This window comes from Streptomyces sp. NPDC090127, assembly GCF_044746945.1.
GTDB lineage: Bacteria > Actinomycetota > Actinomycetes > Streptomycetales > Streptomycetaceae > Streptomyces.
In genome coordinates, this window is sequence record NZ_JBIVDE010000006.1 from 229751 (window position 1) to 287421 (window position 57671).

A 57671-nucleotide genomic window follows, 5' to 3' on the forward strand; every position below is an offset into this window, starting at 1 on the left:
AGGTCTGCGTCGGTGGTGGCGGCCGGCCCGGCGGCCCGGCGGTCACGCCGCGGGGTACTCCGTGCCGCCCGTGGTCCACAGGGCGGTGGCTTCGCTGGTGAGCGGGGCCGCCGAGGTCAGCGGCGGCTCGCTGGTGAGGGGCGCGGCATCGGCGAGCGGGGGCTCGCTGGTCAGCGGTGCCGCGTCGAAGAGCGGCGGCTCGCTGGTGAGCGGGCCCTGTTTCGCCATGGGTATGTCGATGGTGTGGGGGGTGATCACGGTCACGGGGGTACTCCCGGCTTCGTCTCGACAGGTGAACGACAGAGCCCTACCCACCGAACCCACTTTTACCGGCGGAACGTGCCGGAAGAGCGCCACCTCGCCGAAAGCCCGCCGGGCAAATCCGACACTTCGACCACGCGCATTGACACCCCCGCCGCACGGGTGGTGGGCTCGTGACCCACTCGTGACCCACCCGGTGGGTCGGGGCGACGTCATCCGCGGGAAAGAGGAGTTCGCGTGCACCTCGGGCGCAGGAAGCGGACGGCGACCGCCGTGGCCGCCGCGGTGATCGGCGGACTCCTCGGCGGCGGCGCCCCCGGCGTCGCCCAGGCCGCACCGGTCACCCCCGTCACCACGCCCGGCGTCCCGCAGAGCCCCGGCGAACCGGCCGTGTGGCCGCGCCCGCAGTCCCTGCGGACCGCGGGCCCGTCCGTACGGCTCGGCGCCGAGGTGACGCTGCTCGCGGGCCCCGAGGCCGATCCGTACGCCGTCGCCGCGCTCCGCGAGGTGCTGCGGACGGCGGGGGTACGGACCGTCCACACGACCCTGCCGGGCGGCGGTCCGGTGTTCCGCCTGGGCCCCGCGGCGTCCGGGGACGCTCTGCGGGCGCTGCGCGTGGCCGAGCGGGAGGACCTGCCGCTCGGCGGCTACCGGCTCGCGACGGGCCGGGTGGCCGGCCGGGACACCGTCGCCCTGGACGGTGTCGGCACGGACGGGCTCTTCCACGGGGTCCAGACGCTCCGTCAGCTGATCGACGGGCAGGCGAGCGACGGGCAGGCGAGCGACGGGCAGGCGAGCGACGGGCAGGCGAGCGACGGGCAGGCGAGCGACGGGAGGTCCGGCGGCGGAAGGTCCGGCGGCGGACGGACGAACGGCGCCGACGGCGACGGCGACGGGCGGCGGATCCCCGGTGTCGTCGTGCGTGACTGGCCCGGCACCGCCGTGCGCGGCCTCACCGAGGGCTTCTACGGCCGGCCCTGGAGCCACGAACAGCGGCTGGCGCAGCTCGACTTCATGGGCCGCACCAAGCAGAACCGGTACCTCTACGCCCCCGGCGACGACCCGTACCGCCAGTCCCAGTGGCGCGACCCCTACCCGGCCGAGCGGCGCGCCGAGTTCCGCGCGCTCGCCGAGCGCGCCCGCGCCAACCACGTGACCCTCGCCTGGGCCGTGGCGCCCGCCCAGTCCATGTGTCTGGCATCGGACGCCGACGTGAAGGCGCTCACCCGCAAGGTCGACGCGATGTGGGCGCTGGGGGTGCGCTCCTTCCAGCTCCAGTTCCAGGACGTCAGCTACAGCGAGTGGCACTGCTCGAAGGACAGGAACACCTTCGGGCGCGGCCCCGAGGCGGGCGCGACCGCCCACGCGCGCGTGGCGAACGCGGTGGCCCGGCACCTGGCCGACCGGCACCCGGACGCCGAACCGCTGACGCTGATGCCGACGGAGTACTACCAGGACGGCGCGACCGCGTACCGCACGGCGCTCGCCGCCGGTCTCGACAGCCGGGTGCAGGTCGCCTGGACCGGCGTCGGCGCCGTCCCGCGCACCATCTCCGGGCGCGAACTGGCCGGGGCCCGCCAGGCGCTGCGCCACCCGCTGGTCACGATGGACAACTACCCGGTCAACGACTACGCCCAGGACCGGCTCTTCCTCGGCCCCGCCATGGGCCGCGAACCGGCCGTGGCGGCGGGCTCCGCCGCGTTCCTCGCCAACGCGATGGAGCAGCCGGCCGCCTCCCGCATCCCGCTCTTCACCGCCGCCGACTACGCCTGGAACCCCCGGGGATACCGGCCGCAGGAGTCCTGGCGGGCCGCCGTCGACGATCTGGCGGGACCGAACCCGGCCGCCCGCGAGGCGCTGCGGGCGCTCGCCGGCAACGACGCCTCCTCGCTGCTCGACCCGGCGGGCGAGTCGGCGTACCTGAAGCCGCTGATGAGCGCGTTCTGGAACACCCGCACGTCCCAGGACCCGGCCGCACGGGAGAAGGCGGCGCGCGAGCTGCGGGCGGCGTTCACCGTGATGCGGGAGGCCCCCGGCCGGCTGGCCGCGACCGCCGACGGCGCCCTGGACGACGAGGTCGGGCCCTGGCTCGACCAGCTGTCGCGCTACGGCCTCGCGGGCGAGACCGCGGTCGACATGCTGCTCGCCCAGGCCCGTGGCGACGGCGCGGCCGCCTGGCAGGCTCAGCTCCGTCTCGAGCCGCTGCGCGAGGCGCTGCGGGCGAGCGGGGCGACCGTCGGGCCGGGCGTGCTCGACCCCTTCCTCACCCGCGCGGTGACGGAGGCGGCGGCCTGGACGGGCGCCGACCGCGACCGCCGGGCCGACCGGGCGGCCGACGTGGACGTGGACGTCGAGCCGGACGCGTACACCGTCCGCCTGGACCGCTCACGGCCCGTGGACACGGTGACCGTCATGACGGAACCGGGGTCGGGCGACTCCGCGCGCGTGGAGGCGTACGTCCCGGGTGAGGGGTGGCGGGCGCTGGGCCCGGTCTCCCCGAGCGGCTGGACGCAGACGGACCTGAAGGGGCTGCGCGCGGAGGCGGTCCGGATCGCGTGGAACGGTACGGACGGCTCCGTACCCCGGGTGCGCTCCCTCGTGCCGTGGTTCGCGGACGAGCCGCGCGCCGAACTGGAGCTGGCCCGCGCCTCGACGGACGCCGAGATCGGCGGCCCCGCGCAGCGGGTGGACGTCCGGCTGGTGGGCCGCAGCGCCGAGGAGGTGCGCGGGGCGCTGACGGCGCGGGCGCCGAAGGGCATCGAGGTACGGCTGCCCAAGGAGGCCAGGATCCCGCGCGGCACGCGCGCGTCGGTGCCGCTCCAGGTGTCGGTCGGACCGGACGTGCCCGCGGGCTCGTACGAGGTGCCGGTCTCCTTCGCGGGCGAGGAGCGGGTCCTGACGGTCCGCGCCTTCCCTCGCACGGCGGGCCCGGACCTTGCCCGTACGGCGACGGCCTCGTCCTCCGGCGACGAGACCCCCGACTTCCCTGCGGTCTCGGCCCTGGACGGCGATCCGGCGACTCGCTGGTCCTCCCCGGCCGAGGACGGCGCCTGGTGGCAGCTGGAGCTGACGAGCCCGGCCCGGATAGGTCAGGTGGTGCTGCACTGGCAGGACGCGTACGCCACCCGGTACCGCGTCCAGGTCTCCGCCGACGGACGCACCTGGCGCACCGCGGCGACGGTCGCCGACGGCCGGGGCGGCCGGGAGAGCGTCCGCATGGACGCGGCGGACACCCGCTTCCTGCGGGTCCAGGGCGACGCACGGGCGACGCGGTACGGCTACTCGCTGTGGTCGGTGGAGACGTACGCGGTCGCCCCGCCGGCCACACCCGAGCCCCCGGCACGCGCCGAGGAGCCGCAGCGCCCGGAGCGTCCCGTACCACCGCGGTAGACACGCGACCGGCGTCGGCGCCGTCCGCACTGGACCGGCGTCGGCGCCGTCCGCACTGGACCGGCGTCGGCGCCGTCCGCACTGGACCGGCGTCGGCGCCGTCCGCGCACGACCCGCGTCGGCGCCGTCCGCGCACGACCCGCGTCGGCGCCGTCCGCGCAGCCCGGAGAGGGGCGCCTCCAGGAGGCGCCCCCCGTGACGGAGACCGGCAGGGACGACGAAGGCCCGGCTCAACCCGTCTTCACGGCCCCCGTGGGGGCGGTGGAGACGGCGTCGATCCGGGCCATCACGTCGTCCGCGCCGTACGGCTGCAGGTACGGCAGCCAGCGTGGGTCCCGGTGTCCGGTCCCGATGATCCGCCAGGCCAGGCCGCTCGGCGGCGCGGGCTGATGGCGCAGCCGCCAGCCCAGGTCGTGCAGATGGCGGTCGGCCTTGACGTGGTTGCAGCGGCGGCAGGCCGCCACCACGTTCTCCCAGGCGTGCGTGCCCCCGCGGCTGCGCGGAATGACGTGGTCGACGCTGGTTGCGACGCCACCGCAGTACATGCACCGCCCGCCGTCACGGGCGAAGAGGGCTCGGCGGGTCAGAGGAACGGGCCCCCGGTAGGGGACCCGCACGAACCGCTTCAGCCGGACCACACTGGGTGCGGGGATGACGCGGGTCTCGCTGTGCAGGAAGGCGCCGGACTCCTCGAGGCAGAGTGCCTTGTTCTCGAGGACGAGGACGAGCGCGCGGCGGAGCGGTACGACGCCGAGCGGCTCGTACGACGCGTTGAGGACCAGGACATGCGGCACGGATGCCTCCTAATACGCCGGCGGCGCGTGGCTCGCGCCGGGACGAACTGCTCTCAGTCTCTCCTCATGCCTGGTCGGAGCGCCACCACGTACCCGTAACGGGCTTGGAGTGTTCTCGACCACATCGGCATCGGCTCCTGGTACATCCCCGCGTGAGGTCGGTCTCTCCCTCGAACAGCACAACCGGAGCACGTCGTGTGCCCCGTTAGTGTGGATGCTCGCGTACGCCACGCCTGGAGGTTCCCCGTGCCCTGGTCCGCCCTGCAGACCGCCGACGATCCGCAGAAGGTCCCCGTCACCCTCGACGAGGCGGCGGAGAAGGCGTCGAACGCCGCGGGCTGGGTGGAGCAGAACTGGTCCACCTGGCTGAACACCGGCCTGCGGATCCTGCTCATCCTGGTCGTCGCCCTGCTGTTGCGCATGGCGATCCGCCGTGCGCTGACGAAACTGATAGAGCGGATGAACCGCTCCGCCCAGGCGGTGGAGGGCACGGCCCTCGGCGGACTGCTCGTCAACGCCGAGCGGCGGCGGCAGCGCTCGGAGGCGATCGGGTCGGTGCTCCGCTCGGTGGCGTCGTTCGTGATCCTGGGCACGGCGGGGCTGATGATCCTCGGCGCCTTCCAGATCGACCTGGCGCCGCTGCTCGCCTCGGCCGGTGTCGCGGGTGTGGCGATCGGCTTCGGCGCGCGGAACCTGGTCACGGACTTCCTGTCGGGCGTCTTCATGATCCTGGAGGACCAGTACGGCGTCGGCGACTCGGTCGACGCGGGGGTCGCCTCCGGCGAGGTCATAGAGGTCGGTCTGCGGGTGACGAAGCTGCGCGGCGACAACGGGGAGATCTGGTACGTCCGCAACGGCGAGATCAAGCGGATCGGCAACCTGAGCCAGGGCTGGGCGACGGCGGCGGTCGACGTGACGGTCCGCCCGACGGAGGACATGGACCGGGTGCGCTCGGTGATCGACGAGGCGACGGCGTCCATGGCGAAGGAAGAGCCCTGGAACGAGCGGCTCTGGGGTCCGGTGGAGATCCTCGGCCTGACCGAGGTGCTCCTGGACTCGATGACCGTCCGGGTCTCGGCGAAGACGATGCCGGGCAAGTCGCTGGGCGTCGAGCGCGAGCTGCGGTGGCGGATCAAGCACGGCCTGGACGCGGCCGGCATCCGGATCGTCGGCGGCCTCCCGGCGCAGGCGGACGAGGCCGCCGCGGACCCGACGGCGGGCATGGCGGCCCCCTCGGCCTACGCGTCGGCGACCACCCCCCAGGGCATGGCCGCGAGCCCGCTCCCGAAGACGGACCTGAACAAGTAACGCGTCCCGCCCACGAAGCCCCCGCAGGTAACGCTTTGGTTGCCTTCGGGGGCTTCGCGCGTGCTCGGGTATTGACGTCCCCCTGAGGGCCGCCCTACCGTCCTCCCACCGAATAGGAAACCTTCCTAACAGTGCAGAGGCAGGTGCGTCGCCATGGTCGGTACGACCCCGGGAACCCCCGGCACCCCGCGCGTGCTGCGGGCCATGAACGACCGCGCCGCCCTTGATCTGCTCCTGGAGCACGGGGCCCTGTCCCGGACCCGGATCGGGAAGCTCACCGGACTCTCGAAGCCGACCGCCTCCCAGTTGCTCGCCCGGCTGGAGGCCGCGGGGCTCGTCGTCGCCACCGGGACGACCGAGGGACGGCCGGGGCCGAGCGCGCAGCTGTACGCGGTGAACGCCCGGGCCGCCTTCGCCGCCGGCATCGACGCGAGCCCGCACCGGATCCGCGCCGCCGTCGCCGACATCACCGGCACGATCGTCGGCGAGTTCGAGCTCCCCACCCCCGGCCGGGGGAACGACGGCGGTGTCGTCCGCCAGGTCACCACCGCCCTCGACGGCGCCGTCAAGGACGCCGGGATCACCCGCTCCGACGTGCACCGGCTCGTGATCGGCACGCCGGGCGCCTTCGACCCGGCCACCGGCCGGCTGCGGTACGCCTCCCACCTGCCCGGCTGGCACTCCCCCACGCTCCTGGAGGAGCTGGCGGCCGTGCTGCCGATGCCGTTCGAGTACGAGAACGACGTCAATCTGGTGGCCGTCGCCGAGCAGCGCCTCGGCGCCGCCCGGGACCACGAGGACTTCGTGCTGCTGTGGAACGAGGAGGGCCTCGGCGCCGCCCTCGTCCTCGGTGGCCGGCTGCACCGCGGCTTCACCGGCGGCGCCGGCGAGGTCGGTTTCCTGCCCGTGCCCGGCACCCCGCTCGTCCGGCAGGTCACCAAGGCCAACTCCGGCGGCTTCCAGGAGCTCGCCGGCGTCCAGTCCGTCCCCCGGATCGCCAAGTCGCTCGGCATCGAGACCGCCGAGCAGCCCTACGTGTCCACCGCGGCCCGGCTGCTCGGCCACGCCGCCGCCCACCACGGCGACGACCCCCGGTACGCGGAGCTGCTCGACCGGTACGCCGAACGCCTCGCCACCGGTCTCGCCTCGCTCGTCGCCGTGCTCGACCCCGAACTCGTCGTCCTCTCCGGTGACGTGACCGTCGCCGGCGGGGAGCCGCTCCGCGAGCGCGTCCAGTCCGAACTGGCCGAGCTCGCCGCCTCGCGACCCCGGCTGGTCCTCGGCCGCGTGGACCGGGACCCCGTCCTGCGCGGGGCGCTGGAGAGCGCCCTCGCGACCACCCGCGACGAGGTCTTCGACACGTCCCGCTAGGCCGTCCCGTACCGCCGGCGCTCTCCTACCCCCGCTGTGTTCCCGCCTCCGTCCGCCCCAGGGAGTCCTGTCATGCCCGCACGCACGCGCAGAGCCGCCGTCGCGCTCGCCGCCACCGCCTCCGTCGCCCTTCTCGCCTCGGCCTGTACGGGCTCGGCGGACGACAAGGCGAGCGACGACCCGAACGCCGCCACCACGATCACCTTCTGGCACGGCTGGTCGGCGCCCTCCGAGGCCAAGGCGATCCAGGAGAACGTCGCCCGCTTCGAGAAGGCCCACCCGAACATCAAGGTGAAGATCGTCGGCAACATCAACGACGACAAGCTGAGCCAGGCGCTGCGCGCGGGCGGCTCGAACGGCCCGGACGTGGCGGCCTCCTTCACCACCTCCAACGTGGGCAAGTTCTGCCACTCGGGCGCCTTCGCGGACCTGGGGCCCTTCCTGGAGAAGGACAAGGTGGACCTGGACAAGACCTTCTCGAAGGTCCTTCAGGACTACACCCAGTTCGAGGGCAGGCGCTGCTCGCTGCCGCTGCTCTCCGACGCGTACGGGCTCTACTACAACAAGGACGCCTTCAAGGCGGCCGGCATCACCGCCCCGCCGAAGACCTGGTCGGAGTTCTCCCAGGTCGCGAAGAAGCTCACCAAGGAGAAGGGCGACAGCTACGAGCAGCTCGGCTTCATGCCGAACTACCTCGGCTACGAGACCGTCCCCTCGCACTACATGTCCCAGTGGAACCACCGGTACTTCGACGAGAACGGCAAGTCGCTGCTGGCCAGGGACCCCGGGTTCGCCGAGATGATGACGTACCAGAAGTCGCTGGTCGACGGTCTGGGCGGGTTCGCGAAGCTGGACAAGTACCGCACCACCTTCGGCGACGAGTGGGGCGCGAAGCACCCCTTCCACACCGGTCAGGTCGCCATGCAGCTGGACGGCGAATGGCGGCTGAACTTCATCAAGGACGCCGAGGTCGACTTCGAGGTCGGCGTCGCGCCGCTGCCGGTCGCCGACGACGAGGTGGCCGAGTACGGCAAGGGCTACCTCTCCGGCACGGTCATCGGGATCGCGCCGCAGAGCAGGAAGCAGAACGCGGCCTGGGAACTGGTCAAGTACATGACCATGGACACCGAGGCGGTGGTGCAGTTCGCCAACGGCATCGGCAACGTCCCCTCCACCCTGGAGGCGCTGAAGTCGCCGAAGCTGAAGGCCGACGCGAACTTCAAGGTCTTCCTGGACATCGCCCAGCACCCCGAGTCCTCCACCTCCGACGGCGCCGTGAACGGCTCCACGTACCAGGACACCTTCCAGGACTTCGCGCAGAAGTACGAGAAGGGCCAGGTCAAGGACCTGAAGAAGGGCCTTGAGGAGACGGCGGCCCAGATCGACCGCGACATCACGCAGGCGAAGTAGGACCGGGACCGACCACCTCATGTCCTCCGAAACCCTCGACGGGCGTCAGGCGGCGCTGCGGTCGAAGCGCGTGCGCAACGCGCTTCGCACCGCGGCGTTCATGTCGCCCTGGCTGATCGGCTTCAGCGTCTTCTTCGCGTACCCGCTCGTCTCGACCGTCTACTTCTCCTTCATGAAGTACGACGGTCTGAACCCGCCGTCCTGGCGGGGCCTGGACAACTGGACGTACGTCTTCGCGGACATGCCGAAGTTCTGGCCGGCGATGCGGAACACCCTCTGGCTGGCGGTCGTGATGGTCGCCTGCCGGGTGGTCTTCGGCCTCGGCATCGGCATGCTCATCACCAAGATCAAGACGGGCGCCGGAGTCTTCCGGACCCTCTTCTACCTGCCCTACCTGGCCCCGCCGGTGGCCGCGACGCTGGCCTTCGTCTTCCTGCTCAACCCGGGCACGGGACCGGTCAACTCGCTCCTGGAGGCCGTCGGCGTCCCCGCGCCCTCCTGGTTCAACGACGCCGCCTGGGCCAAGCCGGCCCTGACCGTCCTCGCCGTCTGGGGCGTCGGGGACCTGATGGTCATCTTCATGGCCGCGCTGCTCGACGTACCGAAGGAGCAGTACGAGGCGGCGGAGCTGGACGGGGCCTCGGCCTGGCAGCGCTTCCGCTACGTCACCCTGCCGAACATCTCGCCGATCGTGCTCTTCGCGGTCGTCACCGGGATCATCGGCGCGATGCAGTACTACACGCAGCCGATCGTGGCGGCGAAGGTGGCGTCCGGCGTGATGGGCGGCTCCGGCCAGACCTTCGAGCCGGGCTATCCGGACGACTCGACACTGACTCTGCCGCAGCTGGTCTACAACCTCGGCTTCGGCCGCTTCGACTACGGCGCGGCGTGCGTCGTGGCCCTCGTCCTGTTCGCCCTCTCCATGGCCTGCACCGCGCTGCTGATGCGCCGTCGGGGCGGCCTGATCGGCTCGGGTGACTGACCATGTCCTCCTCCGTAACCCCCGTACCGACGCTCGACCGTCCCGTGGAGCAGGCGCCCGCCGGGGCCGCCGAGAAGACGGCACGGCGCAAGGCGCTGCTGCACTGGATCGCCGTGCACTCCCTCGGGATTGCCGCGGCGCTGTTCTTCGTGCTGCCGTTCGTCTTCGTCTTCCTGACCTCGCTGATGAGCGACCAGCAGGCGCTGACCCGGGACCTCACGCCGAACACCTGGCACTGGGACAACTACGTCCGGGTCTTCCGGACCCCGGGATTCCTGGACTGGTGGAAGAACTCCCTGCTGTACGCGGGGCTCGGCACCGCGCTCGTGGTGGTGTCCTCGCTCCCCGTCGCGTACGCGCTCGCCAAGTTCCGCTTCCGTGGCAGGCATCTGTCGCTGCTGCTCGTCATCTCGATGATGATGCTGCCGCCGCAGGTGATCATCATTCCGATGTACCTGTTCTGGGCCAAGCAGATGGACCTCTCCGGCACCCTGTGGCCGCTGATCGTCCCGATGGCCTTCGGTGACGCCTTCGCGATCTTCCTGCTGCGTCAGTTCCTGCTGACGATCCCCGACGAGTACATCGAGGCCGCGCGGCTGGACGGCTGCGGCGAACTGCGCACCCTGCTCAGGATCGTGCTCCCGATGGCGAAGCCCGGCATCGCCGCCGTGGCGCTGTTCCAGTTCTTCTACTGCTGGAACGACTACTTCGGACCGCAGATCTACACCTCGGAGAACCCGGCGGCGTACACGCTGAGTTACGGCCTGGAGTCCTTCAAGGGCGCGCACCACACCGACTGGAATCTGACCATGGCCGCGACCGTCCTGGTCATGGCCCCCGTGATCCTCGTCTTCTTCTTCGCCCAGAAGGCGTTCGTCGAGGGTGTCACGCTGACCGGAGTGAAGGGCTAGCCGAACACTATGAAGCTCGCTGTCGTGGGGGGCGGCTCCACCTATACCCCCGAACTGATCGACGGATTCGCGCGGTTGCGCGACACCCTGCCCATCACCGAACTGGTCCTCGTCGACCCGGCCGCCGACCGTCTGGAACTGGTCGGCGGGCTCGCCCGGCGGATCTTCGCCAGGCAGGGCCACGACGGGAAGATCGTCACCACCTCCGACCTCGACGCCGGGGTGGAGGGTGCCGACGCCGTCCTGCTCCAGCTGCGGGTCGGCGGCCAGGCCGCCCGGAACCAGGACGAGACCTGGCCGCTGGAGTGCGGCTGCGTCGGCCAGGAGACCACCGGCGCCGGTGGCCTCGCCAAGGCGCTGCGGACCGTGCCGGTGGTCCTGGACATCGCCGAGCGGGTCCGGCGCGCCAACCCGGACGCCTGGATCATCGACTTCACCAACCCCGTCGGCATCGTCACGCGCGCGCTGCTCCAGGCCGGCCACAAGGCCGTCGGCCTGTGCAACGTGGCCATCGGCTTCCAGCGGAAGTTCGCGAAGCTGCTCGACGTGGCTCCGTCCGCGATCCACCTCGACCACGTCGGGCTCAACCACCTGACCTGGGAGACCGGCGTCCGCCTCGGCGGGCCGGAGGGCGAGGACGTGCTGCCGCGGCTGCTCGCCGCGCACGGCGAGGCCATCGCCGAGGACCTGCACCTGCCGCTGTCGGTGGTGGACCGCCTCGGCGTCGTCCCCTCGTACTACCTGCGCTACTTCTACGCGCACGACGAGGTCGTCCGGGAGCTGGGCAGCAAGCCCTCGCGGGCGGCCGAGGTCGCCGCGATGGAGAAGGAACTCCTGGCGATGTACGGCGACCCGACGCTCGACGAGAAGCCGGCCCTGCTCGCGAAGCGGGGCGGCGCCTTCTACTCGGAGGCGGCCGTGGACCTCGCGGCCTCCCTGCTCGGAGAGAGCAGCGGGCCCGCAGGGCCGTCCGTCGACGGTGGTGAGGGGCGACGGGCGGGCGGAGGCTCGCCGTACCAGGTGGTGAACACGTACAACAACGGCACGCTGCCGTTCCTCGCGGACGACGCCGTCATCGAGGTGCAGGCGGCGGTCGGGCCGGACGGCCCCGTGCCCCTGCCGGTCACCCCGCTCGACCCGCTGTACGCCGGTCTTGTCGCCCACGTCACCGCGTACGAGGACCTCGCCCTGGAGGCGGCGCTGCGCGGCGGCCGCGACCGGGTCTTCAAGGCGCTGCTCGCACACCCGCTGGTCGGGCAGTACGCGGCCGCCGACGGGCTCACCGACCGGCTGATCGCGCACAACCGGGAGCACCTGGCGTGGGCGTGAACCTCAGCGGCGCGCTCCTGGCGATCGACGCGGGCAACAGCAAGACCGACGTGGCGGTCGTGGGGGTGGACGGGGCCGTACTCGGCACGGCGCGCGGCGGGGGGTTCCAGCCGCCCGTGGTGGGGGTCGAGCAGGCCCTGGACGGCCTGGCCGAGATCGTGCGGCGCGCCGCCGCGGCGGCGGGCCTCCCGTCGGAGTTCGCGCACGTCTCGGCCTGTCTCGCCAACGCCGACCTGCCCGTGGAGGAGGCGGAGTTGGCCACCGCCCTGGAGGCGAGGGGCTGGAGCCGCTCGGTCCGGGTGTACAACGACACCTTCGCCGTCCTGCGCGCCGGGCTCGACGAGCCGCGCGGCGTCGCCGTGGTCTGCGGGGCGGGGATCAACTGCGTCGGCATGCTGCCGGACGGGCGGACCGCCCGGTTCCCCGCGATCGGGAAGATCTCCGGCGACTGGGGCGGCGGCAGCGGCCTCGCCGAGGAGGCGCTCTGGTTCGCGGCCCGCGCGGAGGACGGCCGGGGTGAGCGGACCGCCCTCGCGCGGACGCTGCCCGCGCACTTCGGGCTGCCGACCATGTACGCGCTGATCGAGGCGCTGCACCTGGGGGCCATCCCCTACGAGCGGCGCCACGAGCTGACGCCCGTGCTGTTCCGTACGAGCGTGGAGGGCGACGCCGTCGCCCGGTCGCTGGTGCACCGGCTGGCCGAGGAGGTCGTCGCGTTGTCGACGGTCGCGCTGGGCCGGCTCGAACTGCTCGACGAGGAGGCGCCGGTGATGCTGGGTGGCAGCGTGCTGGCCGCGCGCCACCCGGAGTTGGACGGCCGGATCGCGGAACTCCTGGCGGCCAGGGCGCCGAAGGCGGTGATCGGGGTGGTCACGTCCCCGCCGGTGCTCGGTGCGGCGCTCCTCGCCCTGGACGCGATGGCGGCCGGGCCGCGGGCCGCGGCGCGGTTGCGCGAGCACTACGCCTGACGTCCCACGGGTGTGGTGACACCGGGGCGCCTCCTCGCGGGGGCGCCCCGGTCGTCGTTCACCCGTTCGTGAGGGGTCCGCGGGGGAACCGACGGCGGCCGGGAAGCGTATTCATGGCAGGGGATTCGCCCGCGGGGGTGGCGGGCGATGGGGCACGATACGTACAAGATCCAGTCAATCCCGGTGTGCGGGTGGGGCCACTGAGGCCATACTGCTGGCCGGGAACGTCGGACCGAGGGGGAGGCCACGTTGACACACCCGCCGAATGCGTCCGCCGCCTCGGCGCCGGGCACCACGCCCGAGCGGCCCGGGACCGGCGTGCCCGCGCAGGCGTCACCGCCCGGCGCGGCTCCTTCCGCCTCCGCCTCCGCCTCCCCGCACGCGTCGCCCGACCCGCGCGCGCCCGTCGGCGTGCCCGGCGGACGGGGGGCATGGGAGGAGGTGCGGGTGGTGCTGCGCCGCGCCGCCACGACCGAGCCCGGCCGGCTGCAGATCCTCGGCGCCGTCCTGGCCCTCCTGGTCGTCGCGTTCGGGGCGGTCACGGCCTACGAGGTGTCGGACCGCGCCTCCTCCGCCGACGACGTGGTGAGCCGCAGTCAGCCGCTGAGCGCCGACGCCGCCGCCATCTACCGCTCCCTCGCCGACGCCGACACGGCCGCCGCGAGCGCCTTCCTCTCCAAGGAACGGGACCCCGCCGACCTCCTCAAGCGGTACCGCGACGACATCAGCACCGCCTCCCGTCTGCTGGTGAAGGCGGCGGCGAGCACCGACGGCTCGGCCGACTCGGCCCGCGAGATCACCACCCTCAACGAGCAACTCCCCCGCTACACCGGCCTGATCGAGCGGGCCCGCGCCGCCAACCGCCAGGGCCTGCCGCTCGGCGGCGCCTATCTGCGGTACGCGAACCAGCAGATGACCACGCAGTTGCTGCCGGCCGCCGAGCGCCTGTACGAGGCGGAGACCGCGCGGCTCGCCCAGGACGACGAGGACGCCCGCGCCTGGCCGTTCCTCTCGCTCGCCGTCGGGATCGTCGCCCTCGCCGCCCTGGTCCTGGCCCAGCGCCGCAGCTACGCGCGGACGAACCGGGTCTTCAACCAGGGGCTGCTCGCCGCGACCGCCGCCTCCGTCGTCGTCCTGCTCTGGCTGGCCGCCGCGCACACCGTCGCCCGCTCCGGCCTGAACGACGCCCGCGCGCACGGACAGAGCTCGCTGCAGGTCCTCAACACCGCCCGGATCAGCTCCCTGAAGGCGCGGGCCAACGAGAACCTGACGCTCGTCGCGCGCGGCGCGGTCCTCACCGACGACGGCAAGAACGACAAGTACGAGACCGACTACACCGGAAGCATGAGGGCGCTGACGGACTCGCTCGCCGAGGCGAAGGAGCTCGCCGACGACGACGCCGGACGCGCTCCGCTGACCGACGCCACGGACCGTACGGCCGAGTGGCAGACGCGGCACGAGGCGGCCCGGGACAAGGACAACGCCGGCGACTACGAAGGCGCGCGCACCGGCGTCGTCGGACCGGACGACGACTCCGGCCCCGACACGTCCACGGGCATGTCCTTCGACCAGGTCGACGCGGCTCTGAAGAAGGCCCTGGACCACGAGCAGCGCGAGTTCACCCAGGCCGCCGAGGGCGGCAGGGGCGCGCTCACCGCCCTCCCGCTGGGCGCGGCCGGGCTCGCCGTCCTCGGTGCGGTGGGCGCGATCACGGGCATCAACCGCAGGCTGTCGGAGTACCGGTGAGAGGGGGCGGGATGCGGAAGGGCGTCGACGGCGCGAGGAGGCGCGGCCCGGCCGGGCTCCTGCGCGGCCGCCCGCTGGCGCGCCCGCGCGGCTGGGGCGGGGTCGCCGCGATGGCGGTGGCCTGCGGCCTCACGGCCTCGCTGACCCTGCTGCCGCTCGCCCACGGAGGCAGCGGCCCCGCGGCCGCGCCGCCGTCGACCGGCCCGGGTGTCGGCACCGGCGTGCAGATCAAGGCGGACACCTGCGAGGATCCGGAGGCCTCGCTCACCCCGGACACCCGGGACGGCCCGGCGGTCCAGGCGATCAAGGCGCGCGGCAAGCTCGTCGTCGGCGTCGACCAGAACAGCTACAACTGGGGGTACTTCAACCCCGAGAGCAGACAGCTGGAAGGGTTCGACATCACGCTGGCCAAGGCGATCGCCAAGGATCTGCTCGGCAGCGAGGACGCGATCATCTACCGCACGATCCCCACCAACCAGCGGATCGCGGCCCTGGACTCCGGCAAGGTCGACCTCGTCGTCCGCACGATGACGATCAACTGCAGGCGGATCCAGCAGGTCGCGTTCTCCACCGCCTACTTCCAGGCCGGCCAGCAGGTCCTCGCGCCCAAGGACGACGACTCGATCACCGGGTACGACTCCTCGCTCGCGGGCAAGCGGATCTGCACGGCGGAGGGCTCCACGGCGTACGAAGCCCTGGAGAACAACTCCTTCGGCGCCACGTTCAAGGACGAGGGCGACGGCACCAGGGCGGACCGGGACCAGTTCACCGTCCCGAACCAGCTGGACTGCCTGGCCCGGCTGCAGATGGGCGAGGTCGACGCCGTCGTCACGGACAACGCGCTGGCGGCGGGCCAGGCCGCCCAGGACCCGGCCGTCGAACTCAAGGGCAGGCCGTTCACCACCGAGTTCTACGGAGTCGCCGCCAAGCTCGGCAACGACGACCTGGTCCGCCGGGTCAACCAGGTCCTCGTCGAGTACCGCAGGAGCGCGTGGAAGACCGCGTACGACGCGTGGCTGAAGGCGGACCTGCCCGGGATATCCGGGCCGCCCGCACCCCTGTACAAGTAGAGCGAGAGGTGATCGATGGGCGTCGCGGGCACCCCCGGGCCGGTGATGGACCGGGACGAGGTGGACCGTGCGCTGGCGCGGCTCGGCGCGGAGCACAAGGCGATCGAGGACTCGCTGCTGGCGCTCCAGGACCACGCGGGCCGCAGGCTGCTGGAAGGAGCCGAGCTGACCGGGACCACCCGGGACCGCTGGCACTCCACCGAGCGCACGATCACCCTGCTCTGGACGTACTTCGACGCGTACACCGGCGCCCTGCACGCCGCCCGTGAGCTGCGGGCGCGGCGGCGCTGGGCCAGCCGCGAGGACCTGGTGGAGCTGACCGAGCGGCTGCGCGGCGAGAGCGTGCACGTCGCGGGCGGGGCGCGGCAGGGCGACGGGCCGGCACCGACCGGTCCCGCCCGGCTCTCCGAGCGGTTCACGCTGGAGGCGCTGGTCGACCGGATGAACGCGCTGTACGCCTCCTCGCTCGACATGGTCGTGACGGCCGACGCCGTCTGGTCGGCGCTGCCCGCGCGGATAGACCTCCTCGCGGCCGAACTGGGGCGGACGCGCTCGCTCGCGCACTCCGTCGGCGTACGGCCCGGTGAGCATCCGGCGGGCGACGAGCTGGCGGCGATCACGGCCGAGCTGACCGCCCTGCGGTCCCAGGTCGTCACCGACCCGCTGGCCTTCTGGCGGCCCGCCGCCGGGAGTTCGGCGCCGGGCGGCGGGCGGCCGGACACCGAGCGGTACGACCGGGCCGCGCGCGCTCTGGAGGACATCCGGCGGGAGATCGAGGCGGTGCTCGCGGTCCGACAGGACTCCGAGGAGCGGCTGCTGCGGCTGCGGGACGTCCTGTCGCGCGCCGACCGGACGCTCGCCGAGGCGCGGGTGGCGCGCGGCGAGGTGCTCGCCAAGATCGCCGCCTCCGAGGTGCCGGCCGTCAGCGGCCCGTCCACGGCCCTCCACGAGCGCCTGGCGACGGCCGCCGAGTACCGCAGGCACGCCCAGTGGCACCGCCTCTCGCCGCTCCTGGAGTCCCTGGAGCAGGAGGCCGAGGACGAACTGCACCGCGCCCGCGCGTCCTTGACCGCCGTCACCGCGCCGCTCGCGGTCCGCGCCGAGCTGCGCGGCCGGCTCGACGCGTACAAGGCGAAGGTGGCCCGGCTCGGCGCGGCGGAGGATCCGTTGCTGATCGAGCGGTACGACGCGGCGCGCCGGATGCTGTGGAGCGCGCCCTGCGACCTGCGCGTCGCCGAGCAGGCGGTGCTGCGGTACCAGCAGGCGGCGGCCGAGGTGCTGTCCGGCCCGAGAGATGCCCGAGGGAGTCAGTGGTGAGCGGGGAGTCCGTCGTGAGCGGGGAGTCCGGGATGGGCGGGGAGTCCGGGATGGGCGGGGAGTCCGGGATGGGCGGGGAGTCCGGGGCGGGCAGCTGCCAGCGTCCCTCCTGCGAGGGGTCGTACGAGGACATGGGCGGCGGCGAGCTGTACTGCGACACCTGCGGGCTCGCCCCCGTCGTCTCGGCCGGCGGCATGCTCCGATCGACGCCGACGGGCGTGGCGGTGCCGGGCAGGGGCGGGGCGGCGGCCGGTCCGGGTTCGTCGGGGTCGGGCCGGTCCGGCTCGGCGCGCTCCGGTTCGGGCGCCTCCTCCCGGGCGTCCTCGCGCTCCTCCCGTTCCTCGACCTCGCGCCGGTCGGTCTCCGGCCGGCTCTCGCGCGCGCTGTCGGGCGGCACCAGCGGCCGCTCGGTGTCGGTGCGCAGCTCCGGCTCGTCCTCCGCGCAGTCCGGCCGGAACCGGCTGGGCGCCGGCCTGGTGACGATCCCCGAGGTGCCGCGCCCCGACCCACGCGGGGCGGTGATGGAGAACCCCGAGGTCCCCGAGCGGAAGCGATTCTGCTCGCGCTCCGACTGCGGCGCCCCGGTCGGCCGTGCCCGCGGTGACCGGCCGGGCCGTACGGAAGGTTTCTGCACCACGTGCGGGCACCCGTACTCCTTCGTGCCGAAGCTGCGCGGCGGTGACATCGTGCACGGCCAGTACGAGGTCGCGGGCTGTCTCGCGCACGGCGGCCTCGGCTGGGTCTACCTCGCCGTCGACCGGGCGGTCTCCGACCGCTGGGTGGTCCTCAAGGGCCTGCTCGACACCGGCGACCAGGACGCGATGGCGGCGGCGATCTCCGAGCGGCGCTTCCTCGCCGAGATCGAGCACTCCAACATCGTCCGGATCTACAACTTCGTCGAGCACCTCGACGCCCGCACCGGCTCCCTCGACGGCTACATCGTCATGGAGTACGTCGGCGGCAAGTCGCTCAAGGAGATCGCCAACGACCGCCGCACACCGGACGGCCGCCGCGACCCGCTGCCGGTGGAGCAGGCCTGCGCGTACGGGATCGAGGCCCTGGAGGCGCTCGGGCACCTGCACAGCCGGAACCTGCTGTACTGCGACTTCAAGGTCGACAACGCGATCCAGACCGAGGACCAGCTCAAGCTGATCGACATGGGCGCGGTCCGTCGGATGGACGACGACGAGTCCGCGATCTACGGCACGGTCGGCTACCAGGCCCCGGAGGTGGCCGAGGTCGGCCCTTCGGTGGCGAGCGACCTGTACACCGTGGCACGCACGCTCGCCGTGCTGACCTTCGACTTCCAGGGCTACACGAACGTCTTCGTCGACTCGCTTCCCGACCCGGACCACGTCGAGGTCCTGCGGACGTACGAGTCCTTCTACCGCTTCCTGGTCCGCGCGACGGACCCCGACCCGGCCCGCCGTTTCGCCTCCGCGCAGGAGATGGCGGAGCAGCTGACCGGTGTCCTGCGCGAGGTCGTCGCCCTCCAGACGGGCCGCCCGCGCCCTGCGCTCTCGACGCTGTTCGGCGTGGAACTGCGGGTCACGGACACGGAGTTGTTCGCGGAGCTGACGGGTGACGTCTCGGCTCTGGGGGCGCGCGAGCCGAAGCGCGGGCGGGGCCGGGGGCGGGGGCCGGAGCGCGAAGGCCGCACGGCGCCCCCGGCGTCGCTGCTGCCGGCCGGTCCTCCGCCCGGCGGGGCCCTGCCCGGCGGGGCCCTGACCGGCGGGGCCCTGACCGGCGGGGCCGTTCCGGCTCAGGGGGCGGGGCTTCCGGTGCCGGCTCAGGCGGGCGCCGGCCCCGGGGTCGTACCGGACGGCCCGTTCCTCGCTCCGCTCGACGGGCGGGCCGCGTCGCTCGCGCTGCCGGTGCCACGGGTGGACCCGGGGGACCCCAACGCCGGTTTCCTCGCCACCCTGATGGCCTCCGCGCCGGCCGAACTGATCAGCGCCCTGCACACCGCGCCCGCGCCCTCCCTCGAACTGCGGCTGCGCGAGCTGCGGGCGCGCCTGGAGATGGACGACCTGGCCGCCGCCGGCCGGGCCCTGGCGACCCTGGAGGAGCGCTACCCGGACGACTGGCGGGTCGTCTGGTACCGGGGCGTGACCTCGCTGGTGACCGGCGACCACGAGAACGCGGCGCTGTCGTTCGACGCGATCTACGACGCGTTCCCCGGGGAGCCCGCGCCCAAGCTGGCCCTCGGCATCTGCGCCGAGGTGCTCGGCCAGTTGGACAACGCGGCCGAGTACTACCGCCTGGTGTGGGCGACCGACCCGAGCCATGTGAGCGCCGCGTTCGGGCTCGCCCGGGTCCGGCTCGCGGCCGGCGACCGCACCGGAGCCGTACGCACACTGGAGTCCGTACCGGAGGCGTCCATCCACTACACCGCCGCCCGGGTCGCCGCCGTACGGGCGCGGCTGCGGCGGCGGGCGGCGCACGAGCCGCTCGGCGCGGATCTGACGGCAGCCGCGGCCCAGGTCGGCGCGCTCCACGGCTTCGGTCTGGACGCGGTGCGCCGGGAGCGGCTGCAGACCGAGGTCCTCGGCTCGGCGCTGGACTGGGTACTCTCCGGTAGTCCCGGAGCGGCTCCGGACGGAACGCGGCTGCTGCTCGGCAGCGAACTGGACGAGCGCGGCCTGCGTTTCGGCCTGGAACGCTCGTACCGGGTGCTCGCCCGGCTCGCTCAGCGGGGCGAGGAGAGGATCGAACTGGTGGAGCGGGCCAACCGTTTCCGCCCCCGGACGTGGGTGTGAGTATGTCCAAGTTGCCCCAGCATGATCTCTCCGCCTGCCCGGGCTGCGCGGAGCCGGTGGAGTCGATCGACCGGTTCTGCGGGGCGTGCGGCCACGACCTCGCGGCCGTACCGGCGGCGGCCGTACCGGAGTCGGACCGTCCGACGGTCGCCATCGGTACGCCCGTGGACTGGCCCGAGCCCCCGTCGCGCGACCCGAACTCCCTCTCCACGGCGACCCAGCACCCGGGCGACCTCCCGGGCACCGACTCGGGCGGCCGCGACCTGCCGACGCTGGCGGTCCGCACGGACGGACTGCCGAGCGCGCCCGGCACGCACGGACAGCCGACCGCCTCCGGTGCGGACGGACAGCCGAGCGCTCCCGGCGCGGACGGACAGCCGGCGGCGGCGCAGGCGCCCGCCGCCGGAGGGGACTTCACGCTCGCCGCGCCCGACCCCCGGGCCGCCGTCGCCGCCGTCGCCGCCGTCGCCGTACCGGGCGCACAGGGCGCGCCCCAGGGTGCGCAGCAGGCCGCCGCCACGCCGCCCGCCGGGACCAAGCTGTGCGTCGCCTGTCGGGCGGGCGCCGTGGACTCCGACGGCTACTGCGAGAACTGCGGGCACGCCCAGCCGCGCGAGCGCGACCACATGGAGGAGGAGCTCTCGACGGTCGCCGCCGTCAGCGACCGGGGGCTGCGCCATCACCGCAACGAGGACGCGTTCGCGATCTCGGCGACCGCGCTGCCCGACGGCTCCCCCGCCACGCTCGCGATCGTCTGCGACGGCGTCTCCTCGGCCACCCGCCCCGACGAGGCCTCCTCCGCCGCCGCCCGCGCGGCCGGTCAGTGCCTGCTCACCGCCCTCCCGCGCGGCACGCACCCGCAGCAGGCCATGCACGAGGCGATCGTCGCCGCCGCCGAAGCGGTCAACGCGCTCGCGGAGGACCCCGCCCCGGACGGCGCGGACCCCGAATCGCACCGCCACCAGAACGCCCCGGCCTGCACCATCGTCGGCGCGATCGTCGCCGACGGGCTGCTGATCGTCGGCTGGGTCGGCGACAGCCGGGCCTACTGGGTGCCGGACGACCGCACCTCCCCGCCCGCACGGCTCACCCAGGACGACTCCTGGGCCGCCCAGATGGTCGCGGCGGGCCTGATGAACGAGGCGGAGGCCTACGCCGACGAGCGGGCCCACGCCATCACGGGCTGGCTCGGCGCCGACGCGTACGAACTGGAGCCGCACACCGCCGCGTTCAAACCCGACCGCCCCGGGGTGGTCGTGGTCTGCACCGACGGGCTCTGGAACTACGCCGAGGCGGCCGGCGAGATGGCCCGGGTCGTCCCCGCGGACACCGCCGGGCGGCTGCTGCACGGTGCCCAGGTGCTGGTCGGCCACGCCCTGGACGGCGGGGGCCACGACAACGTAACAGTGGCACTGCTGCCGTTCACCCTCTCTCCACAAGGGGCAGGATCGGCCTGAGCGGTCGCCACCCCCTGTCCCTTTCACGCTTGTCTGTCGAGGAGCCTCAACCCATGGCGAACTTCTCCAAGTCGAACGTGCCGCAGTTCTCGGTGGACGTGTACCAGAACGAGTTCCTGCCCGAGGGAGGCCGCGAGGTCAACGCCATCGTCACGGTCACCTCGACCGGCGGCGGTACGAGCGGCGGCACGACGCCGAGCGGTACCGGCGCCGACGCGGCCGTGGTGATCATGGTCGACTGCTCCGGTTCCATGGACTACCCGCCGACGAAGATGCGCGGGGCCCGGGACGCGACCGCCGCCGCCATCGACGCCCTGCGCGACGGCACGTCGTTCGCGGTCGTCGCGGGCACGCACGTCGCCAACGAGGTCTATCCCGGCAACGGTCGGCTCGCCGTCGCCGGGCCCGCCACCCGCGGGCAGGCCAAGGACGCCCTGCGCCGGCTGAGCGCGGGGGGCGGTACGGCGATCGGCACCTGGCTGCGCCTCGCGGACCGGTTGCTCGGGTCGGCCGAGGTGTCGATCCGGCACGGCATCCTGCTCACCGACGGCCGCAACGAGCACGAGTCGCCCGAGGACCTGCGGGCCGCGCTCGACGCGTGCGCGGGCCGGTTCACCTGTGGCGCGCGCGGTGTCGGTACGGACTGGGAGGTCAAGGAGGTCACCGGCATCGCCTCCGCGCTGCTCGGCACGGCCGACATCGTGGCCGATCCGCAGGGCCTGGCGGCGGACTTCACGGCGATGATGGAGAACGCCATGGGCAAGGAGGTCGCCGATGTCGCGCTCCGGCTCTGGACGCCGGTCGGGGTGGAGATCGCCTTCGTGAAGCAGGTCGCGCCGACGGTCGAGGAGCTGACCTCCCGCCGCACGGAGGCGGGGCCGCGCGCCGGGGACTACCCCACCGGTTCGTGGGGCGACGAGTCCCGCGACTACCACGTCTGCGTGCGCGTCCCGCAGGCCGCGATCGGGCAGGAGATGCTCGCCGCCCGCGTCTCGCTGATCGTCCCCGACCCGCTGGGCTCCGCCCCGAAGACGCTCGGCCAAGGTCTCGTACGGGCCGTGTGGACGGACGACATGGCGATGTCCACGTCGATCAACCCGCAGGTCGCGCACTACACGGGGCAGGCCGAGTTGGCGCAGGTCATCCAGCAGGGACTGGACGCGCGCAAGATCGGCGACCACGACGGTGCGACCGCCAAGCTGGGGCGCGCGGTGCAGTTGGCGGCCGCCTCCGGCAACGCGGACACTGCGAAACTGCTTTCGAAGGTGGTCGACGTCGTCGACGCGGCGACCGGTACTGTGCGTTTGAAGGCGAAGGTCGCGGAAGCGGACGAGATGACTCTCGAGACCCGCTCCACCAAGACGGTTCGCGTCAAGAAGTAGCCCGGCCAGGGGGCCGGACGACGAGAGGGGGAAGCACCGACATGCCGACCTGCCCGAACGGACACCAGTCGGTCTCCGACGACTGGTGCGAGGTCTGCGGACACCGCATGACCGGGGCGGGTGCGCCGGCGGGTGCCGTACCGCCGCCTCCCCCGCCGCCGCCCGCCTACGGCTATCCGGGGCCCGGTGGTCCCGGCCCCGGACCCGGCGCCGGACCCGGGGGCTACGACCCGAACGCGACCGCCCAGGCGGAGCTCTGCCCGCAGTGCCGCACCCCGCGCGAGGCCATGGCCCCGTTCTGCGAGGAGTGCCGCTGGAACTTCCTGACCAACACCGCGACCTCGTACACGCCGGTGGCGCCGCCGTCCTCGCAGCAGAGCCCGCCACCCGGGCTCAACCTGCCGCCGGGCTTCCAGACGCCGCCCCGGCCCGCGCAGCCGCAGCCTCCGCAGCAGCCGGATCCGTACGAGTACCAGAGCTCGCGGCCCTCGCAGATGAACCGGCCCGCCGAGCCGCTCTCCGCCGACCCCACGCACCACCAGGCACCGCCGCAGCGGCCGCCGATGCACCAGCAGCCGCCGCAGGGACAGCCGCCTCACGGGCAGCAGCCGCAGGGGCAGCCGCCGCAGGGCTTCCAGCAGGGCCCGCCGCCGCCCCCGCCGGCCTTCTTCCAGGCGCCGCCGCCCACGTCCGCACCGCCCGGGCCGCCGCAGCACCAGGCGCCGGCGCCCGCGGGTGACGACTGGCTGCTGCCCCCGCCCTCGCAGCCGCAGGGCGCGCCGCAGGCCCAGCAGCCGCCGCAGGGCCAGCAGCCGCCTCAGGCCCAGCAGCCGCCGCAGCAGCAGCAGCCACATCAGGCACACCAGCCCCAGATGCCGCACCAGCAGTACCAGCCGCCGCAGCCCGCCGCGGGCTGGTCGGCGTACATCGGGCCGGACCGCGACTACTTCATGGCGATGATGCAGCGCAGCGGCCCGGAGGCCTCGGGCCTGAACCTGCCCGCCTACTCCCCCGAGCAGCGCCTGGCGCTCCAGGGCAACCAGATCAGCATCGGCCGCCGTCGGCACTCCACCGGCGAATCCCCGGACATCGACCTGTCGGTGCCGCCGGAGGACCCGGGCGTCTCGCACCAGCACGCCGTGCTGGTGCAGCAGCCGGACGGATCGTGGGCGGTGGTGGACCAGAACTCCACCAACGGCACGACGGTCAACGGCGCCGAGGAACCGATTCAGCCCTATGTGCCGGTCCAGCTCCAGGACGGCGACCGCGTGCACGTCGGCGCCTGGACGACGATCACGATCCGACGGGGATAGGCCCGGGTACCGGATATTGGATATTGGATCCATGATCCGGCATATCGGATCCAGGATCATGGATCCGATATCCAATATCCGCTATCCCCTTCAGCCGCTCGGCAGCGGCCAGGCGTACGGTCCCTCCGGGTCGTCCAGCCAGGCCCACTGCCGACCCCCGCTCACCGTCACCCCGAAGCGCTCCCGCTCCGGCCGCCGTTCGCGCTGCCAGAGCGAGAGCGCTTCGCGCACGTCGAGGGTCTCCTCCGTCAGGGTGCGCAGGAACTGGAAGCGGTCGTCGTCGAAGACGTGCCGGGGCAGCCCCATGGGCCGTGCGCGCGGGAAGCGGGCGTTGCCGCCGCGCAGGGCGACGAAGTACGCGGACGTGGCAAGGAAGCGGCCCTCGGCGTGGGCCTCGTCGGCGACCCGCAGCAGGAGCAGCCCGGTGGAGAGCGGGGCGAGGACGAGGGCATCGGGGCGGCACTGCGCGAGCCAGACGTACGGGACCGAGGGCAGGGTGCAGGTCGCGACGATCCGGTCGAAGGGGGCGCGCTCCGGGCAGCCCCGGGCGCCGTCGCCGGTGCGCACGGCGGGCCGGTGTCCGGCGGCGGCGAGATGGGCGCGGGCGGACTCGGTGATCTCCTCGTCGATGTCGACGGTGGTGACGTGTTCCGCACCGATCCGGTGACTGAGCAGGGCCGCGTTGTAGCCGGTGCCGGCGCCGATCTCCATGACGTCGTCCCCGTCGCGTACGTCGAGCGCCGCCAGCATCTGGGCCATCAGGGAGGGCTGGCTGGAGGACGTGACCAGCTCCCCGTCCCGGACCCGGGTGGCCAGCGGCACGTCACGGTAGGCCCCGCGCAGCCAGCGGGCGCGGCGGGCGGGGTCGGGGTCGCCGGACCAGAGGCGTTCGTAGCCGCCGGTCCCGGAGACGTAGTAGGAGGGCACGAAGAGGTGCCGGGGCACCTCGGAGAAGGCCGCGTGCCAGGCGGGGTCGCGGAGCGCGCCGTACGCCTCGATCTCCCGTACGAGTGCCCGTCGCGCCCGCGCGCCGTCCTCGGCGTACTCGTCCCGCTGAGCGCCCATGCCTCCACTGTCCTGCGCGGGCGGCGACGGGGCGAGCGGCCCGGCCTTCCGCGTGGTCCTGGATGGTCCTAGACCTCCGGTCCTCGGTCGGGGCATCTGAGACGATGGAGCGGTGATGGAGATTCCGCGCGGCACACTTCAGGAGCAGACCTTCTACGAGCAGGTGGGTGGCGAGGAGACCTTCCGACGTCTCGTCCGCCGCTTCTACCAGGGCGTCGCGGAGGACCCGCTGCTGCGCCCCATGTACCCGGAGGAGGACCTCGGGCCCGCGGAGGAGCGGCTCGTGCTGTTCCTGATCCAGTACTGGGGCGGCCCGCGCACGTACAGCGACAACCGCGGCCATCCCCGGCTGCGGATGCGCCACGCCCCCTTCCAGGTCGACCGGGCGGCGCACGACGCCTGGCTGAAGCACATGCGCGCGGCGGTGGACGAGCTGGGCCTCGCCCCCGAGCACGAGGCCCAGCTGTGGAAGTACCTGACGTATGCGGCGGCCTCCATGGTGAACACCGCGGACTGACCGCCGACGCCGCGGACTGACCGCCGACGCCGCCGACCGGTCATCCACCGGCTGCGGACCGACGCATTCCGGAGCCTGGAGCCCGAATAACGGTCACGATCGAGTCAAGGTCCTCCTGCAAGCGGTTTCCAGCGGGAGTGCCCTCTGAAAACATCGGACGAACGTTCGGCGGGGCTCAGGGGGATGTGTGACCGGTTTCGTACTGCTGCGTGTCCGAGCGCACCGGTTGCTCCTCGCCTCGGCCCTGCTCGCCGTCCTCCTGACCACCTCCGTCCTCGCGGCCCTGGCCGCCTTCTCGGGCTCCATCGGCAACGCCGCCCTGCAGGGCACCCTCCAGGGCCGGGCCGCGCCCGCCGCCGCGCTCGTGGTCACCGGGCAGGTGCCGGTGTCCCGGCAGGCGGGCGCCGACGCGGCCGTGCGCGAGGCGGCCGGCCGGACCTTCGACGGGCTGCCGGTGAGCGTACGGAAGCTGGAGCGCTCGGGCCCGTACGCGCTGCCCCGCGCGCTGCAGAGTCCGGCCGCGCGCCAGGGCGAGCCCGACCTCACCCACCTCGCCGCCCTCGACCGGTCACGGCTCTCGCTCGTCAAGGGCGCCTGGCCGGGGCCTGACGGCGCCGACGGCCCTGGCGGAAAAGCAACCACGGCGAGCGCCACCACGTCGGACACCACCACGTCGGACACCACCTCGGCGAGCGCCACCACGGCCTCCTCCGTCGACGTGGCCGTGCCCGAGGAGGCCGCGAAGCAGCTGCGGATCGGCCCCGGGACCGTCCTGGACCTCACCGACCGGCTCGGCGGGAAGCCGGTGAAGGCCCGGGTCACCGGGCTCTACCGCCCCGCCGACCCGGGCGACCTGTACTGGCAGCTGGACCACGCGGGCGGCCGGGGTGTGAAGACCGTGGTGTTCACGACGTACGGTCCGCTTCTCGCCGACCCCACCGTCCTCGCCTCCGGGCGGGTCACCTCGGGCGAGACGTCCTGGCTGGCCTCCGCCGACTACAGCGGCGTCAGCACCGACCGGATCGGCGCGCTGAGCGCCGCCGCCTCGACGGAGCCGAAGGCACTCGCCGCCGACGCCGCGCCGTTCGGCACCGCCGTCACCGCGCGCACCTCACTGCCGACGGTCCTGGCCCAGACCGAGCGGGCGCTGCTCGTCTCCCGGTCCACACTGATGATCGTCGCGGTGCAGCTGGTGCTGCTCGCCGCGTACGCCCTGCTGCTCGTCGCCCGGCTGCTGAGCACCGAGCGGTCGGGCGAGACCGCGCTGCTGCGGGCCCGGGGTGGTTCGCGAGGCCGGATCGCCGGGCTCGCCGCCATGGAGGCGCTGCTGCTCGCGCTGCCCGCCGCCCTGATCGCCCCGCTGCTCGCGGGGCCGCTGACCCGCCTGCTCGCCGACCGGTCCGCGCTCGGCGCGCTCGGCGTACGGCTCGACGACATCCCGCTCGGCCAGGTGTGGCTGGTCGCGGCGCTCGTCGCGGTGTGCTGCGCGGCGGCCGTCGTGGCGCCCGCGCTGAGCACCGGCGACGGCGCCGGTGTCTCCCTGCGCGGGAAGCGCGCGGCAGCCCTGCCCGCTCCGGTGCGGGCCGGCGCCGATGTCGGCCTGCTGGTCGTCGCGGCCGTGGCGTACTGGCAGCTCGACCGGCAGACCGGCGGCTCCGGCGGCTTGGGGGGCGGAGCGTCCGGGGACGGCGGTTCCGGGGCGCTCACCGGTGACCGCGGGGGCGCGCTCGGCATCGACCCTCTGCTCGTCGCGGCCCCGGCGCTCGCGCTGCTCGCCGGTACGGTCCTGACCCTGCGTCTGCTGCCGCCCACGGCCCGGCTGGCCGAGCGGCGGGCCGCGAGCGGGCGAGGGCTGCCGGCCGCGCTGGCGGGCTGGCAGTTCAGCCGCCGGCCGCTGCGCGGCGCGGGCCCGGTGCTGCTGCTCGTGCTCGCGGTCGCGATGGGCATGCTCGCCATCGGGCAGAGCGCCTCCTGGGACCGCTCGCAGGAGGACCGGGCCGACTTCCGTACGGGAACGGCGGTCCGGGTCCTGACGCACGGCGTGGCCGATCCGGCCCAGGCCGGGCAGTTCACGGCGCTGCCGGGGGTCGCCTCGGTCGCGCCCGCGCACCGCTCCACGACGAGCTTCGCGGGCAACCGCACCGGGACCGTCCTCGCCCTCGACACCCGGCACGCCGTCGACGGGTTCCGGCTCCGCGACGACCTCGCGGACGCACCGGCCCGCGAGCTGCTGACGTCGCTTGCCCCGAAGGCGGGGCCGCGCCCCGGGATCCCGTTGCCGGAGGGCACGCGCGGCCTGGCGCTCGACCTGCGGCGCACGGCGCCGCGCGACACGGAGCCGGTGCGGGTGACGGTGGTCGTGGAGGACCGGTACGGGATTCCGTATCGCCAGCTCGCCGGCCGGCTGCCCGCCGACGGGAAGCCCCACCGGCTCACCGTCGACCTCGGCGCGCAGGACGCGCAGGGTGCTCAGGACGCCGAGGACGCCCGGGCCGCCCAAGACGCCCGGGCCGCCCAGGACACCCAGGACACCCAGGCCGCCGAAGACGCCCAGCACGCCCGGGCCGCCCAGAGTGCTCAGGCCGCCCAGGACACCCAGCGCGCCCCGGCCCCGCAGCAGGGCACGCCCCAGGCGGCCACAGGCCCCCTCACCCTCACCGGCGTCGAGCTCGACGGGGTCGTCGTCGAAGGGCTCGGCGGGCGGCAGACCCTCGCCGTCGAGCGGCTCCTCTCCCGCGACCAGGACGGCGTCGAGCGACCGGTCGAGGCGGCACGCTCGCTCGCCTCCTGGACCTCGCGCTCCCAGGAGACGCGCGACGGCGAACCCGAGAGCCCGGTCCCGCTGTCCGGGCGTTCCGCCGGTGCGACGCCCTACACCGTCACCTTCACCGCCGGGTTCGCTGCCGCCCCCACGGCGAAGGGCGTGCAGGGGGGCGAGGAGGAGTACGGCGTGCGGATCACCGCCCCGCGCCAGGCGCCGCCCGCGACGCTGCGCGGCGTGGCGACGGACGCCTTCCTTTCGGCCGCCGGGGCGAAGGAGGGCGACCGGGTCGAGGTGTCCCTCGGCGGCCTGCGACTGAACGTGACGATCGTGGACACGGTCCGGCAGCTGCCGACCACGGGCCCCGGCGCCACCACCGTGGCCGCCGGCTCCCCGTCCGCCACGCCCGACGACGGGGGCGCGCTCCTGGTCGACCTGCACGCGGCCAACCAGTTCCTCTCCACCGACCCCACCGCGACCCTGCCGCCCACCGAGTGGTGGCTGACCACCGCGCCGGGCCGCACCGACGAGGTCGCCGACGCCCTGCGCGCCCGGCCGGAGGCGGACCCCGCCCAGGTGCTCGTACGGGACGAGGCGGCGGACGAGCTGCTCGGCGACCCGCTCGGCGCGGGGCCCAACGCGGCGCTGAAGGCGGTCGCGGCGGCGGCCGCGGCGCTGGCGGCGGTCGGCTTCGCGGTGAGCGCCGCCGGGTCGACCCGTGAACGCTCGGCGGAGTTCGGGGTGTTGCGGGCGCTCGGCGCACCGCGTCGCCAGCTCGCCCGGCTGATCGCGGCCGAGCAGGGCCTGCTGGTCGGCATCGGTCTGCTGGTGGGCGTGGCGCTCGGCACCGTGCTGACCCGGGCCGTCGTCCCGTTGATCGTGCTGACCGGGCAGGCGGCCCAGCCGGTCCCCCGCGTCCTGGTCGAACTCCCGCCCGGCCAGGTGGCCCTGCTGCTCGCCGGCGTCGCCGCGCTGCCGCTGCTGATCGTCGCGGGGATCGCCCTGCGCCGCACGGACCCGGTCGTGACCCTGCGCCACCAGGGGGACCAGTGAAGCGCCGTACAGCCGTCGAGACATCCGCGAGCGCGAGGAAGGCGAACGACATGCCCCGCAAGGACGGCCGCCCCGCCGCGCCGGTCGCCCGCCCTGGGCGTTCCGCCCGTGCCGTGGCGCCCTGGGTGCGGACCCGGCTGCGGACCGCTCCGGGAACGGCCGGGGCGTTCGCGCTCCTCGTCCTGATCACCGCTTTCCTGGCCGCCGCCCTGCCCCGGACCGTCGACGGGTACGAGACCGAGGGTCTGCGCCACGACATCGTGACCGCGCCGCCCCGCACCACGGTCCTGAACATCACCACCGCCCAGCCGCCCTCCGACCTGCCCGCGGACGCCCGCGCGGCGGAGGTCTCCCCGGAGCGCCTCACGGAGAAGGGCGCGGAGCTGCGGGAGCTGCTGCCGGCGCCCCTCCGCGTCGATCCGGCCCAGTCCGCGCACGGCGTACGGACCACCAAGCGGGTCATCGGACTGGATTCCTGGCTCCCGAAACCGTCCGGGCTGCCCCCGGAGTTCACCCTCACCACGCTCCCGGCGCTCGACCGCCACACGACCGTACGGGAGGGGCGGCTGCCCACCCGCGCCGAACCCGGCCGCGCGAGCGAGGTCGCCGTCACCCCGGAGACCGCGAAGTCGCTGCGCCTCACGGTCGGTTCGGTCGTCCATGTCCCGGACCTGTTCGCCAACGAACCGCTCGCCCTGACCGTCGTCGGGATCCTCGAACCGCGGCGCGCGGAAGGCCATTACTGGTCCGTGGATGCGCTCCTGCGCACCCCGGTGCTCACGTCGAAGAGCTCTCCCGGCGGCACCTTCTTCTACTGGCAGGCCGGCCTGCTGCTGCCGCCCGCCGGTGCCACGACGGTGCTGGCGAGCAACGGTGAGCCCGAGGTGTACTGGGGCTTCGCCCCCGACGTCAGTCGTCTCACGGCTCAGGACGAAGCCCGACTGGCCGCCACCCTCGCCTCCGTCTCCGCGGGTCCCGACCTGGTGCGGGTCAGGGAGACCGTCGGCGGGACCGCCGTCGCCGACACCGGCCTGGACGAGATCGTCGAGGCGTACGGCGGGATGCGGTCGGCGATCGCGACGGTCGTCGCCGTCGCGGCCTTCGGCATCGGCGCGGTCGCGGCGGTCGTCCTCGCCATGACGGGCGGCCTCTTCGCCGCCCGGCGCGCCGCCGAACTGGCGCTGCTGCGCTCGCGCGGCGGATCGCTGGCCGGGATCGGTGTCCGGCTGTTCGGTGAGACGGCGGTCCTGGCGGCGCCCGCCGCCGCGCTCGGACTGCTGCTGGCGACCCTCGCCCTTCCCGCGGCCCGCCTCCTGCCCGCGCTCGCCGCCGCCGGAGCGGTCGCGCTGCTCTCCGCGCTGGCGCTGCCGCTGCGGGCCCTCTTCCTGCACCGCAGGCCACTCGCCCACGGCGGGCGGGAGGACCTGGTGGACGCCCGCCCCACCCGGGGCCGTACGGTCGCCGAACTCACCGTCCTCGCGCTGGCCGTCGGCGCGGTCGTCGCGCTGCGCCGGCGCGGTACGGGGGATTCCGGGGACCATCTGATCAGTTCGGCCCCGGTGCTCGTCGCGCTGATCGCCGCGCTCGTCCTCGTACGGCTCTACCCGCTGCCGCTGCGCTGGGCGGCCCGGCCGGCCCGTCGGCTCCGCGGTGCGGTCGGCTTCCTGTCGCTCGCCCGGGCCGGGCGTTCCTCCGCGACGGGCGCGCTGCCGCTCCTGGCGCTCCTGGTGGCCCTGTCGACGGCCGCGTTCGGCGGTTCGGTGCTCGCCGGTGTCGCCGAAGCGCGGGACCGGGCGGCGCTCCTGGAGACGGGCGCGGACGCGCGGGTGACGGGGAACGCCGACCTGGCCCCTCTCACGGACGGGCTCACGGAGGCGGTGCGCGGGACGGCGGGGGTGACGGACGTGACCACGGCCCAGGTCGAGTACGGCGTGGAACTGCCGAGCGGGACGGGCCGGTCGCCGGAGCTGCGGACCACGGCGCTGGTGGGCGTGGACCCGGAGTCGTACACCCGGCTGGCCGGGCGGACGGGCTTCGGCCCCTTCCCGGCGGAGCTGCTGAAGTCCTCCGGGAGCGCGGACGACGGCGGGAAGCGGGTCCTGCCGGCGATCGCCTCGCCCGCCGTCGCGGAGCGGCTCGGCACGGAGCCGCGGGCTCTGGAGGCGGCGGCCGGCGACTTCACCGTACGGGTCGTGGCGGTGCGGAGCTCCACGCCGGCCCTGCCCGAGGAGGACTTCCTGCTGGTCGCCGGCGCCGACCTGCCCCGTGGCGAGGACACCGTCCTGCTGGCCTCCGGCCCCGCGATGGACGGGACGGCGCTGCGGAAGACGGTCACCGAGAAGTCCCCGGACTTCGCCGTCGTCCTGCGGACCGAGCGGCGGGCCGCGTACGTCGACTCGCCGATGCAGTCGGGTGCCGAGCGGATCTACCTGGCGGCGATCGGGGCGGGCGCGGGCTATGCCGTCCTCGCCCTCCTGCTGTCCCTGATGCAGTCCGCGCCGGAACGGGCCACGCTCCTGGCCCGGTTGCGGACGATGGGCCTCACCAGGCGGCAGGGCAGGCGGCTCCTCGGCCTGGAGGCGCTGCCGCAGGCGCTGCTCGCGGCGACCGGCGGCACGCTCGTCGGCTGGGCGACGATCCTGCTGCTCGCCCCGGGCGTGGACCTGGTCCGGCTGTCGCTCGCGATGCCGCCCGGCATCGCGACGCTCGACAGCGCCCCGCTGCGGGCGGACCTGTGGTCGCTGGCCGTGCCGGCGGCGGGCGTGGTGGTCATGGCCGCCCTGGCGGCGGCCCTTCAGGCGTGGTGGTCGGCGCGGAGCGGATCGATCAAGGAACTCAGGGCAGGAGACGCACGATGACGACGACCGACACGACTCTGGCGGAGCTGGAGCAGCGGGCGACGGCGCGCCGCGACCGGCCCTCGTACGGGCACGACGCCCTGATCGCCTGCGATCGGCTGGTACGGATCTTCACCACCGACGGGGTGGAGGTGCAGGCGCTCCAGGGCCTCGATCTCCTGGTGCGCGAGGGCGAGTTGATGGCCCTGGTCGGGGCGTCGGGCAGCGGGAAGTCGACGCTCATGAACATCCTGGCCGGCCTCGACGTGCCGACGGCGGGCGCGGCGAAGGTCGCGGGCCGCGACCTGCTCGCCATGGACGCGAAGGCGCGGCTGCGGTACCGGCGGGACGCGGTGGGCTTCGTCTGGCAGCAGACGGCGCGCAATCTCCTCCCCTATCTGACGGCCGCCCAGAACGTCGCCTTGCCGATGCAGTTGCGCGGGCGGTCCAAGCGGAAGGCGGAGCGCGCGGAGGAGCTGCTCGCGATGCTGGAGGTCGCGGACTGCCGGGACCGCAGACCGCACCAGATGTCCGGCGGCCAGCAGCAGCGGGTCGCGATCGCCGTCGCGCTGGCCAACTCCCCCTCGGTCCTGCTGGCGGACGAGCCGACGGGCGAGCTGGACTCGGCGACGGGCGAGCAGGTATTCGCGGCCTTCCGGCGCGCCAACGAGGAGTTGGGCACGACGATCGTGATCGTCACCCATGACCAGTCGGTCGCCTCGGAGGTGCGCCGTACGGTCGCCATCCGCGACGGCCGCACCTCGTCGGAGGTGCTGCGCCGCACGGAGGTCGACGCGGAGGGCCAGGAGTCCCTGGTCTCCCGCGAGTACGCGATGCTCGACCGCGCGGGCCGGCTGCAACTCCCGGCGGAGTACACGGCGTCCCTGGGCATGGAACACCGCGTGCTCCTGGAGTTGGAGCAGGACCACATCGGAGTGTGGCCGGACGACGCGGAGAGCTGAGTCGATCGACGGGGGGGTGGGGCCGGGTGGGACGTGTCCTGGGGTTCCTGACGGGATGGGCGGGGAGGGCGGGGCGGAGACTCCTGGCGCGGAGGGCGGCCAGGGTCGTGGCGGCGCTCGGGGTGCTCGTGGTGCCCCTGGGCGCCGGCTGGCTGACGTACCTCTGGGCCGACTGGAGCCTGCGCGGCGGGACGGGAACGCCCAGGTTCGTCGCCCTGCTCGGCGGGATCGTGCTGGCCGCCGTCGCCCTGGCGGCCCTCGGCGCGCTGTTCCGGGAGACCGGGACAGCGGCCGGCTTCGGGCTCTTCCTGCTGGTCCTCGGCATGGGGGCGGCCTGGGTGGAGGTGGCGGACTCGACGACCAGGAGCGAGGTCGTGAGCTGCGCCGTGGTGGGCAAGGTCAGGCAGTCCCACCACCCGACCTTCGGCGAGGGCGCCCCGCAGGCGAAGACCCTGTACCACTACGAACTGGACTGCCCCGGCGGCCTGTTCCCCGAGTTCAGCTCCGAGACCAAGGCCGATCCGGAGGGTGCCGTCGACGGCGAGGGCGGCAGGATCCGGGTGGCGTACGACCCGGATCGCCGGATGGACCCGGTCCTGGCGAGCGAGAACGTGGCCATCGGCTCGCCGGTGATCCCGACGATCCTGCTGGCGCTGTCGGCGCTTGCCTCCCTGGTCGCGATCGCGACGGAGGAGCGGGAGGGGGAGGGGGTCTAGCGCGGCGGGCCGGGGGCGAAGGGCAGGGCCGACGGGACGGTCCGTACCGCTATCGAACCGTAGGGCGTACGGAGCCGGAGCCACGGGCCCGAGGCGAACAGCGCCACCGGCACGCCCTCCCCCGGCAGGAAGCCCAGGGACTGCGCCGCGTGGACGGCCCGCAGCGGAAGCCCGGTCGTCGCGACCGTCCGCGACCAGATCGCGCGCCCGATCCGGTCCCGCTCCGCCCGCGTACGCCGGTCCTCGGGCAACTCCTCGTCCCGGGACCGGAATTCGCTGACGGCCACGGCGATCGCGCCGCGCAGACCGGCCGCGCCCGGCAGTCCGGCGACCGGTTCCCAGCCGCCCCGGGGCGGCAGCACGCCGGCCCACGGCGGTCCGGTGACGGCGTCGGGGACGACGGCCTTGCCGGCCGACTCCTCGATGCCTTCGAGGAGTTCACCGGCGGAGACGGTGACGTCCAGGTCCACGGCGTCCACGAGCCGGGCCGTACGGATCGCGAGCACCTCGAACGTCGGCGGCCGCCCGAAGACGGCGAGCGCGCCGCCACCGGCCTGAAGGCGGACGGCGGCGGCGCGGTCGTAGTGGATCAGCCGGGCCAGGAAGGCGGCGAGGTCCGCCGCCTCCCGGGCGTCGGCGAAGTGCAGCGGCGCGATCATGCGGCGGCAGTCATCCCGTCGTCCATGTACTCCTCCAGGAAGGACCGCTCCTCGACGGAGATGCGACGCGGCCGCTGGGCCTCGAGGTCGAAGGGGACGACGACCGTGGAGGCCCGTACGTACGTCACGTCCGGGTCCTTGATCTCGTACGCGATCGTCAGCGACGCCGCGCCTATCTTCGTGACCCAGGACTCGATGGTGACCGGCGCGTGCCGGTGCACCAACGGCCGTACGTAGTCGATCTCGTGCCGGGCCACGACGGACCCGCCGGAGAACGACGGCGAACCGTCACCCGGTGCCAGCCGGAACATGAAGTCGATCCGCGCCTCTTCCAGGTACCGCAGGAAGACGACGTTGTTGACGTGCCCGAAGGCGTCCATGTCCGACCAGCGCAGGGGACAGCTGTAGATATGTCGCACGCTCAGCCTCGGGTCAGCTTCTTGTACGTGGCGCGGTGCGGACGGGCCGCGTCCGGGCCCAGGCGCTCGACCTTGTTCTTCTCGTACGACTCGAAGTTGCCCTCGAACCAGTACCACTTCGAGTCGCCCTCGTACGCGAGGATGTGCGTCGCGACCCGGTCCAGGAACCAGCGGTCGTGGGAGACGACCACGGCCGCACCCGGGAACTCCAGGAGCGCGTTCTCCAGCGAGCCGAGGGTCTCGACGTCGAGGTCGTTGGTGGGCTCGTCGAGGAGCAGCAGGTTGCCGCCCTGCTTGAGGGTGAGCGCCAGGTTCAGGCGGTTGCGCTCACCGCCGGAGAGGACGCCGGCGGGCTTCTGCTGGTCCGGGCCCTTGAAGCCGAAGGCGGACACGTAGGCCCGTGACGGCATCTCGACCTGGCCGACGTTGATGTAGTCCAGCTCGTCGGAGACGACGGCCCACAGCGTCTTCTTGGGGTCGATGTTGGCGCGGCTCTGGTCGACGTAGCTGATCTTGACCGTCTCGCCGATCTTGATCTCGCCGGAGTCCGGGGTCTCGAGGCCCTGGAGCATCTTGAAGAGCGTGGTCTTGCCGGCGCCGTTCGGGCCGATGATGCCGACGATGCCGTTACGCGGCAGGGTGAAGCTGAGGTCGTCGATCAGGACCTTCTCGCCGAAGGCCTTGGAGAGGTTGTTGACCTCGACGACGATGGAGCCCAGACGCGGGCCCGGCGGGATCTGGATCTCCTCGAAGTCCAGCTTCCGCATCTTGTCCGCCTCGGCGGCCATCTCCTCGTAACGAGCGAGACGGGCCTTGGACTTGGCCTGACGCCCCTTGGCGTTGGACCGCACCCACTCGAGCTCTTCCTTCAGACGCTTCGCGCGCTTGGCGTCCTTCTGGCCCTCGACCTTGAGGCGGGTCGCCTTGTTCTCCAGGTAGGTGGAGTAGTTGCCCTCGTAGGGGTGGGCGCGACCGCGGTCGAGCTCCAGGATCCACTCGGCGACGTTGTCGAGGAAGTACCGGTCGTGGGTGACGGCGACGACGGTGCCGGGGTACTTGGCGAGGTGCTGCTCCAGCCACTGCACGGACTCGGCGTCCAGGTGGTTGGTGGGCTCGTCGAGGAGCAGCAGGTCGGGGGCTTCCAGGAGCAGCTTGCAGAGCGCGACGCGGCGCTTCTCGCCACCGGAGAGGGTGGTGACGGGCCAGTCGCCGGGCGGGCAGCCCAGCGCGTCCATGGCCTGCTCCAGCTGGGCGTCGAGGTCCCAGGCGTTGGCGTGGTCCAGGTCCTCCTGGAGCTTGCCCATCTCCTCCATGAGCGCGTCCGAGTAGTCGGTCGCCATGAGCTCGGCGACCTCGTTGAAGCGCCTCAGCTTCCCCATGATCTCGGCGGCGCCGTCCTGCACGTTCTCCAGGACGGTCTTGGACTCGTCGAGCGGGGGCTCCTGGAGGAGCATGCCGACGCTGTACCCGGGCGACAGGAACGCGTCACCGTTGGACGGCTGCTCGAGGCCGGCCATGATCTTGAGGACGGTGGACTTACCGGCACCGTTCGGGCCGACCACACCGATCTTCGCACCGGGCAGGAAGCTCAGCGTCACGTCATCGAGGATGACCTTGTCGCCGTGCGCCTTGCGCGTCTTGCGCATCGTGTAGATGTACTCAGCCAAGAGAAACCGTCCGGCAAAGAGTGAGTGGGCAGATACACCCCATCTTGCCTGACCGCCACCCCGTGATGGAAACCAGTATGGCGCGGCTCCGCTGACCTGGGGCTTCTCCGGAGGGGGCGGTGACCGGGGCGTCACGTGGGGTGAGCGGGCAGGGTGGGCGGGAGGCCGAAGGAGGGGAGGAGTCTCTCCTCGAAGCGGGTGAAGGCGCTGATCCAGGGGCCGCGGACGGTGAGGACGAAGAGGCCTGCGGCGGGGCGGCGGCCCGTGCTGGTGCGGAGGTAGGCGGCGAAGGCCGGCTGACCGTTGGCGCGGGTGGGGACGAGGTCGACCCTGCGGCCGGAGTCGAAGATCGCGGCGAAGAGGCGGCCGGCTGCCTCGCGGCCCTCGTACGTGAGGGGGATCGGCGGCATGGAGACGAGGACGTCGTCGGTGAGAAGGGCGAGCAGCGCGTCCAGGTCGCCGGATTCGTAGGCGCGGACGAAGCTTCGGGCGAGGGCCCGTTCCGAGGGACCGACGGGGGCCGGTGGTCGTGCGGGTTCGCCGGCGTTGCGGAGTTTCAGGGTGGCGCGGGCGCGCTTCAGGGCGCTGTCGGCCGCGGCGACGGTCGTGTCGAGCATCTCGGCGACCTCGGCCGCGTGGAATCCGAGGACGTCGCGCAGGACGAGTACCGCGAGCTGGCGGGGCGGCAGGGTCTGCAGGGCGGTCACGAAGGCCAGAGAGACGGCCTCGGTCTGTTCGTAGCGGGCCTCGGGGCCGAGGGGCGCGTCGATCGCGCCGGCGAGGAGGGCGTCCGGCAGGGGCTCCAGCCAGAGGACCTCGGCGTGTCGGGTGGGGTCGGGCGGTTCGGTGCCGGGCATGTCCCACGCGCGAGCCGGGCGTCGTCTCGCGGAGCGGAGCGCGTTGAGACAGCGGTTGGTGGCGATCCTGTAGAGCCAGGTACGGACCGAGGCCCGGCCCTCGAAACCGCCGAGGCCCTGCCAGGCGGCCAGCAGGGTGTCCTGAAGGGCGTCCTCGGCGTCCTGGAGGGAGCCGAGCATCCGGTAACAGTGCACGTGCAGCTCCCGGCGGTGCGGCTCGGTCAGCTCGCGGAACGCCTCGCCGTCACCGGCTCGCGCCCTCGCGACGAGATCGGCTGTCGTCAGCTCCATCACCTCCATCGTGTACGGACACCGGTCGCGGAGCGAACCGGTCGGTCGGCGGGCGCCCGGTTTCCGGGGGAGGCGGTGTCTGCCCTTTCGGGACCCACGGGTCGGGACCCACGGGTCGGGACCACGGGTCGGGACCACGAGAGGAGCCGGAGATGTTGCTCAAGGACAAGGTCGCGGTGATCCACGGGGCCGGAGGCGCGATCGGTGGCGCCGTCGCGCGTGCCTTCGCGGCCGAGGGCGCGGAGCTCTTTCTCTCCGGGCGCCGGGCGGGGCCGGTCGAGGCCCTCGTCGAGGAGATCGTGTCGGCCGGCGGATCGGCGGTGGCCGCGCAGGTGGACGCCCTCGACGAGGGGGTGGTGGACCGGTACCTGGGTTCGGTGACCGACCGGGCGGGGCGGATCGATGTCTCCTTCGACGCCGTGGGCGTTCCGAACGCGGAGATCCTGGGCGTCCCGTTGACCGAGCTCGACGTCGAGCGCTTCGCCCTGCCGATCGCCGCCTGTACGCGCGCGTACTTCCTGACCGCGCGGCTCGCCGCCCGGCGGATGGTCCCGCAGGGGTCAGGGGTGATCATGACCGTCACCGCCCTCCACTCCCGTACGGGCATCCCCTTGGTCGGCGGCTACGGGCCCGCGATGGCGGCGAAGGAGGCGCTCACCCGGGATCTCTCCGCCGAACTGGCACCGCTCGGCGTCCGTGTCGTCGGCCTGCGGCCCCAGGCCATGCCGGAGACCCGCACGATCCGCGAGGCCTTCGCACCGCGCGCCGAGGCCACGGGGCTGACGTGGGAGCAGTGGCAGGAGCACCTCGCGGCCCGGACCCACCCGCGACGGCTGATGAGACCGGCGGAACTGGCGGGCACGGCGGCCTTCCTGGCCTCCGACCGGGCGAGCGGTCTGACCGGGACCACCGTCAACCTGACCATGGGCAGCCTGGACGACTAGACGAGCGGGTGATCCGCGACCGGACGAGCGGGTGATCCGCGGGGCGGCGCCCGCCCGGGAACGCGCGACGGCCCCGGCGCGCGGTGCGCGTCGGGGCCGTCGGCTGCCGTGAGGCGGGGGTACTACTGGCCGGCCGCCTTCTTCTTGCGGAGGAAGAAGACCGCGCCGCCGCCGAGGACGACGAGGAGCGCGGCGATGCCCGCGATCATCGGCGTGGCGTTGGAGCTACCGGTCTCGGCGAGGTCGCCGCCACCGGTGGTGGAGCCGGTGGTCTCACCGGTGGTGGAGCCACCGGCCGTGCCCGCGCTGGGCGTGGGCGAGACGGACGGCTCGGTCGACGGGGTCTCCGACGGGAGCGGACCCGGGGTGGCCGTCTTGCAGTCGAGGACGCCCTTGAAGTTCTTCTCGAACCCGTTCGGACCGGTGATCGTGAAGTCGTAGGCCTCGTCCTCGGCGAGCGGGATCGTGACCGTCTTGGACTCGCCACCGGCGATGGTGACCTTCTGGCCCTTCAGCTCGAAGGTGAAGTCCTCGTCACCCTCGTTGGACGCCGTGATGTCGAGGCCGCCCTTGGCGCAGTTCTTCTCGGCCGTGACGGCCGGGATCGCGCCCTTCTTCGCCCACGTGGCGCCGGCCTTGGCCGTGACGCTGGAGGTGCTGGTGCCGGCCAGGATCAGGGTCTGGCTCTTGACCTTGGTCGAGACGAAGGCACGGCCGATCGGAACGGTCGTGTCGGCCTGGACCGTCAGCTCGGCGGCGCCGTCCGGCGTGCCGGCGGGAACGTCGAAGAACACCTGGCCGCCGTTGGCGACGGTGGTGACGACCTTGCCGTCCTTGTCGACCAGCTTGACGCCCTCGGGGGCACCCGGGGTGAGGCTGACCGCGGCGGTGGCGGAGTTGGTGTTGACGGTGACCGGGCCGAGACGCTCGCCCGACTTACCGGCGACGGAGGACGGGGAGAGGCTGAGGGAGGCCTTGGGCTCCTCCAGGTTCACCGCCTCCTTCTCCAGGTACTCGGTCAGCTTCTTGGCGTTCTTGTTGACCGGCGTGGCCTCGACGTTGTCCGAGAAGTGCCAGATCGCGGCCTGCGTGGCGGCAGCGGCGGTCTTCTCCGTGAGGTTCTTCGCGCCGACCTTCTTCGCCAGGGCGTCGAGGTCGTTCACCTGCGGGTACGAGTTCTGCAGGATCCAGCGGATCTTGCCGGCGTTCTCGTTGTTGTGCAGGGAGGACTGGTCCCAGCCGACCTCCTTGTACTCCTGGCCCGTCTTGGCGCCGGTGTAGAGGTCGATGCAGTAGGTCTGCAGCGTGCCACCGGGCGTCGCCTGCATCTGGAACAGGCCGGCGGAGATCTCGCCCTTGCCCTTGATCTTGACCGTGTCGAAGACCGTGAGCTGCCCCAGCGTGGCGGTCGCGCCGCCGGTGCCGTCAGCTCCGTCCTCGGCCATCGCCGGTCCCGCAACGGCTATCGCACCCGCAGCGACGAGGCCGGAGACCACGGTCGCGGCGGCAAGGCGGGCAACGCCGCGCCTCCGAACAGAAAACATGAATTTCCCCTCCGGGCGAGCTGCTCCGTGCCGTCCGTCATGTCATGACACGTGGGGGGAGCGCGCATCGCCAGCAGAATCACAGACCCGGTTGACTCACTGTCGACTCAAGTGACTACTCAAGTCCCGTATGAGTACCTGCGAATCCTAGGGACGGGGAAGGGCTCGGTGCCCGTCCATACGACCTGATAACCATACCGACTCGGAATCGTTATCATGCGGCGCGCCCAAGCCCGTATCCGCAGGTCACGGAGTCGACAAATCTCCCACAACTCCTGCTCAGAGCGCGGGTTCCAGCACATGGAGTGACGTGACGGGCTCCGGAGTCTCCCACGGGTCACGTTCCATCGTGCCCCGGTCCCCGTTCCCCTGACGTTCCGTCGTCCGTGGCTCGCCCTTCACCACGCGCCGGAACGCCGCCGTTCCGCGCGTCAGATCGTGGCCCACCGCCACCGCGTCGATGTCCACGAAGGTCCTGCGTCGCGCCTCGGGCGGCCTGCCCTCGTCGGGCACGTCCTCCTCCCGCACCCGCAGCCGGCCGTGCACCACCAGCGGCTCCCCCACCGAGACCGACGCGGCGAGGTTGGCGCCGAGCGCCCGCCACGCGAACACCGTGTAGAAACTGGTGTGTCCGTCCGCCCAGCCGCCCCGCTCCCGGTCCCAGCGGCGCGCGGTCACCGCGAACCGGAAGCGGGCCACCCCGCCCGTCGCCGTCTCCCGGTACTCCACGCTCGTCGCCACGTTCCCGACGAGCGTCACCATCGTGTCGTTCATGCCGTCCTCCCCCATTTCGTCGCGCTTTCGCAGCACTTCGGCCGGTTCCATCGTGGACCGGTCCACCGAAACGCGCCGAGGCCTGGGGAGGGAGGACGGGTTGGGGACAACTCCGTCACGCCTGCGGGTGACATCCCGCGCGAGGGATCGCGCGGCACCTCACCTCAGCCGTGCGCCCGCCCTCGTGCCGCCCCACCGCACCCCGACCCCGCCGAGACGCGCGACCCGCGCCCCCGAACGCGTCCCGGAGACCGTCACGTACTGGTCGCGGACCTCGCGGTAGCGCATCAACTCGGCCGAGATCGGGTCCAGAACACGGGCCCGGCCGCAGGCGGCCGCCGCTTCCCGCAGGGTGCGTTCGGCCTCCTGCCCGTACCGCCGGGCGGGCCCCTTCACCGCCGCCGCGCACGCCCACTCCACCAGCGGGCCGCCGACGATGCCGCCGAGCATGATGAGGACGGGCGGCAACAGCCCCGGCTCCACGACGCCCACGATCTGGCCGACCAGCCACAGCGCGCCGAAGAGCTGGAGGAACGTCATCAGGACCTGGGCCAGGACGGCCGCGGGCCACCAGGCGGGGCGCGGGGGGCGGGCGGCCGGGTCGCCGATGATCACGGTGAGCTCGTCGAGCGCCTCGGGCAGCCCGTCGGCTCCCCGCGCCGCCGCCTCGCGCACCGCCTGCGCCCACGGCGCCGGAAGCCCGCGCGAGGCGTCGTCGGCGACGACCCGTACGGCCTGTTCCACGCGTTGGCGGGCGGTCAGTTCGTCTTCGAGGGGTGCCTGGAGGCGGGGATCGGTGGAGCCGTGCGCGCGCAGCCGCTCGTACCAACGGTAGAGCCGCAGCCAGGGGGTGCCGCAGGCGCGGATGGCGCCCCGGCGCCAGACCCGCTCGGCGGCCTCGCCCGCGGCGGTGGCACCGACGGCGACCGCGAGCCGGGCCGCGAAGTCCTCGCGGGCCCGCTCCCCGAGGCCGGCCTGGCCGTCGGAGACGTACGCGGGGCGGAGCCGGGCCGCCGCCGCGTCGACGTCGGCCGAGAGGCGGAGGGCGGGGGCGGTGCGCTCCTGGACGAAACGGCCGAGGAGTTCGCGCAGTTCCCCGACGCCCTCCCCGGTGACGGCGGAGAGCGCGAGGACGGTGGCGCCGGGTTCGCCGTGTTCGCCGAGGGCCATGCCGTCCTCGTCCAGGAGGCGGCGCAGATCGTCCAGGACGAGGTCGGAGGCGTCGGGGCCGAGCCGGTCGATCTGGTTGAGGACGACGAAGGTGACCTCGGCGTGCCCGGCGAGCGGGCGCAGATAGCGCTCGTGGAGCGCCGCGTCGGCGTACTTCTCCGGGTCCACCACCCAGATGACCGCGTCGACGAGCCCCAGGACCCGGTCGACCTGGTCGCGGTGGCTGAGGACGGCCGAGTCGTGGTCGGGCAGGTCGATCAGGACCAGGCCCTGGAGCTCCTCGTCGGCGGCGCCGCCCGCGAGGGGACGGCGGCGGAGCCGGCCGGGGACGGCGAGCCGGTCGAGGAGCCCGGCGGAGCCCTCGGACCAGCTGAGCGCGATGGGCGCGGAGGTGGTGGGGCGGCGGAGCCCGGTCTCGGAGACGGGGACGCCGGCGAGGGCGTTGAAGAGGCTGGACTTGCCGCTGCCGGTGGGTCCGGCGATCGCGACGACGGTGTGCCGGGCGGAGAGCCGCTGGCGGGCGGCGGCCTCGTCGAGGACGCGTCCGGCCTCGGCGAGCCCGGTCTCACCGAGCGGGTCGGCCTCCAGGCGGGTACGGGAGAGGCCGACGAGCTCGTGGAGGGCGTCGAGGCGGGTACGCAGCAGCCCGCCGTACTGCCCGCCGAGCGGCGGGAGGCTGTCCTCCTCCATCCGGTCGAGGGCCGCCTCCTCCGCCGCCTCGGCGGCCCGCTCTTCCGCCCGACGGGCGATCAGTCCGTCGTCCCAGCGGTCGTCCACCGTGCTGCTGCTCACCGGTCCTCACTTCTCCTTCTGCAGTACGGAGAGCGCGGCGATCAGTTCCGCCTGCGGCTCGGGGGTCACGTCGAGGGCCTCTAGGGGGGCGAGCCGCCGGTCGCGTTCGGCGTGCAGGGCGCGATCGAGGTAGGCCACCACCAGATCGCCACCCTTGTCGCGCAGGCGCAGGGCGGCCTGGGCGCCGAGGAGTTCGGCGAGCCGCTCGCCCGCGCTGCGGGTGCGGCGTCCACCGAGCAGGGCGGCGGCGAGCAGGGCGGCGACGGTGTCGGCGTCGGGGGCGGCGGTACGGGCGGTTCCGGTCCGTTCGGTGGCGCGGAGCTCGTCGTCGGCCAGCTCTTCGAGCTCGCGCCGCCAGCGCCGTACGGTCAGCTCGATCCGCTCGGCGGCCTCCCGGTCGGGGCCGGCCTCGGCGCCGAGGGCGGCCGCTGCGGGTTCGCGGCGCCAGGCGTCCCGTACGCGTTCGTCGGCGGCGGCGACCGCGCACTGGAGCAGGGCGACGAGCGACTCGACGAGGGCGTCGAGCAGTTCGTCGGCGGTGCTGTCGCGGGGGTAGCCGCGCCAGCGGGTGCGGGCGTCGCCGGCGAGGACGGCGCCGCGCTTCAGCTGCTGCCGGACGCGCTCGCCCTGTTCGGCGTACGCCCCCTCGACGGCGCCGCCGAGCCGGACGGCGGCGGCGTACTGGGCGGCGACCGCCCCGGCGAGTTCGGGCATCCGGGAGTCGAGGGAGTCGATGACGCCGGTGGCGGTGCGGCCGACGGCCTGCTGGCGCGCGGCGGGGTCCTGGGCGCGGTGGGCGAGCCAGGCGCGGAGCGGGGCGACGGCGTTGTCGGGCAGCAGCCCGCTGCCGCCGCCCGCGGATTCGGGGAGCTCGGGGATGGTGAACCGGGGTACGTCCCCGAGTCCGGCCTTGTCGAGCAGGGCCTCGTACTGCCGGGAGACCTCGCCGATGATCTGGTGCGGGACCCGGTCGAGGACGGTGACGAGCGTGGCGTCGTACTCCTTCGCGGTACGAAGGAGGTGCCAGGGGATGGCGTCGGCGTACCGCGAGCCGGTCGTGACCATGACCCAGATGTCGGCGGCGCAGATCAACTCGGCGGCGAGCAGCCGGTTCTCCACGACGAGGGAGTCGATGTCGGGCGCGTCGAGCAGGGCGAGCCCGGGGGCGAGGACGGAGGAGGTCTCGACGCGGAGCGCGTTCTCCTCCGGGGGTTCGTCGCCGGCGTCCTCGTCCTGCTGGGGCAGCCAGACGCGGGTGAGCTGGGGCAGGACGCGCATGCCGGCGAACCAGTGGTGGTCGTCGGGGTGGCAGACGAGCACGGGCGTGCGCGTGGTGGGCCGGAGCACGCCGGCTTCACTGACGCGGCGCCCCACAAGGGAGTTGACGAGCGTGGACTTCCCGGCCCCGGTGGACCCGCCGACGACGGCGAGCAGCGGGGCGTGGGGGTCCTTCAGCCGGGGCACCAGATAGTCGTCGAGCTGGGCGAGCAGCTCGGCCCTGGTCTGTCGGGCGCGTGGGGCGCCTGGGAGGGGAAGGGGAAGACGCACGGCGGCGACACAGTCGCGCAGGGCGGAGAGTGCGTCGATCAGCTGGGGCCGTTCGTCCAAGGTCACCACATGCGAAGAATGCCCAATTTTGGAGCCTTTTTGAAGCGTATAAGGGCCCTACGCGCCGACCGAACGAAGGATGACGGGGAGCCTCAGGCATAACGAGTGCACAACACCCGGGCCGAGTGGCGTGAAAAACACTGCGGGAATCGCACCTGCCTGCGATTATCGTTCCGCTTCACTGAACCTCCACATCGTGGCACGCAGGTGAAGCAACCGGGCCAAGGGGATCGGAGCCCTATCCTTGACCCGACCGGCCACGCCCCACCCACCAGGGGCTCCCGGCCACCGGTCCACCACCCGGCCCCCGTAGCTCAGTGGATAGAGCAGGTGCCTTCTAAGCACTTGGCCGCAGGTTCGAGTCCTGCCGGGGGCGCTTTACCACGGACCCTCCTTCGGGAGGGTCTTTTCACTGCCCGAGGCCGGTTATGCGTCGCGGCCGCGCGAGCGACGTCCCGCGTCGCGGCTACGCGGTCGAGACGGGGTCGGCGGGGGCCCAGGCCGCCGTCGCGCCGGAGAACTCTTGCAGCGGGCCGTCTCCCCCGACGACCGGGGGGTGAGGGTCAGTCCTCCGACGTCACGAACGCCCTGTACCAGGGGGCCGCCGTGGCCAGGCGGGGCAGGGGGCCCGGGCCCGGGGGGCAGGAGGTCAGCTTCCAGATCTCCTCGCTCGCGTACCAGTGGTCCTGGGCCAGGAGGGAGAACTGGCGCTCGCTCATGCGGCCCGGGGTCGCGCGGAGGCGGGACAGGCAGGTCTCCCAGGGCCAGTCCTGGTCGGGCGTCGGGAGGATGCCCAGGGCCGCCAGTTCGGCCATCAGGGCGCCGTTGCTCACCGGGTCCGGGTGGCCGGCGTGGTGGATGCCCGGGGGCGGCGCGTCCGGGGAGGTCGCCAGGGTGGCGATCAGGCGCGCCAGGTCGTCCACGTCCACCAGGGAGAGCAGGCCTCGGCCGCCGTCCCAGCGGGCCGGGACGCGCGCGAGGAGCTCCGCCAGGGCCGGCACCACCCAACGGTCGCCCGCGCCGAGGACGAGGCCGGGGCGCAGGACGGTGCCGCCCGCCGCCAGGACCGGGGCCTCGCCGGCCAGGCGGGTGCGGCTGGCGGGCGAGGTCGGGGCGGGGGCGATCTCGTCGACCGCGATCCCGCGGTGCGGGCCGGGGCCGTACACCGCCGCGGTGGACAGATGGACGAGGCGGTCCACCCCCCAGTGATGGACCGCCTCGTCGACCAGTGCCGCCGTCCCCTCCACGTTGACCGCCGCGCACTGGGCCTCGTCGCCGGAGATCCGCGAGGCGAGGTGGATCAGGACGTCCGCGCCGCCCGCCGCCTCGCGCAGCGAGGCGCGGTCGGTCAGGTCCACGGGCGTCCACGTGACCCCCAGGGGCGCCCGGGCCGGCTCGGCGTCCGGCGTGGCGTCACCGGCGCCTCCGGCCGGGCCCCCGCCCGCGGGCACCGAGCGGCCGAGTGCGCGGACCTCGATCCGCCGCCCGGTCTCGCGGGCAGTGGTCGCCAGCGCGTGCAGGACGCGCGAGCCCACGAACCCCGTCGCCCCGGTCAGGACGACGCGCAGTGCGCTCACGCGGCGCCCACGGTGTCATCGGCGGGGATCCGCAGGCCGGCGATGACGTCGGCCGGGGCCAGCGCGGGCAGCAGACAGCGCCACATGTCGTTGATCCGCCGGGGCAGGTCGGCGCGGCCCGTGGCCAGTTGGGACATCACCTGCGTACCCGTGTACGCGGCGACGAGCAGCTGCGCGAAGGCGGTCTCGTCCACGCCGTCGAGCAACTGGCCCATCTGCCGCGCCCGGACGAACTCCTCGTGGAACCGGTCCGCCCACCACTCGTAGATCGAGTACTCCTGCTTGCCGACGACGCCCTGCTCGACCGCGAGCCGGACACCGGCCCTCAGCAGGGTGTTGTGCTGCATCTCCACCGCGAGATAGCCGGTCATGTCCAGCAGCTGCTGGAGACCGCCCTCCCCCTCGGGGAACCGCAGATCGGCGGCCTGCTCCAGGATGACCGCGCGGGCCAGCCCTTCCTTGGATCTGAAGTGGAAGTACACGGCACCCGCCGTGACGCCGGCCCGTTCGAGGATCTTGGTGATGCTCGCGCCGAGATAGCCGGCCTCGTCGAACACCTCCGCCGCAGCTCGGAGCACCAACTCCCGTGTGCGGATCGCTCGTTCCTGCCTGTGTTCCGCCACTGGCCTGTTACCCCGTATACATCGACAAAGAAAAAGAGTGACCACTATCTTATGTGAGCGGACAGACGACACACCAGTGTTCCGACCCGCGAATATCTTGAAACAGTCCCAGGGGAGAACTGTTGTGCCTCCGATAGAGCTCGCGCAGGACCGGACGACCACCGGTCCCGTGCCCGTTCCCATGTCGTACACCCATAAAACGAATCCGGCCGAAGTACTCCTCGTGAGCTGGTGCCGGACCGGGGACGACACCTTCACCGTCACCGCACGCTGGCCGCGTGAGCACGCCTTCTATCTGGCGCGGCACGGAAGGCTCGACCCCTTGTTCTTGGCGGAGACCGTGCGCCAGACCCTGCCGATGCTCTCCCACGCGGCGTACGAGGTCCCGTTCGGGCACCAGCTGCTCTGGAAGGACTTCGGCTGGGACATCGACCCCGACGAGCTGTGGGCCGACGGCGCGGACGCCTACGTCGAACTGCACATCACCGGCTCGGACGTGAAGTACCGCAAGGCACGGGCGACGGCCCTCACCCTCTCCGTCGAGGCCACCCGCGCGGGCCGCCGGCTTGCCACGGCCCGGACGCGCTTCACCATCCAGGACCGGGCGGTCTACGAGCGGCTGCGCGGACCGTACGCCGACATCGCGGGCGCGAACGCCCGCGCCGTTCCGCTGCCGCCGCCGTCGCCCACGCACGCGACCGGCCGGACCCGCTTCCAGGACGTCGTCCTCTCCTGCACCGACGTCCCGCTCCGCTGGCAGCTGCGGACGGACACCTCGCACCCCGTCCTCTTCGACCACCCCGTCGACCACGCCCCGGGCATGCTGCTGCTCGAAGCGGCGCGGCAGGCGGCGCAGGCCGCGGCGCAGCCCCGGCAGAGCCTCGTCGCCGGCATGCAGAACGACTTCAGCCGGTACGCCGAACTCGACGCGCCCTGCTGGATCACCGCCACCGCGCTCCCGGACGCCCCGGACGGGCGGTCGCGCATGCTGATCACGGCCGAGCAGAACGACGAGGAGATCTTCACCTCGGTCGTCTCCCTGCACATGGTGCCTGCCGCGTCCTGAGCGTGAGCGGGTGAGGGGGTGAACGCGTGAGCCCGGGCGGCGGACGGCCGCCCGGGCTCACGCGCGCGTGGCGCGCCGGGTCCGTGCCTCAGGCCTCGTCCGCCGGGCCGGGGCGGGTGGCGAAGAGGCCGCCGTACTCGGTGACGCCCTCGCTGATGGCCGTCGCGCCGGCCAGGTGCAGGGCGTGCCAGAAGATGGCCTGGTTCGCGGTCACCACGTGGAAACCCAGCTCCTCCTCCAGCGGCTTGATGGTGCCGACGGCCCTGATGCCGTTGCCCGCGACCAGGACGGCGTCCGGCCGGTGGGCGGCGACGGTGGTACGGAGCCACTGGGAGAGGTTCTGCGGTGTGATCGCCTTCTGGTTCGAGGGCAGCCCGCAGGGGCCGTGGTGGACCACGTCGAAGCCGAACTCCCGGAAGTAGTCCGCTCCCTGGCCCGAGAGCCGGTCGTCGAACCAGGGCGGGTTCACCAGGGCGATCCGGCGCGCGCCGAGCGCCGCGAAGGCGGCCCGGGCGGCCTTGGTGGTGCCGGTGATCGGCAGCTCCCGGGTGACCGGTCGCAGCCGCTCGTACAACTCCCGCTCCCCCGCCGCCTTCAGGACATAGCTGGAGGAGGTGAAGCCGAGGGTGAGCGCGTGCAGGGGCGAGGCGGCGAGCTGCTCGACGGCGTGGTCCAGGAAGGGCGGTTCGACGAACGCGCGGACCGGGTCGTGCGGGATCTTCTCGTCCATCTCGCCGCCGGCGCGCATCGCGCCGAAGTGGACGCGGGAGCCGTGGATGGAGACCGACGCGGGGGCCATGGCCTGGAGTTCGGCCTCCGGGCCCACATCGGCGTGCGGGACGACGACGCCGATGCGGATGGCGGCGTCCCAGCCGTCGACGGGCGTGGCGACCTGAGAGGTCGGACCCGCCTGAGAGATCGGACTCGCCTGAGAGGTCGGACCGGCCTGAGAGGTCGGAGTGGCCCGGGCGGGCTCGGTGACCTGGGTCATGCGTACTGCTCCTTACTTCGCTTCGTCGGCCAGCCGGCCGCCCGCCACGGTGCTCGTACCGGAGCCCGAGCCGGAGTCGCTGAGGAACTTGGGGTGCCGGGACCGCATCGAGCCGATGACGAAGTCGTACGGGACGTCGTCGAAGGCGCCGTGGTCGGTGAGGAACTCCATGGAGCCGGCGCCCTTCGCGTACGGGTGGTAGAGGCTGTCGGCGAGGCCGTCGAACTCCAGGGCCTCCATGCCGTAGAGCCGGCACAGCATCTTGTTGAAGACCGGGGTGGCCTTGACCCACTTGCCGTCCAGATAGACCTGCGTCAGGCCGTGGAAGAAGACGTCACCGCCGATGTGCTCGATGAGCCGGGGCGAGGCGAGATGGTTACGAACGTCGCCGTAGACGAGCCGGGACGGTATGCCCAGGGCTCGTACGGCGGCCGCGTAGAGCGCGGACTTGTGCAGGCAGAAGCCGGACTTCGTGGCGGCGGTACGGGAGGCCTTCAGGCCGCCGGGGGACAGGTCCGCGCCGTAGACCTCGTAGAAGACGTCGTCGCGGACGGCGTAGTAGAGCTCGATGGCCATGGTGCGCTTGTCGGCCGCACGGTCCTTGACCACGTCGTCGACGAACGTCTGGACGGCGTCGGTCTCGTAGTCGAGGAACTCGGTGGGCTGCGTCAGCCGGTCGTACAGGTCGAGGGTCATCACGTCGGGTTCCGTTCCCTTGGGGTCGGAGGCAGGCTGGGGTGGTCGGGGGCGTCAGAGGCCGAGGAGGGCGGCGATGCGGTTGCGCTGGATCTCGCTCGTGCCGGAGTAGATGGTCCCGGCGACGGAGTCGCGCAGTTCGCGTTCGACGCCGTGGCTGGTGAGCACGCCGCGTCCGCCGTGGATCTGGACGGCGTCGAGCGCCATCTTCAGGTTCGCCTCGGAGACGACGGTCTTCGTCGCCGCCAGGTCGATCGCGGCGTCCTGGCCGGCCTCCACCTTGGCGCCGGTGTCGCGCAGCCACTTGCGCGCCGTCTCCAGGCTGATCTTCATGTCGGCGATCTTGTGGGAGACGGCCTGGTACGAGCCGATGGTCCGGCCGAACTGTGTACGGGACTTGGCGAACCGGATCGTGTCCGCCAGCCGCCTGGTCATCTCGCCGAGCGTGATCGAGAAGGCGAAGAGCACCTCGCGCTTCATCACGTAGTCCAGGACGAGGAAGCCGGAGCCCTCCCGGCCGACCCGCTGGGAGACCGGGACGCGCAGCCCGTCGAAGGCGAGCGTGCCGATCGGGCTGGTGCGCAGGCCGATCTTGTCCATGGCGGGGCCGACGGTCAGCCCGGGCGCGTCGGCCTCGACGAGCAGCGTGGTGAGACCGAACGGGCCCGGTGCGCCGGTGCGTACGTACAGCAGGAACAGACCTGCGACGGGCGCGTTGGTGATGAACATCTTGCTGCCGTCGACGACGTAGTGGTCGCCGTCGCGGACGGCCGTCGTGGTGGAGTTCATGGCGTCCGAGCCGCCGGACTCCTCGGTGATGGCGTGCGCGGTGATCACGTCGCCGGACATGATCCGGGGGAGGTGGCGCCGCTTGAGCTCCTCGCTGCCGAAGTGCTGGAGCGGGATGCCCACGGAGACGATCTGGGTGGACGTGGAGAAGGACAGGCCGGCGTCGCGGGAGGTGTGACCGAGGCCTTCCAGCACGCGCATGGTCTCGGTCAGGGACCGCCCGTGGCCTCCGTGGTCGGGGTGGAAGGGGGTCCGCAGGATCCCGGAGTCCTGGACGGCGGGCCACTTGCCGTAGGGGAACGCGCCGTCCCTGTCGAGTTCGCCGATGTCCGCGTTGAGTTTGTCGGCCCACGGGGTGGCGAGGTGGAAGAGGTCGTCGGTCACAGCCTGGTCCTTGTCACGTCGGGTGGGAAAGGGGCGCCCCGCGGACGGCACGCGCGCGTGCACCGGCTCGGGTCGGCCCGCACAGGCCTGCACAGACCTGCACCGGCCGGCACCGGTCGGCACCGGTCGGCACAGGACCGCGTCGGGCTGCTGCCCGGTGCCGTCCGCGGGGCGGGGTGGCTCAGTACTGGGAGAAGCCGTCGGCCGACAGCGTGTGCTTCTCGGTGCCGACGATCGGCGGGTTGAAGACCGAGATGAGGTGCAGGTCCTCGTAGTCCGACGCGATCAGGTAGTGCGGGTCGTGCTCGTCCAGGGCGTAGATGACACCCGGCATGATCTTGTGTCGGGTGCCGTCCTTCTCGACGACCTCACCGGAGCCGGCGACGCAGTAGCAGGCCTCCAGGTGGTCGCGGTACTGCAGGGCACTGGTGGTGCCCTGGCGCACGAGGGTCACGGCCACGGCGAAGCCCATGCCGTCGGCCTTGGTCAGGAGGCGGTGGCTGGTTCCGTTGCCCCACTGAACGGGGACGACGTCGTCGACGCTGCGGGTGAACATGCGGGTGCTCCCTTGGGTGTTGTCGCCGGGTTGCGGCGGTGAGGGGTGGGTGTGACCGAGCGGTGGTGCGGCCGAGCGGTCGTGCGGGCCGAGCGGTCGTGCGGGCCGAGCGGTGGTGCAGGCCGTGCGGTCGTGCGGGCCGAGCGGTGGTGCAGGCCGTGCGGTCGTGCGGGCCGAGCGGTGGTGCAGGGTGTACGGCTGTGCTGGACGTACGGCGGCGTGTCAGGCCGCCGGCGTGGGCGCGTTCTCCCGGACCAGGCGGGTGATCGCGGCGAGGGTGCGGAAGTCGTCCGGGCCGAACTCGATGTCGTCCACGGGCACGCCGTAACGGCTCGCGATGTGGGAGATCATCCGGACGAGGCCGAGGCTGTCGATCACCCCGGAGTCGATCAGGTCGTAGTCGTCGGTGAGGTCCGAGGAGTCCTCGCCCGCCAGGAACTCGGTGACGAGGTACTCGCGGATCTCCGCGGTCACGTAGGTGGCGCCGGTCTCGCTCATGCGGTCTCGTTCTCCTTCATGCGGTTGTTCCTGATGAGGTTCCGGTCGGGCTTGCCGGTCGACGTCCGGGGAATGGGGGCCTCGGTGACGTGCACTGAGGACGGGATGGCGTGGCGCGGGAGGTGCCTGCCGACGTGGGTCCGCAGCCGCAGGCCGGTCAGCGCGGTCGCCGGGTGCCGGGTCACGTGTGCGTGCAGGCGGACGCCGGTCTGCTCGTCGGGGAGGGCCACCACGACGGCCTCGGCGACGTCCGGGTGGGAGGCGACGACGGTCTCGACCTCCTGGAGGTTGGTGCGTACGCCGCGCACCTTGACCTGCCAGTCGGCGCGGCCCTGGAGGGTGAACAGGCCGTCGTCCGTACGGGAGACGAGGTCGCCGGTGCGGTAGTACTCCTGGCCGTCCAGGACCGTGAACGCCTGCTCGTTCAGGGCGGACCTGAGGTAGCCGGCGGTCTGGAACGGTGTGTTGACCAGGAGTTCGCCGTTTCCGGCCCCGGTGACCAGCTTCCCGTCGGCGTCGACGACGAGGGCGCGTACCCCGGCGAGGGGCCGACCGATCGGCGGCGCGGCCGCGGCGTGCGGGTCGATGGGGTGGATGAAGGAGTCGTTCGTCTCCGTGCAGCCGAAGATGTTGTGGAAGCGGGCGTTCGGGAACGTCCCGGCCATCGGCCGCAGCAGATCCGGGGCGAGGGCGTCGCCCGTGGTGACGAGGGTGCGCACGCCGGTGAACTCGGGCTCGCCCCCAACCAGGAGGCGGTGGAGCATGGGCACGCCCTGGACGAACGTGACGCCGTGGCCGGCCACCAGGCTCTGCAGGTACGGGGCTTCGGTGGCGCGGTCCTTGGCGACCAGGACGACGTGGGCGCCCAGGCGGAGGAAGGTCCAGACGTCGAGCAGGGCCAGGTCGAAGTTGAGCGGCGCGTAGGAGAGCGCCACGTCGTCCGCGGTGAGCGCGAACTCGGCCGTGGCCCAGTCGGCGAAGGCCTCGAAGCCGTCGGCGGGGATCGGCACGATCTTCGGGGTGCCGGTGGAGCCCGAGGTGGTGAGCAGCAGGCGGGTACGGGTGGCGTCCGCCCGGTCGAACCCCTCGGCCTCCGTCGCGTCGCCCTCCACCTGCTCGGCGGTCAGCGTGCCGTCGGCGGCGACGGTCAGGGTGTGGGTCGCGCGGGCCTGCTGGGCCAGCCGGGTGCGGGCGGCGATGCCCAGGTCGGGCGAGGGCGCGAGGGCGATCAGGCCCTCGTGGAAGACCGCCAGCAGCAGGGCGATCGTCTCCGGCGTCTTGTGGGCCGGGACGCAGACGGTGCTGCCGGCCGGCAGTTCCAGGCCGCCCAGCCGGCCGCGGAGCTGCCGGGTGGCGTCGCCCAGCTGTGCGTAGGTGACGGTGCGTCGGTCGTACGAGAGGGCGATCCGGCCGGCGTGTTGCCGGCTGTGGGCGTCGATGGAATCGGCGAGGTGTGTCGATGGCACGGCAGCTCTCCCCCGAGAAGTTCGAAACATGCGATCAAGCAGTTGCATCGTCATGCAATCTCCAGACGCTCACACCGCGTCGGGATGGATGACGAGAGAAGCGGGAACCGCGTTCTCGTTACGCTTGATCATGCAACGAAACCACCCCCTGCGCGCTATGCCGAAAGTTCGCGATTGACAGCGCGTCAAGGGGTGGGGAAGAGTGCCGAACCGACTCTGTCCGGCTCCGCGGGCGGTCCGGGCGTCAGACGCCGGCGGCTCGCAACGACTGGACCGTGGAGGCGTATTCGGGGTCGGCGGTCAGGGCGTTGAGCGCCGAGGAGAGGACGTCCGCGTACGTCGTGCGGGCGGCCGCGAAGCGTTCGCGGCCCTCTTCCGTGATCACCGCGTACACCCCGCGCTTGTCGGACGGACACAGGTCCTTGAAGGCGAATCCGGCCACTTCGAGGCGTGCGACCAGGCGCGTCACCGACGACTGGCCGAGACCGACCCGATCGGCCAGGTCCTGCATGCGCAGTTCGCTGTCCTCGGCGTGGGTCAGCGACTCCAGCGCCCGGTACTCCGACAGGCCGATCCCATGGCGTCGCTGGAGCGCCTGCGCCAGCTCGCGCTCCACGCGGGAGTGCAGAACCAGGAGGCGGCTCCAGACCACCTGGTCGGACGACGCGGTGTGGGTAGCGGCCATAAGGTGACGCACCTTTCATCGAGGCGTTGACAACACAGTACATGCTCATGCAACCTCATGGGCGCCGCGTCCGTCAGTCACCGACCGACTACGCCCCTCAAGAACTTGCACGGACAAACAACTTCCTGGAGAGTGAGTTCCATGACGTCCCCCTCCCCGCAGGCAGAGCCCCAGCCCCAGAACGCCAACGTCGGCTGGGCCTGGCTCCTCTTCTCCTCCCTCTTCGAGATCACCTTCGCGCTCTCGACCGAGGCCACCGACGGGTTCACCAAGCTCGGCCCGTCCCTGCTCACCGTCGCCGCCGCCTCCTGCGGCATCTTCACCCTCTCCATGGCCCTGAAGACCGTGGACGTCGGCGTCGGCTACACCGTCTGGGCCGGTATCGGTGGTGTCGGCACCGTCGTCTTCGGCACGCTGATCTACGACGAGCCGATGACCATCTGGAAGGTGCTCGCCTTCATCCTGATCATCGGCGGCGCCCTCGGACTGCGTATCTCCGACACCGTGGCCGCGAAGAAGCAGGCCGCCGCCGCGGAGACGACGAGCGCCCCCGCCGCCCAGCCCGTCGGCTGACCCAGCCCCGGAGCCTCCCGCAAGGCCCCCGGTCCAGCCGCCGCAAGGCCCCCGGTCCAGCCACCGCTAGGCCTCGTACAGCCACCGCAAGACCCCGTACAGCCACCCGCAAGGGCCCCGTACAGCCACCCGTTCCCCGACGGCCCGCTCCGTCCCCACCACCCCGAAACGAGTCACCACCATGACCTGGGTCTACCTCGGCATCGCCATCGTCTTCGAAGTCCTCTTCGCGCTCGGCACCAACGCCACCAAGGGGTTCACCCGCCTGTGGCCCTCCGTGCTCACGCTGCTCGCCGCCGCCGGCGGCATCTACACCCTGTCCCTGGCCCTGCGTGAGCTCGACGTCTCCGTCGGATACACGATCTGGACCGGCATCGGCGGCGTCGGCACCGTCATCTGCGGCGCGATCCTCTTCAAGGAGAAGATCACGCTCGCCCGGCTGCTCTCCTTCGCCTCCATCATCGGCGGCGCCGTCCTGCTCCGCCTGACGGCCGTCTGATCGGCGCGCACGCCATGACCGACATCGACGACCTGCTCCCCCATGTGCGCGAAGCCGTGCGGATCAGCCGGGAGCACGTGGCCAAGGGCGGCATCCCCTTCTCGGGGATCGTCGTCCAGGACGACCAGGTGCTCGGCACCGGGTTCAACCGGGTACGCGAGGACCACGACGCCAGCGCGCACGCAGAGGTCGTCGCGCTGCGCGAGGCGGCCCGGCGGGCCGGGGTGTTCGCCGTCGCCGGCTCCACCCTGATCGCCTCCGGAGAGCCCTGCGCCATGTGCTACATGGTCGCCCGCTACTTCGGCGTAGGGCACATCGTCTTCGCCTCCGACCGGAAGACCGCCGGAGCGTACGGATTCGACTACGGCAGCTCGTACGCGATCTTCGCGACCGATCCCACCGAGTGGCCGATCCGCGTCACGCACGCCCCGGTCGAGGGTCACGAGGTGCCGTTCCAGGAGTTCCTGACCGTGCAGAGAGGCGGGGTCCGATGAGCGACCCGGTGAAGATCCAGATCTGGTCCGACTACGTGTGTCCCTTCTGCATGCTGGCCGAGGGGCCGCTGGAGCAGGCCACCGAGGACCTGGACGTGGAGATCGAGTGGAAGCCGTTCGAGCTGCGCGCCCACCCGCAGCCCACGCTCCGCCCGGAGGACCCGTACCTGCCCGACATCTGGAAGCGGGCCGTCTACCCGATGGCCCGGCGGATGGGCGTGGACATCACGCTGCCCACCGTCTCCCCGCAGCCCTACACCCGGCTCGCGTTCGAGGGCTTCCAGTACGCGCAGGAGCGGGGCAAGGGCGACGCGTACACGCGGCGGATGTTCCGGGCCTTCTTCCAGGAGGACCTGGACCTCGGGCAGATCGACGTCCTCACCACCCTCGCCGGTGAACTGGACCTGGACCGGGAGGAGTTCCGTACGGCCCTGGAGAAGGGCACGTACACCGAGCGGCACCAGGACGCGCTCAGGGAGGCCGCCGCCCACCGGGTGCAGGTCGCCCCGACGTTCCTTGTCGGCGACATCCGCATGGAGGGCGTGCCCTCGGCGCCCCAGCTGCGCAAGGCGATCCTGGACGCCCAGGCACGGCAGCAGGACGCGGCGGACGAGCCGACGGGCGCCGCGTGCGGCGTCGACGGGGTCTGCTGACCACCCCCGCACCACCGTAAGGAGCCGGACACCTCCCCCGAGGCGTCCGGCTCCTTCGTGTGCGTGCGCTCGCGTGTGCGTGTGCTCGCGTGTGCGCTTGTGCGCGCGCGAGGCCCGCCCGCTACTGCCCGGCGAGGCGCGGGAACAGCCGCAGCGCGTTGGTGCGGCCGATGGCCGTGCGCTGCTCCGCGCTCCAGCCCGCGTACGTGTGGAACCCCTCGACGTTCTCCGTCGTGTGCGCGGCCGGCATGAACGGGAAGTCGCTGCCGAACAGGATCTTGTCCGGCGCGGCCAGTTCGGTGAGCGCGGGCAGCGCGAAGCGGTTGGCGGACATCGCGATGTCGTAGTACAGCCCGCGCAGCGCCCCGACGACGTCCTTGGGCGCCCGCTCCGTCAGGTACTTCCCGATCGTCGGCCCGTAGGTGAGCCGCTGCGCCAGGAACGGCAGCGTGCCGCCCGCGTGCGAGACGATCAGCTTCAGGTGCGGCAGCCGCTCCAGAGTGCCGCTGAAGAGCAGGTCGACGACGGTCCGCGTGGTCTCGAAGGTGAAGTCGTACAGCGACGGCGGCAGGTCGAAGGTGGCCACGTCCTTGGCCGGCGGGGTGCCGGGGTGGACGTGCACGGGCAAGCCGCGGTCGGCGATCTCGGCGAGCAGCGGCTCGAACTCCGGGTCGCCGAGGTAGCGGTTGCCGTAACTGGTGAGCAGACCGACGCCGTCGAGGCCGAGTTCGTCGATCGCGTACGTCAGCTCGTCCTTGGCCGCGGCCACGTCGGGCAGCGGCAGGATCGCGAACGCGCCGAAGCGCGTGGGGTGTTCGGCGATGAGCGTGGCGTAGTACTCGTTGACCTCGCGGGCCAGGCGGCGGCTCTCGGCGCCCTCGGCGAAGGTGACACCGGGCGCGGTGACGGAGAGGACCGAGGCGGCGATGGAGTGCCGGTCCATCACCTCCAGGGACGCCTCCGGGCTCCAGGTGGGGTAGTCGACGCCGGGGATGGCGACCTTGTCGCCGAGCGCGGCGCGGTAGGTCGGCGGGATCGCGTGGTGGTGGACGTCGATGAGGCCGGTCTCGTGCTGCATCAGAGTTCTCCGTCGGTCTGACTGTCGGGCAGGGCATCGAGTTCGATGCCGAACCAGGTGCGGTAGGCGGCGTGGACCGCCGCGTCGTCGGTCAGCTCCTCCTGGGTCCTGACGCCGTTCTCGGTACGGGTCAGGGTCCGGCCGGCCAGCGTGACCCGACCGGTGGGCGTGGGCATGGAGCAGACCTGGCGGGCCAGGAACGGCGAGTCGTCGGCGCTGCGGAACCACCACAGGGTGGGGGCGAAGTCCGCCAGTTCGCGGGTGCGCGGTTCGAGGCGGTACTGCAGTTCGCCGTCGCGGTACAGGTCCAGGTCGCCCCGGGGGGCCTCGGCGAGCTCGAAGGTGCCCTGCGGGTCCTGCTGGGGGCCGCCCGCGCGCAGGCGCAGCGGGAAGCGGAAGGCGCGCCCGTAGCCGACGTCGGCCAGCCACGGGACCGCGCTGTCCTCGGTCCGTACGCGCAGACACAGGTGGCCCAGGAGCGGCCCGAACACCCCGTCCTCCAGGACCCGGCCGCCCATCGGCTCCACGTCGAAGCCGAGGGACCGCAGCAGGGTGAAGAAGGCGCCGTTGAGTTCGTAGCAGCAGCCGCCGCGCCCCCGGTCGATGATCTTCTCCAGGGCGGGTTCGCCGAGGCCGACG

Annotated in this window: 48 protein-coding genes and 1 tRNA gene (1 of these 49 cut by a window edge); 27 read left to right on the forward strand and 22 right to left on the reverse strand. The window is 72.9% G+C overall.

Going from position 1 to position 57671, the window contains the following annotated elements; translation table 11 throughout:
• Window positions 1–42 precede the first annotated feature (42 nt).
• The gene (locus ACIPPS_RS23060; protein ID WP_401435807.1) at window positions 43–228 is read right to left on the reverse strand and encodes a hypothetical protein; all 186 of its coding nucleotides are present in this window, start codon (window positions 226–228) and stop codon (window positions 43–45) included.
• A 270-nt stretch (window positions 229–498) separates the two neighbouring features.
• On the opposite strand from ACIPPS_RS23060, the gene ACIPPS_RS23065 reads away from it, so the two are divergent.
• Complete coding sequence (locus tag ACIPPS_RS23065; RefSeq protein ID WP_401435129.1) at window positions 499–3651, forward strand: beta-N-acetylglucosaminidase domain-containing protein; 3153 nt, start codon at window positions 499–501, stop codon at window positions 3649–3651.
• 230 nt (window positions 3652–3881) lie between these two features.
• On the opposite strand, the gene ACIPPS_RS23070 is transcribed toward ACIPPS_RS23065, so the two are convergent.
• A complete protein-coding gene (locus ACIPPS_RS23070; protein WP_315893268.1) occupies window positions 3882–4445 on the reverse strand; it encodes an HNH endonuclease in 564 nt (187 codons plus the stop codon).
• A 246-nt stretch (window positions 4446–4691) separates the two neighbouring features.
• Here ACIPPS_RS23070 and ACIPPS_RS23075 point away from each other — a divergent pair, with 246 nt between their 5' ends.
• The 14 genes from ACIPPS_RS23075 (at window position 4692) to ACIPPS_RS23140 (ending at window position 23768) form a co-directional block, all read left to right on the forward strand.
• On the forward strand, window positions 4692–5753 hold the full coding sequence (locus ACIPPS_RS23075; protein ID WP_401435132.1) for a mechanosensitive ion channel family protein: 1062 nt from the start codon (window positions 4692–4694) through the stop codon (window positions 5751–5753).
• Between the two features lie 153 nt (window positions 5754–5906).
• Window positions 5907–7124 (forward strand): ROK family protein, encoded by a 1218-nt coding sequence (locus ACIPPS_RS23080; RefSeq protein WP_401435134.1) that lies wholly within the window; start codon window positions 5907–5909, stop codon window positions 7122–7124.
• A gap of 72 nt (window positions 7125–7196) precedes the next feature.
• The gene (locus ACIPPS_RS23085) at window positions 7197–8534 is read left to right on the forward strand and encodes an ABC transporter substrate-binding protein (RefSeq protein WP_401435136.1); all 1338 of its coding nucleotides are present in this window, start codon (window positions 7197–7199) and stop codon (window positions 8532–8534) included.
• Between the two features lie 19 nt (window positions 8535–8553).
• Complete coding sequence (locus tag ACIPPS_RS23090; protein WP_401435138.1) at window positions 8554–9516, forward strand: carbohydrate ABC transporter permease; 963 nt, start codon at window positions 8554–8556, stop codon at window positions 9514–9516.
• Window positions 9517–9518: 2 nt separating this feature from the next.
• Window positions 9519–10427 carry a carbohydrate ABC transporter permease gene (locus tag ACIPPS_RS23095; RefSeq protein WP_401435140.1) on the forward strand — a complete coding sequence of 303 codons (909 nt, stop codon included), beginning with the start codon at window positions 9519–9521 and terminating at the stop codon, window positions 10425–10427.
• Between the two features lie 9 nt (window positions 10428–10436).
• A complete protein-coding gene (locus tag ACIPPS_RS23100) occupies window positions 10437–11756 on the forward strand; it encodes a 6-phospho-beta-glucosidase (RefSeq protein WP_401435142.1) in 1320 nt (439 codons plus the stop codon).
• Window positions 11747–12724: an N-acetylglucosamine kinase gene (locus tag ACIPPS_RS23105; RefSeq protein ID WP_401435145.1), complete on the forward strand. Its 978-nt coding sequence runs from the start codon at window positions 11747–11749 to the stop codon at window positions 12722–12724. Before ACIPPS_RS23100 ends, ACIPPS_RS23105 begins: the two co-directional genes overlap by 10 nt.
• A gap of 249 nt (window positions 12725–12973) precedes the next feature.
• Window positions 12974–14470, forward strand: coding sequence for a hypothetical protein (locus ACIPPS_RS23110; RefSeq protein WP_401435147.1), 1497 nt, complete (start codon window positions 12974–12976; stop codon window positions 14468–14470).
• A gap of 11 nt (window positions 14471–14481) precedes the next feature.
• Window positions 14482–15540, forward strand: a complete 1059-nt coding sequence (locus ACIPPS_RS23115; RefSeq protein WP_401435149.1) for a glutamate ABC transporter substrate-binding protein — start codon at window positions 14482–14484, stop codon at window positions 15538–15540.
• Between the two features lie 15 nt (window positions 15541–15555).
• On the forward strand, window positions 15556–16857 hold the full coding sequence (locus ACIPPS_RS23120; RefSeq protein ID WP_401435152.1) for a hypothetical protein: 1302 nt from the start codon (window positions 15556–15558) through the stop codon (window positions 16855–16857).
• Between the two features lie 68 nt (window positions 16858–16925).
• Window positions 16926–19616, forward strand: a complete 2691-nt coding sequence (locus ACIPPS_RS23125) for a tetratricopeptide repeat protein (RefSeq protein ID WP_401435810.1) — start codon at window positions 16926–16928, stop codon at window positions 19614–19616.
• A 2-nt stretch (window positions 19617–19618) separates the two neighbouring features.
• The gene (locus tag ACIPPS_RS23130) at window positions 19619–21073 is read left to right on the forward strand and encodes a PP2C family protein-serine/threonine phosphatase (RefSeq protein WP_401435154.1); all 1455 of its coding nucleotides are present in this window, start codon (window positions 19619–19621) and stop codon (window positions 21071–21073) included.
• Window positions 21074–21126: 53 nt separating this feature from the next.
• Window positions 21127–22455 (forward strand): VWA domain-containing protein, encoded by a 1329-nt coding sequence (locus ACIPPS_RS23135; RefSeq protein ID WP_401435157.1) that lies wholly within the window; start codon window positions 21127–21129, stop codon window positions 22453–22455.
• Window positions 22456–22496: 41 nt separating this feature from the next.
• Complete coding sequence (locus tag ACIPPS_RS23140) at window positions 22497–23768, forward strand: FHA domain-containing protein (RefSeq protein ID WP_401435160.1); 1272 nt, start codon at window positions 22497–22499, stop codon at window positions 23766–23768.
• 90 nt (window positions 23769–23858) lie between these two features.
• Here the strand turns inward: ACIPPS_RS23140 and ACIPPS_RS23145 are convergent, their stop codons facing one another.
• Window positions 23859–24833 (reverse strand): methyltransferase domain-containing protein, encoded by a 975-nt coding sequence (locus tag ACIPPS_RS23145; protein WP_401435162.1) that lies wholly within the window; start codon window positions 24831–24833, stop codon window positions 23859–23861.
• A gap of 112 nt (window positions 24834–24945) precedes the next feature.
• On the opposite strand from ACIPPS_RS23145, the gene ACIPPS_RS23150 reads away from it, so the two are divergent.
• The 5 genes from ACIPPS_RS23150 to ACIPPS_RS23170 all read left to right on the forward strand — a co-directional run bounded on the left by ACIPPS_RS23150 (window position 24946) and on the right by ACIPPS_RS23170 (window position 33679).
• Window positions 24946–25350 (forward strand): globin, encoded by a 405-nt coding sequence (locus tag ACIPPS_RS23150; RefSeq protein ID WP_401435165.1) that lies wholly within the window; start codon window positions 24946–24948, stop codon window positions 25348–25350.
• Window positions 25351–25537: 187 nt separating this feature from the next.
• Window positions 25538–29164, forward strand: coding sequence for an ABC transporter permease (locus ACIPPS_RS23155; RefSeq protein WP_401435168.1), 3627 nt, complete (start codon window positions 25538–25540; stop codon window positions 29162–29164).
• A gap of 50 nt (window positions 29165–29214) precedes the next feature.
• A complete protein-coding gene (locus ACIPPS_RS23160; protein ID WP_401435170.1) occupies window positions 29215–32022 on the forward strand; it encodes an FtsX-like permease family protein in 2808 nt (935 codons plus the stop codon).
• Window positions 32019–32963 carry an ABC transporter ATP-binding protein gene (locus tag ACIPPS_RS23165; protein WP_401435172.1) on the forward strand — a complete coding sequence of 315 codons (945 nt, stop codon included), beginning with the start codon at window positions 32019–32021 and terminating at the stop codon, window positions 32961–32963. The genes ACIPPS_RS23160 and ACIPPS_RS23165 overlap by 4 nt, the downstream gene beginning before the upstream one ends.
• 107 nt (window positions 32964–33070) lie before the next feature.
• Window positions 33071–33679: a hypothetical protein gene (locus ACIPPS_RS23170; RefSeq protein ID WP_401435175.1), complete on the forward strand. Its 609-nt coding sequence runs from the start codon at window positions 33071–33073 to the stop codon at window positions 33677–33679.
• On the opposite strand, the gene ACIPPS_RS23175 is transcribed toward ACIPPS_RS23170, so the two are convergent.
• From ACIPPS_RS23175 to ACIPPS_RS23190, 4 genes are all read right to left on the reverse strand, one after another.
• Window positions 33676–34338 carry a hypothetical protein gene (locus ACIPPS_RS23175; RefSeq protein WP_401435178.1) on the reverse strand — a complete coding sequence of 221 codons (663 nt, stop codon included), beginning with the start codon at window positions 34336–34338 and terminating at the stop codon, window positions 33676–33678. The genes ACIPPS_RS23170 and ACIPPS_RS23175 overlap by 4 nt on opposite strands.
• Window positions 34335–34757, reverse strand: a complete 423-nt coding sequence (locus ACIPPS_RS23180; RefSeq protein WP_401435180.1) for an acyl-CoA thioesterase — start codon at window positions 34755–34757, stop codon at window positions 34335–34337. Before ACIPPS_RS23180 ends, ACIPPS_RS23175 begins: the two co-directional genes overlap by 4 nt.
• 2 nt (window positions 34758–34759) lie before the next feature.
• Entirely contained in the window at window positions 34760–36424 is a 1665-nt protein-coding gene (gene ettA, locus ACIPPS_RS23185; protein WP_401435183.1) for an energy-dependent translational throttle protein EttA, read from the reverse strand.
• 131 nt (window positions 36425–36555) lie between these two features.
• Complete coding sequence (locus ACIPPS_RS23190; RefSeq protein WP_401435185.1) at window positions 36556–37572, reverse strand: RNA polymerase subunit sigma-70; 1017 nt, start codon at window positions 37570–37572, stop codon at window positions 36556–36558.
• 152 nt (window positions 37573–37724) lie between these two features.
• Between ACIPPS_RS23190 and ACIPPS_RS23195 the strand changes: the two genes are divergently transcribed.
• Entirely contained in the window at window positions 37725–38516 is a 792-nt protein-coding gene (locus ACIPPS_RS23195; RefSeq protein WP_401435188.1) for an SDR family NAD(P)-dependent oxidoreductase, read from the forward strand.
• Between the two features lie 122 nt (window positions 38517–38638).
• On the opposite strand, the gene ACIPPS_RS23200 is transcribed toward ACIPPS_RS23195, so the two are convergent.
• The 4 genes from ACIPPS_RS23200 to ACIPPS_RS23215 all read right to left on the reverse strand — a co-directional run bounded on the left by ACIPPS_RS23200 (window position 38639) and on the right by ACIPPS_RS23215 (window position 44404).
• Window positions 38639–40060: a Cys-Gln thioester bond-forming surface protein gene (locus tag ACIPPS_RS23200; protein WP_401435191.1), complete on the reverse strand. Its 1422-nt coding sequence runs from the start codon at window positions 40058–40060 to the stop codon at window positions 38639–38641.
• 279 nt (window positions 40061–40339) lie between these two features.
• A complete protein-coding gene (locus tag ACIPPS_RS23205) occupies window positions 40340–40834 on the reverse strand; it encodes a single-stranded DNA-binding protein (RefSeq protein ID WP_401435193.1) in 495 nt (164 codons plus the stop codon).
• Window positions 40835–40993: 159 nt separating this feature from the next.
• On the reverse strand, window positions 40994–42796 hold the full coding sequence (locus ACIPPS_RS23210; RefSeq protein WP_401435195.1) for a GTPase: 1803 nt from the start codon (window positions 42794–42796) through the stop codon (window positions 40994–40996).
• Between the two features lie 6 nt (window positions 42797–42802).
• Window positions 42803–44404 carry a dynamin family protein gene (locus ACIPPS_RS23215; protein ID WP_401435812.1) on the reverse strand — a complete coding sequence of 534 codons (1602 nt, stop codon included), beginning with the start codon at window positions 44402–44404 and terminating at the stop codon, window positions 42803–42805.
• A gap of 303 nt (window positions 44405–44707) precedes the next feature.
• Between ACIPPS_RS23215 and ACIPPS_RS23220 the strand changes: the two genes are divergently transcribed.
• A tRNA-Arg gene (locus ACIPPS_RS23220) sits at window positions 44708–44780 on the forward strand.
• Between the two features lie 187 nt (window positions 44781–44967).
• On the opposite strand, the gene ACIPPS_RS23225 is transcribed toward ACIPPS_RS23220, so the two are convergent.
• Entirely contained in the window at window positions 44968–45981 is a 1014-nt protein-coding gene (locus ACIPPS_RS23225) for an NAD-dependent epimerase/dehydratase family protein (protein ID WP_401435197.1), read from the reverse strand.
• A complete protein-coding gene (locus tag ACIPPS_RS23230; RefSeq protein ID WP_401435199.1) occupies window positions 45978–46649 on the reverse strand; it encodes a ScbR family autoregulator-binding transcription factor in 672 nt (223 codons plus the stop codon). The genes ACIPPS_RS23225 and ACIPPS_RS23230 overlap by 4 nt, the downstream gene beginning before the upstream one ends.
• Before the next feature lie 79 nt (window positions 46650–46728).
• Here ACIPPS_RS23230 and ACIPPS_RS23235 point away from each other — a divergent pair, with 79 nt between their 5' ends.
• Window positions 46729–47670, forward strand: coding sequence for a ScbA/BarX family gamma-butyrolactone biosynthesis protein (locus ACIPPS_RS23235; protein ID WP_401435202.1), 942 nt, complete (start codon window positions 46729–46731; stop codon window positions 47668–47670).
• 88 nt (window positions 47671–47758) lie between these two features.
• Here the strand turns inward: ACIPPS_RS23235 and ACIPPS_RS23240 are convergent, their stop codons facing one another.
• The 7 genes from ACIPPS_RS23240 to ACIPPS_RS23270 all read right to left on the reverse strand — a co-directional run bounded on the left by ACIPPS_RS23240 (window position 47759) and on the right by ACIPPS_RS23270 (window position 53735).
• Window positions 47759–48661, reverse strand: coding sequence for a maleate cis-trans isomerase (locus ACIPPS_RS23240; RefSeq protein ID WP_401435205.1), 903 nt, complete (start codon window positions 48659–48661; stop codon window positions 47759–47761).
• A gap of 12 nt (window positions 48662–48673) precedes the next feature.
• The gene (locus tag ACIPPS_RS23245; protein ID WP_401435208.1) at window positions 48674–49357 is read right to left on the reverse strand and encodes a transglutaminase family protein; all 684 of its coding nucleotides are present in this window, start codon (window positions 49355–49357) and stop codon (window positions 48674–48676) included.
• A gap of 54 nt (window positions 49358–49411) precedes the next feature.
• Window positions 49412–50530: an acyl-CoA dehydrogenase family protein gene (locus ACIPPS_RS23250; RefSeq protein WP_401435210.1), complete on the reverse strand. Its 1119-nt coding sequence runs from the start codon at window positions 50528–50530 to the stop codon at window positions 49412–49414.
• Window positions 50531–50711: 181 nt separating this feature from the next.
• Window positions 50712–51086, reverse strand: a complete 375-nt coding sequence (locus ACIPPS_RS23255) for an ectoine synthase (protein WP_401435212.1) — start codon at window positions 51084–51086, stop codon at window positions 50712–50714.
• Window positions 51087–51308: 222 nt separating this feature from the next.
• Complete coding sequence (locus ACIPPS_RS23260; protein ID WP_401435215.1) at window positions 51309–51584, reverse strand: acyl carrier protein; 276 nt, start codon at window positions 51582–51584, stop codon at window positions 51309–51311.
• The gene (locus ACIPPS_RS23265) at window positions 51581–53050 is read right to left on the reverse strand and encodes an AMP-binding protein (RefSeq protein WP_401435218.1); all 1470 of its coding nucleotides are present in this window, start codon (window positions 53048–53050) and stop codon (window positions 51581–51583) included. The genes ACIPPS_RS23260 and ACIPPS_RS23265 overlap by 4 nt, the downstream gene beginning before the upstream one ends.
• A 244-nt stretch (window positions 53051–53294) precedes the next feature.
• On the reverse strand, window positions 53295–53735 hold the full coding sequence (locus ACIPPS_RS23270) for a MarR family winged helix-turn-helix transcriptional regulator (RefSeq protein WP_401435220.1): 441 nt from the start codon (window positions 53733–53735) through the stop codon (window positions 53295–53297).
• Window positions 53736–53876: 141 nt separating this feature from the next.
• On the opposite strand from ACIPPS_RS23270, the gene ACIPPS_RS23275 reads away from it, so the two are divergent.
• The 4 genes from ACIPPS_RS23275 to ACIPPS_RS23290 all read left to right on the forward strand — a co-directional run bounded on the left by ACIPPS_RS23275 (window position 53877) and on the right by ACIPPS_RS23290 (window position 55954).
• On the forward strand, window positions 53877–54308 hold the full coding sequence (locus ACIPPS_RS23275) for a DMT family transporter (protein WP_401435222.1): 432 nt from the start codon (window positions 53877–53879) through the stop codon (window positions 54306–54308).
• Between the two features lie 181 nt (window positions 54309–54489).
• Complete coding sequence (locus ACIPPS_RS23280; protein WP_401435225.1) at window positions 54490–54807, forward strand: DMT family transporter; 318 nt, start codon at window positions 54490–54492, stop codon at window positions 54805–54807.
• Between the two features lie 14 nt (window positions 54808–54821).
• Window positions 54822–55301: a nucleoside deaminase gene (locus tag ACIPPS_RS23285; RefSeq protein ID WP_401435228.1), complete on the forward strand. Its 480-nt coding sequence runs from the start codon at window positions 54822–54824 to the stop codon at window positions 55299–55301.
• Window positions 55298–55954 carry a DsbA family protein gene (locus tag ACIPPS_RS23290; RefSeq protein ID WP_401435230.1) on the forward strand — a complete coding sequence of 219 codons (657 nt, stop codon included), beginning with the start codon at window positions 55298–55300 and terminating at the stop codon, window positions 55952–55954. Before ACIPPS_RS23285 ends, ACIPPS_RS23290 begins: the two co-directional genes overlap by 4 nt.
• 121 nt (window positions 55955–56075) lie before the next feature.
• Here ACIPPS_RS23290 and ACIPPS_RS23295 read toward each other — a convergent pair whose 3' ends face one another.
• Both ACIPPS_RS23295 and ACIPPS_RS23300 read right to left on the reverse strand, forming a co-directional pair.
• The gene (locus ACIPPS_RS23295; RefSeq protein WP_401435232.1) at window positions 56076–57032 is read right to left on the reverse strand and encodes an amidohydrolase family protein; all 957 of its coding nucleotides are present in this window, start codon (window positions 57030–57032) and stop codon (window positions 56076–56078) included.
• On the reverse strand, window positions 57032–57671 hold the 3' portion of the coding sequence (locus ACIPPS_RS23300) for an arylamine N-acetyltransferase (RefSeq protein WP_401435235.1). The gene runs 158 nt beyond the window's last position; the window shows 640 of its 798 coding nt (coding positions 159–798); the start codon falls outside the window, past its right edge; its stop codon occupies window positions 57032–57034. Before ACIPPS_RS23300 ends, ACIPPS_RS23295 begins: the two co-directional genes overlap by 1 nt.

Bases quoted from the DNA above. Each gene is read 5' to 3' on its own strand.
- ACIPPS_RS23145 (WP_401435162.1), bottom strand. From the start codon at position 24,833: ATGGGCGCTCAGCGGGACGAGTACGCCGAGGACGGCGCGCGGGCGCGA.
- ACIPPS_RS23100 (WP_401435142.1), top strand. From the start codon at position 10,437: ATGAAGCTCGCTGTCGTGGGGGGCGGCTCCACCTATACCCCCGAACTG.
- ACIPPS_RS23240 (WP_401435205.1), bottom strand. From the start codon at position 48,661: ATGACCCAGGTCACCGAGCCCGCCCGGGCCACTCCGACCTCTCAGGCC.
- ACIPPS_RS23290 (WP_401435230.1), top strand. From the start codon at position 55,298: ATGAGCGACCCGGTGAAGATCCAGATCTGGTCCGACTACGTGTGTCCC.
- ACIPPS_RS23115 (WP_401435149.1), top strand. From the start codon at position 14,482: ATGCGGAAGGGCGTCGACGGCGCGAGGAGGCGCGGCCCGGCCGGGCTC.
- ACIPPS_RS23125 (WP_401435810.1), top strand. From the start codon at position 16,926: ATGGGCGGGGAGTCCGGGGCGGGCAGCTGCCAGCGTCCCTCCTGCGAG.
- ACIPPS_RS23260 (WP_401435215.1), bottom strand. From the start codon at position 51,584: ATGAGCGAGACCGGCGCCACCTACGTGACCGCGGAGATCCGCGAGTAC.
- ACIPPS_RS23195 (WP_401435188.1), top strand. From the start codon at position 37,725: ATGTTGCTCAAGGACAAGGTCGCGGTGATCCACGGGGCCGGAGGCGCG.
- ACIPPS_RS23095 (WP_401435140.1), top strand. From the start codon at position 9,519: ATGTCCTCCTCCGTAACCCCCGTACCGACGCTCGACCGTCCCGTGGAG.
- ACIPPS_RS23140 (WP_401435160.1), top strand. From the start codon at position 22,497: ATGCCGACCTGCCCGAACGGACACCAGTCGGTCTCCGACGACTGGTGC.
- ACIPPS_RS23085 (WP_401435136.1), top strand. From the start codon at position 7,197: ATGCCCGCACGCACGCGCAGAGCCGCCGTCGCGCTCGCCGCCACCGCC.
- ACIPPS_RS23160 (WP_401435170.1), top strand. From the start codon at position 29,215: ATGCCCCGCAAGGACGGCCGCCCCGCCGCGCCGGTCGCCCGCCCTGGG.
- ACIPPS_RS23135 (WP_401435157.1), top strand. From the start codon at position 21,127: ATGGCGAACTTCTCCAAGTCGAACGTGCCGCAGTTCTCGGTGGACGTG.
- ACIPPS_RS23280 (WP_401435225.1), top strand. From the start codon at position 54,490: ATGACCTGGGTCTACCTCGGCATCGCCATCGTCTTCGAAGTCCTCTTC.
- ACIPPS_RS23120 (WP_401435152.1), top strand. From the start codon at position 15,556: ATGGGCGTCGCGGGCACCCCCGGGCCGGTGATGGACCGGGACGAGGTG.
- ACIPPS_RS23285 (WP_401435228.1), top strand. From the start codon at position 54,822: ATGACCGACATCGACGACCTGCTCCCCCATGTGCGCGAAGCCGTGCGG.
- ACIPPS_RS23080 (WP_401435134.1), top strand. From the start codon at position 5,907: ATGGTCGGTACGACCCCGGGAACCCCCGGCACCCCGCGCGTGCTGCGG.
- ACIPPS_RS23130 (WP_401435154.1), top strand. From the start codon at position 19,619: ATGTCCAAGTTGCCCCAGCATGATCTCTCCGCCTGCCCGGGCTGCGCG.
- ACIPPS_RS23200 (WP_401435191.1), bottom strand. From the start codon at position 40,060: ATGTTTTCTGTTCGGAGGCGCGGCGTTGCCCGCCTTGCCGCCGCGACC.
- ACIPPS_RS23165 (WP_401435172.1), top strand. From the start codon at position 32,019: ATGACGACGACCGACACGACTCTGGCGGAGCTGGAGCAGCGGGCGACG.
- ACIPPS_RS23295 (WP_401435232.1), bottom strand. From the start codon at position 57,032: ATGCAGCACGAGACCGGCCTCATCGACGTCCACCACCACGCGATCCCG.
- ACIPPS_RS23190 (WP_401435185.1), bottom strand. From the start codon at position 37,572: ATGGAGCTGACGACAGCCGATCTCGTCGCGAGGGCGCGAGCCGGTGAC.
- ACIPPS_RS23175 (WP_401435178.1), bottom strand. From the start codon at position 34,338: ATGATCGCGCCGCTGCACTTCGCCGACGCCCGGGAGGCGGCGGACCTC.
- ACIPPS_RS23275 (WP_401435222.1), top strand. From the start codon at position 53,877: ATGACGTCCCCCTCCCCGCAGGCAGAGCCCCAGCCCCAGAACGCCAAC.
- ACIPPS_RS23205 (WP_401435193.1), bottom strand. From the start codon at position 40,834: ATGAACGACACGATGGTGACGCTCGTCGGGAACGTGGCGACGAGCGTG.
- ACIPPS_RS23270 (WP_401435220.1), bottom strand. From the start codon at position 53,735: ATGGCCGCTACCCACACCGCGTCGTCCGACCAGGTGGTCTGGAGCCGC.
- ACIPPS_RS23245 (WP_401435208.1), bottom strand. From the start codon at position 49,357: ATGACCCTCGACCTGTACGACCGGCTGACGCAGCCCACCGAGTTCCTC.
- ACIPPS_RS23255 (WP_401435212.1), bottom strand. From the start codon at position 51,086: ATGTTCACCCGCAGCGTCGACGACGTCGTCCCCGTTCAGTGGGGCAAC.
- ACIPPS_RS23060 (WP_401435807.1), bottom strand. From the start codon at position 228: ATGGCGAAACAGGGCCCGCTCACCAGCGAGCCGCCGCTCTTCGACGCG.
- ACIPPS_RS23090 (WP_401435138.1), top strand. From the start codon at position 8,554: ATGTCCTCCGAAACCCTCGACGGGCGTCAGGCGGCGCTGCGGTCGAAG.